Consider the following 57671-nt stretch of genomic DNA (forward strand, 5'->3'; position numbering starts at 1 on the left):
CTGGCCCGTCACCTGGTGGCCGAACACGGCATCCGCCACCTGCTGCTGGTCGGCCGCCGGGGGCCCGCCGCCCCCGGCGCCGCCGAGCTGGCCGGGGAGCTGACCGCGGCCGGGGCGAGCGTCGACGTCGCGGCCTGCGACGCGGCGGACCGTGACGCGCTCGCCGCCGTACTGGAGGGCGTCCCCGCCGCGCATCCGCTCACCGCCGTCGTCCACGCCGCCGGGACCCTGGACGACGGGCTGATCGGGGCGCTGACCGCCGATCAGCTCGACGGTGTGCTGCGGCCCAAGGCGGACGTGGCCGCGCACCTCCATGATCTCCTCCGCGACCACCCCGCCCTGGCCTCCTTCGTCCTGTTCTCGTCGGTCGCCGGAACGCTCGGCAACCCGGGGCAGGCCAACCTCGGTGCGGCGGGCGTCTTCCTGGACGCCCTCGCCCAGCACCGCCGCGCCGCCGGGCTGCCCGCCGTGTCCCTGGCCTGGGGCCCGTGGGAGGCCGCCGCGCCGGACGCCCGGGGCTCGGGCGTGCTGCCGTTCACCACCGCCGAGGGATTGGCCTTGTTCGACGCGGCGCTGCGAGGCACCGACCCGCTGGCGCTGCCCGTACGGCTGGACACCACAGCGCTGGCCACCCCCGCCGCCGCGGGCGGAATCCCCGCCCCGCTGCGCGGCCTGGTACGCACCCCGGCGCGCCGCGCCTCGGCCGCCGGGCCGGGCGGCGAGGGGGCGCGGCGGACCGAACTGGCCCGGCGGCTGGCCGGGATGGACCGCCCCGAGCAGGAGCGCACGCTGCTGGAGCTGCTGCGTAGGGAGGTGGCGGCCGTACTGCGCCACGCCACCGCGGACGACGTGGCCGCCGACCGGGCGTTCAAGGACCTCGGCTTCGACTCGCTCACCGCGGTCGAACTGCGCAATCGGCTCGGCGCGACCACCGGTCTGCAACTGCCCGCCACGCTCGTCTTCACCTATCCGACCCCGCTGGCGCTGGTGCGTTTCCTGCTGGACGAGATGCGGCCGGGCCAGGCCGCCGCGCCACCGGTCCTCGCCGAGCTGGACCGGATCGACGCCCAGCTCTCCGAGCTGGCCACGGCGGCGGACCCGGACCCGGGGACGCGGGACCAGATCACCAAGCGGCTGGAGGCCCTGCTGTGGAAGTGGAGCGGTGATCCGGACGACGCCTCGGCGGGCGTGATCGGGCGGGACACGCTCGACACCGCCTCGGACGACGAGATGTTCGCGCTGATCGACAAGGAACTGGGCGCCTCCTGAACATCCGGCGGTGCTGCGGGCTTGACGGGACTTGACGGGGTTTCGAAGGAGTACAGGGGACATGGGCAACACCGAAGAGAAGCTTCGCGATTACCTCAAGCGGGTGACGGCGGACCTGAGCCAGACCCGCCAGCGGTTGCGCGAGGCGGAGGCGGCCGGCCATGAGCCGATCGCGATCGTCGGCATGGCCTGCCGCTATCCCGGCGGGGTGGAAACCCCCGAGGACCTGTGGGAGCTGGTGGCGGAGGGCCGGGACGCCATCGGCCCGTTCCCCGAGGACCGGGGCTGGGACGTGGCCAGGCTGTACGACCCGGACCCGGACTCCCGGGGCACGAGTTACGTCCGCGATGGTGGTTTCCTGACCGGCGCGGGCGACTTCGACCCGGCCTTCTTCGGCATCACCCCGCGCGAGGCGCTGGGCATGGACCCGCAGCAGCGGCTGCTGCTGGAGACCTCCTGGGAGGCGTTCGAACGGGCCGGACTCGACCCGCGGGCGATGAAGGACACCCAGGTCGGGGTCTACACGGGCATCGTCGCCACCGAGTACGTGTCGCGGCTGAGCGAGACGCCGGAGCCGGTCGAGGGGTATGTGATCACCGGCACGATGGCGAGCGTCGCCTCGGGACGTATCGCGTACACCCTCGGGCTGCGGGGGCCGGCCGTGAGTGTGGAGACGGCGTGCTCGTCGTCGCTGGTGGCGCTGCATCTGGCGGTGCAGGCGCTGCGGGCCGGGGAGTGCTCGATGGCGCTGGCCGGGGGCGTGACCGTGATGCCGGTCCCGGACGCGTTCGTGGAATTCAGCCGTCAGCGCGGACTGGCGAAGGACGGGCGGATCAAGGCGTTCGCGGAGGCGGCGGACGGCACCAACTGGGCCGAGGGCGCGGGCGTCCTGCTCGTCGAGCGGCTGTCGGACGCCCGGCGCAACGGCCACCGGGTGCTCGCTGTGGTCCGTGGCTCCGCCCTCAACCAGGACGGCGCCAGCAACGGCCTCTCCGCGCCCAACAACCTCGCCCAGGAGCGGGTCATCCGCGCCGCCCTCGCCAACGCCCGGCTCGGCGCCGCCGATGTGGACGCGGTCGAGGCCCATGGCACGGGAACGACGCTGGGCGACCCGATCGAGGCGCAGGCGCTGCTGGCCACCTACGGGCAGGGGCGGCCGGACGGCCGGCCGCTGCGGCTCGGCTCCATCAAGTCCAACTTCGGCCACTCGGGCCCGGCGGCGGGCGTGGCCGGGGTCATCAAGATGGTGCAGGCGCTCCGGAACGGCCTGCTGCCGAAGACGCTGTACGTGGACCGGCCGACCTCGCATGTGAACTGGTCCTCGGGCGCGGTCGAGCTGCTGACCGAGCCCGTGGAGTGGCGCCCGGCCGAGGGGCGGCCGCGCCGCGCCGGGGTCTCCGCCTTCGGCATCAGCGGCACCAACGCCCACGTGATCATCGAGGAGGCGCCCGAGCCGCCCGAGCCGGAGCCCGCCGCTACGGAACCCGCCAGGCCGATGGCCGTCGTACCGTGGGTGGTCTCGGGCCGGTCGGAGGCCGCGCTGCGGGCCCAGGCCGCCCGGCTCGCCGCACACACCGAAGCCCTTGTGGACTTCTCCCTCACGGACACCGGCCACGCCCTCGCCACCACCCGCTCCGCCTTCGAACACCGCGCCGCGGTGCTGGCCGCGGACCGTGAGGGCGCGTTGGCCGGGCTCACAGCGGTCGCCGAGGGGCTGCCCGCCGCCGGAGTGGTCACCGGGGTGGCGGAGGAGCCGGGCCGGGTGGTGTTCGTCTTCCCCGGTCAGGGCTCCCAGTGGCGGGGGATGGCCATGGAGCTGCTGGAGTCTTCGCCGGTGTTCGCCGGGCGGCTCCAGGAGTGCGACGCGGCACTGCGCCCCCTGACGGGCTGGTCGGTGATCGACGCCATCCGAGGCGGCGCATCCGCGCCGGACTTCGAGGATGTCGAGGTGGTGCAGTCCGCGCTGTGGGCGGTGATGGTGTCGCTGGCCGCGCAGTGGCGGGCCGCCGGAGTCACACCGGACGCCGTGATCGGCCACAGCCAGGGCGAGATCGCCGCCGCTGCGGTGTCCGGCGCGCTGTCGCTGGAGGATGCCGCCCGCGTGGTGGCGCTGCGGGCCCGCGCGATCGGCCAGGTGCTGTCGGGCAGGGGTGGCATGGTGTCCGTCGCGCTGCCCGCCGCCGAGACCGCCAAGCGCGCGGAACCCTGGGGCGAGCGGATCTCGGTGGCCTCGGTCAACGGGCCGTCGTCCACCGTGGTGTCCGGCGAACCGGAGGCGCTGGAAGAGCTGCTGGCGGCGTGCGAGGCGGACGAGATCCGGGCCCGCCGCATCGCCGTGGACTATGCCTCCCACTCCGCCCAGGTGGACGCCATCCGCGACCAGGTGCTGGACGCCCTCGACGGCATCACGCCCCGCGCCGCCGAGATCCCGTTCTACTCGACGGTGACCGGCGGCCTCGTCGACACCGCCGGGCTGGACCCCGAGTACTGGGTCACCAACCTCCGCCGGACCGTCCGCTTCGACGAAACCGTCCGGGCGCTGCTCGCCGACGGCTTCCGCCACTTCATCGAGTCCAGCGCCCACCCGGTGCTCACCGTCGGCCTCCAGGAGACGTTCGAGGACACCGGGCGGCCCGCCGTGGCGCTGGGCACGCTGCGCCGTGACGAGGGCGGCCCGGCGCGTTTCCTCACCTCGCTCGCCGAGGGGTACGTACGCGGTCTGGACGTCGACTGGGACGCGGTGTTCGCCGGTACCGACCCCCGCCCCGTGGAGCTGCCCACGTACGCCTTCCAGCGGCAGCGCTACTGGCTGGAGGAGCCCGCCGGGGCCGGGGAGAACGCCGTGGCGCCCGCCGCCGACCCGGTGGAGGCCGGGTTCTGGGAGGCGGTCGACAGTGGCGATCTCGACCGGGTGGCGGCCGAGCTGGAGATCGACGCCGACCAGCCGCTGAGCGCGGTGCTGCCCGCCCTGTCGTCGTGGCGCGGCAGGCGGCGTGAGGAGTCGGTGATCGACGGCTGGCGCTACCGCGTCGTCTGGCGCCCCGTGGCCGCCGGGTCCCCGGCGGTGAACGGCCGCTGGCTGCTGGTCGTTCCGTCGGGCGCGGCCGACGACGCCTGGGCGGACGGCGCCCTGCGGGCCCTCACCGACTCGGGCGCCCGCGCCGAGCGGCTGGTCGTGGACCCGGCCGAGGCGGACCGTACACATCTGGCCGGGCTGCTGCGCGGCGCCCTCGACCACCCGGACGGGGTGGCCGGTGTGCTGTCGCTCCTCGCCCTCGACGAGGCCCCGCACCCCGGCCACCCCGCCCTGCCCACCGGGCTGGCCGCCACCGTGGCCCTCGCTCAGGCGCTGGTCGAGGTGAGCGAGGAGGCGGGCGCCACGCCACGGCTGTGGTGCGCCACCCGGGGCGCGGTGTCGGTGGGCGCGGACGACCCGCTGACCCACCCCGTGCAGGCCCATGTGTGGGGCCTGGGACGGGTCGTCGCGCTCGAACAGCCCCATCTGTGGGGCGGACTCGCCGATCTGCCCGCCGACGTGGACGACGCCGCGGTCGACCTGTTGGCGGCCGGGCTGGCCGGTCCCGCCGACGAGGACCACCTGGCCGTACGCGCCACCGGACTGCACGCCCGGCGGCTCGTCCACGCCCCGGCCGCCGACACCCCCGTGGTGCGCGCGTGGCAACCGGACGGCACCGTGCTGATCACCGGCGGCACCGGGGGCATCGGCGGCCATGTGGCGCGTTCGCTGGCCCGGGCCGGCGCCGCCCATCTGGTGCTGGCCGGGCGGCGCGGCGCCGAGGCGCCCGGCGCTGCCGACCTGACGGCCGAACTCACCGCGCTCGGCGCCCGCGTCACCGTCGCGGCCTGCGACGTCGCCGACCGCGAGGAGGTCGCGCGGCTGCTCGCCGACATCCCCGCCGAGCATCCGCTGACCGCCGTCATCCACGCCGCCGCCGTCCTGGACGACGGGGTGGTGGACTCGCTCACCCCCGAGCAGATGGACCGCGTCCTGCGGGTCAAGGCGCACGGCGCGCTGCATCTGCACGAACTGACCCGTGGCCTCGGCCTGTCGGCGTTCGTCCTGTGCTCGTCCTTCGGCGCCACCTTCGGGCTGCCCGCGCTCGGCAACTACGCGCCCGGCAACGCGTTCCTGGACGCGCTCGCCGAGGCCCGCCGCGCCGAGGGCCTGCCCGCCACCTCGGTGGCCTGGGGCACCTGGGCGGGCACCGGGATGGCCGCCGGGACGGTCGGCGCCCGGGGCCGGCTCGAAGGCATCCACGAGATGGCACCGGAGTCGGCCGCCACCGCCCTGAGGCATGTCCTGGACCGCGACGAGACCACCGCCGTCCTGATCGACCTGCGCTGGGACCGCTTCGCACCGGTCTTCCACGCCAAGCGGCCCACCGCGCTGTTCGCCGAGATCCCCGAGGCCGTACGCGCCCTCGCGGCGGGCGGCGCGGGGGAGACCGCCGAAGACCCGGCGACCAGCGGCGCGGCGGCCGACGGGCTGCGGTCGCGGCTGGCCGGGCGGTCCCGGCCCGAGCAGGAACACGAACTGCTCGAAGTGGTCCGCTCCCACGCGGGCGTCGTGATGGGCCACGTCACCCTGGAGGAGAACGCGCGCGACGCCATCGACCCCCACAAGCCCTTCCGCGAGCTGGGCTTCGACTCCCTCATGGCGGTCGAACTGCGCAACCGGATCGGCGCCGCCACCGGCCTCACCCTCCCCTCCACCCTGGTCTTCGACTTCCCCACCCCCGACGCCGTCGCCGGGCACCTGTGGCAGGAGATGGGCCTCGCCGCCGATGAGGAGGCGGTGCCGGGGCTGGCCGAACTGGAGGCACTGGAGAGCGCCCTGGCGCAGGCCGCGCCCGGCGACGCGGCACGGGCGGCGCTCACCACCCGTATCGAGAAGCTGCTGTGGAAATGGAGCGCGAGCGATTCCACGGCCGCTCCGGCCCATGGCCCGGATACGGCCGACACAGAATTCACGGCCGTGAGCAACGACGAGATGTTCGACCTTATTGACCGAGAGCTGGGAACGACGTGACCCGCTCACAGACAAGTCCCTGAAGGTTCTCAGCTATCACCGGAGAGTACTGACATGACGAACGACGAAAAGAAGCTTCGGGAATACCTCAATAAGGTCATGGCCGATCTGCGCCAGACCCAGCGGCGGCTGCGTGCCGTCGAGGGCAAGGACCACGAGCCCATCGCCATCGTCGGCATGGCCTGCCGCTACCCCGGTGGCACGGAGTCCCCCGAGAGTCTGTGGAACCTGCTCGCCGAGGGCGGGGATGCGATGACCCCCTTCCCCGGCGACCGAGGATGGGACCTGGCGGCCCTCGACCTCACCGACCCCGAGGGCAAGGAACTCTCCTGCGAGGGCGGATTCGTCGAGACCGCCGCCGAATTCGACCCGTCGCTTTTCGGCATATCCCCGCGCGAGGCCCTGGCCATGGACCCGCAGCAGCGGCTGATCCTGGAATCCTCCTACGAGGCATTCGAACGCGCCGGAATCGATCCGGGAACGCTGCGCGGAAGCCGCACCGGGGTATTTGTCGGCGCCTCGTACACCGGATACGGCGCGGACGTCGAGCAGATACCCGAGGGCCTTGAGGGCTACACGATGACCGGGTCCGCGAACAGCGTCGTCTCCGGCCGCGTCTCGTACACCTTCGGCCTGGAGGGGCCCGCCGTCACCATCGACACGGCCTGCTCCTCGTCGCTCGTCGCACTCCACTGGGCCGTGCAGTCGCTGCGCGCCGGGGAATCCTCGCTGGCCCTCGCGGGCGGCGCGATGGTGATGCCGAGCCCCATGGAGTTCGTGGAGTTCAGCCGTCAGCAGATCCTCGCGGCCGACGCCCGCTGCAAGGCGTTCGCGGCCGCCGCCGACGGCACCGGCTTCTCCGAGGGTGCCGGGCTCGTCCTGCTGGAGCGGCTCTCCGACGCCCGCCGCAACGGCCACAAGGTTCTCGCCGTCGTCCGCGGCTCCGCCGTCAACCAGGACGGCGCATCCAACGGCCTCACCGCCCCCAATGGCCCCTCGCAGGCCCGCGTCATCGAAGCGGCACTCGCCAACGCCCGGCTCACCGCCGACGAGGTCGACGCCGTGGAGGCGCACGGCACCGGCACCACTCTGGGCGACCCGATCGAGGCGCAGGCCCTGTTCGCCACCTATGGCATGGACCGCCCCGCCGACCGGCCGCTGTGGCTGGGCTCGGTCAAGTCCAACATCGGCCACACCCAGGCCGCCGCCGGTGTGGCCGGTGTCATCAAGATGGTGCTGGCGCTCCGCCATGACCTGCTGCCCAAAACCCTGCACGTGGACGCCCCCACCCCGCGGGTCAACTGGTCCTCCGGCACCGTCAGGCTGCTCACCGAGCCGGTGAAGTGGACGCCGAACGGCCACCCGCGCCGGGCCGGGGTCTCCGCCTTCGGCATCAGCGGCACCAACGCCCACGTCATCCTCGAAGAGGCCCCCGCCGAGGACGCCCCGGCCGGGGCCGCGAGCGAAGCCCCGGCCGACGAGGCCATGACCCCGAACGGCCCCGTGGCGGGCCTGGTCGGCGACATCGTGCCGTGGCCGGTGTCCGGCCGCACGGCCGCCGCGCTGCGCGCCCAGGCCCAGCGGCTGTCGGCCCACGTCGGCACCGGCGCCGAGGGCTCCGTCGCCGACCTCGGAGCCTCGCTCGCCCTCACCCGCGAGGCGCTGGACCACCGGGCCGTGGTGCTCGCCGCGGACCGCGACGGCGCCCTGGCCGGGCTCGCCGCGCTGACCGACGGCGCCCCCGCGCCGCACCTGGTCACCGGCGCCGTGCGCTCGGGCGTCCCCCGCGTGGCGTTCGTCTTCCCCGGCCAGGGCTCCCAGTGGCTCGGCATGGCCGCCGGACTCCTGGAGTCCTCGCCGGTGTTCGCGACGAGGCTCGCCGAGTGCGACGAGGCGCTGCGCCCGTACGTGGACTGGTCGGTCACCGATGTCGTACGCGGCGGGGCCGGCGCGCCCTCGCTGGACGACGTGGTCGTGGTCCAGGCGTCGCTGTGGGCCGTGATGGTGTCCCTGGCCGCGGTGTGGCGCGCGGCCGGGGCCGAGCCCGCCGCGGTGATCGGCCACAGCCAGGGCGAGATCGCGGCCGCCGCCGTCGCCGGGGCGCTGTCCCTGGAGGACGCGGCCCGGGTGGTCGCGCTGCGGGCCCGCGCCATCGCCGAGGGCCTGTCCGGCCGGGGCGCCATGGCGTCCGTGCCGCTCCCCGCCGAGCAGGTACGCGGCCGTATCGAGCCCTGGGCGGGCCGCCTGTCCATCGCCTCCGTCAACGGCCCGTCCTACACGGTGGTGTCGGGCGAGGCGGACGCCGTGGAGGAACTGCTCGCCGGATGCGCGGCCGACGACATCCGCGCCAAGCGCGTCGCCGTCGACTACGCCTCCCACTCCGCCCCTGTGGAGTCCATCCGCGAGCGGGTCATCGGCGCGCTGGAGGGCATCGAGCCGCGCCGCGGCGACATCCCGTTCTACTCCACCGTGACCGCCGGGCTCCTCGGCACCGAGGAACTGGACGCCACGTACTGGTACACCAACCTCCGCCAGGAGGTCCGCTTCGACGAGACCGTGCGCGCACTTCTCCGCGACGGCTTCGGCTTCTTCGTCGAGGCCAGCCCCCACCCCGTGCTCACCGTCGGCCTCCAGGAGACCTTCGAGGACACCGGGAGCACCGCCGTCGCGCTGGGCACCCTGCGCCGTGGTGAGGGCGGCCCGGACCGCTTCCTCACCTCGGTCGCCGAAGGCTATGTCCACGGCCTGGCCGTCGACTGGGACGCGCTCTTCGACGGGACCGGCGCCCGCCGCGTCGACCTGCCCACGTACGCCTTCCAGCGCGAGCGTTACTGGCTGGACGCGGGCCCCGGCCGCCCCGGCGACGCCACCGGCTTGGGCCTCGGCGCCACCGGCCACCCGCTGCTGATGGCCCGGGTCGCGGTCGCGGGCGGCGATCAGCTCCTGCTCACCGGACGGCTCTCGCCGCGCACCCACCCCTGGCTCGCCGACCACGCCGTGGAGGGCACCGTCGTCCTGCCCGGCGCCGTCCTGGCCGAACTCGCCCTGCACGCGGGCGAGGACAGCGGCCACGACCGGCTGGAGTCCCTCGTTCTGGAGACGCCACTGGTGCTGCCCGAGGACGGCGCGGTCCAGACGCAGCTCGTGCTCGGCGCGCCGGACGCCGACGGCCGCCGCACCGTCGACGTCTACGCCCGCGCCGAGGACACCCGCGCCGAGGACGCCGGGGCCGACGCGCCCTGGACCCGGCACGCCACCGGTGTGCTCGCCTCCGGCGGCTCCGGCGCCCCCGACGCCGACGCGGCCCTGACCGCGTGGCCGCCGGCCGACGCCCAGCCCGTCAGCGTGGCCAACTTCTACCCCCGCACCGCCGAGGCGGGCCAGGACTACGGCCCCGCCTTCCGCGGGCTCACCGCCGTGTGGCGGATCGGCCGGGAGGTCTACGCCGAGGTCACCCTGGACGAGGACCGCCGCGGGGACGGCTTCGGCCTCCACCCGGCGCTGCTGGAAGCGGCACTCCAGCCCGCCGGCCTGGAGCGGCGCGGCGCCGTGCAGTGGTCGGACTGGTCGGGCCTCGCCCTCCACGCCGTCGGCGCCACCGAACTGCGCGTCCACCTCCGGCCCACCGGCGACGACGACACGTTCGCCGTCACCCTCGCCGACCGCACCGGCGCTCCCGTCGCCACCGTCGACGCGGTGACCTTCCGCCCGCTGACCGGTGCCGAACTGCGCAGCGCGGGCGACACGGTGCGCGACTCGCTGTACCGGCTGGAGTGGACCCCGGTCCCGGCCCCCGGACAGTCGGCCGACTGGATCCTCATCGGCGACGACCCGCTCGAACTGGCCGATGCCCTCGAGGAGTCGGGCGCCTATCCGCAGACGTACGACAGCCTCGCGGCGCTCGGCGAGGCGGTCGACGCGGGACTGCCCGCGCCCGAACTGGCCGTCGTCTCCTTCGCCGCGCCCGCGACCGGCGGCCCCCGCCCGACGGGCGACGACCTCACCCGCGAGGCCACCCGGTCCACCATCCGGCTGCTCGCCCTGATCCAGGAGTGGCTGGCCGACGAGCGGTTCGCCGGCTGCCGTCTCACCGTCGTCACCCGGGGCGCGGTCGTCACCCATGACGCCGACGAGCCCGTGGGCCTCGCCCACGCCGCGGCCTGGGGCCTCGTACGCTCCGCCCAGTCCGCCCACCCCGGCCGCTTCGCGCTGCTCGACCTCGACGCCGACGAGGGTTCGCTCGCCGTCTTCCCGGGCGCGGTCCCGGCCGTGCTCGCCTCCGGCGAGGCGCAGATGGCGCTGCGCGCCGGGGCGGTCGTGGTGCCCCGTGCCGTACGCGCCGTCGCCGACCACCCGGCCGCCGACCGTCCCGAGCCCGCCTGGGGCCCCGACGGCACCGTCCTCATCACCGGAGGCACCGGCGGCCTCGGCGCGGTCCTGGCCCGCCACCTTGTCGCCGGGCACGGCGTACGCCATCTGCTGCTCACCAGCCGCCGTGGCCGGGACGCGGCGGGCGCCGCCGAGCTGGAGCGGGAGCTGACCGGGCTCGGCGCCACGGTCGCGATCGAGGCGTGCGACGTCTCCGACCGGGCCGCCGTCGAACGGCTGCTCGAGGGTGTTCCGGCCGGGCGGCCGCTGACCGGTGTGGTGCACGCCGCGGGAGTCCTGTCCGACGCGCCCATCGAGTCGCTGACGCCCGACGACGTGACGGCGGTCTTCGCCCCGAAGGTCGACGCGGCCGTCCACCTCCACGAGCTGACCCAGGACGCCGGCCTGACCGCGTTCGTGCTGTTCTCGTCGGCGTCGGGCGTGCTCGGCAGCATGGCGCAGGCCAACTACGCGGCCGCCAACGCCTTCCTGGGCGCTCTCGCCCAGGACCGCCGGACCCGCGGCCTGCCCGCCCAGTCCCTCGCCTGGGGCCTGTGGGCGCAGAGCGGTGAGATGGCCCAGGACGCCGACGCCACCAAGATCGCCCGGGCCGGTATCCTGCCGCTGTCCGCCGCCGAGGGCACCGCGCTGTTCGACCACGCCGCGGTCCTCGGCGACCCGCTGCTCATGCCCGTACGGCTGGACACCGCCGCCCTGCGCGTCCGGGCCGCCGAGGGCACCCTGCCCGACCTGCTGAGCGGGCTGGTCCGCGCGGGTGCCCCCGCCAAGCGCACCGCCTCGGCGGGCGAGGAGCCCGGCGCCGACTCGGACTGGGCGGCCCGGCTGGCCGGGCTGTCCGCGGCGGACCAGCACCACCGACTCGTCGAACTGGTCCGCGGCCATGTCGCCTCGGTGCTCGGCCACGGCACCCCGGAGGCCATCGAACCCGACCGCGCCTTCAAGGAGCTGGGCTTCGACTCGCTCACCGCGCTCGAACTGCGCAACCGCCTCCAGTCCGCGTCCGGGCTGCAGTTGCCGGCCAGCCTGGTCTTCGACCATCCGACGCTGGACGCCACCGCCCGCTTCCTGCGCGACCGGCTCGCCCCCGACGAGGGCGCCGCCGCGCCGCCCGCCCTGGCCGAGCTGGACAAGCTGGAGGCCGCCCTGCTGACGGCGGCGGCCGGTGACGAGGACATCCGCAAGAAGGTCACCCACCGGCTGCACGCCCTGGTGTCGAAGTGGAACGACGCGCAGGAGATGTGCGCTCCGGCCGCCGGTACCGGGGACGACGACCTCGGCACCGCCAGCGACACCGAACTGTTCGCGCTGCTCGACGACGAACTGGACACGCCGTGAATTGCCCGGCGGCCACCACAGAACTACCGGAACCGGCGATGGATGGGTGTGACAGCCGATGAACAGCGAGCCGATGAACAGCGAAGACAAGCTGCGCGACTACCTCAAGCGCGCCACCGCCGACCTCCGCAGGGCCCGCCGCCGGATCCGGGATCTTGAGGAGCCGGAGCCCGTGGCCATCGTCAGCATGGCCTGCCGCTACCCCGGCGGGGCCCGCACCCCCGAGGCGCTGTGGGAGCTGCTGGCCGAGGGCCGGGACGCGATCTCCCCGTTCCCCGAGAACCGCGGCTGGGACCTGGAGAACCTCTACGATCCCGACCCGGACTCCGAGGGCAAGAACTACGTCCAGGAGAGCGGCTTCCTGCACGAGGCGGGCGACTTCGACGCCGACTTCTTCAGCGTCAACGCCCGTGAGGCGCTGATCATGGACCCGCAGCAGCGGCTGCTGCTGGAGACCTCCTGGGAGGCGTTCGAACGCGCCGGGATCGACCCCACCTCGGTCCGGGGCAGCCGGACCGGCGTCTTCGTCGGCGCCGCCACCATCGACTATGTGACCGGCCATCAGAAGGTGCCGGAAGGACTTGAGGGGTATACCGGGGTCGGCTCGTTCGCCAGTGTCATCTCCGGGCGGGTGTCGTACAGCTTCGGCCTGGAGGGCCCGGCCCTGACGATCGACACCGCCTGTTCCTCGTCGCTGGTCGCCCTGCATGTGGCGGTGCAGGCGCTGCGCGGCGGCGAATGCGGGATGGCGCTGGCAGGCGGCGTCGCCCTGATGCCCACCCCGCAGGGGTTCATCGCCTTCAGCCGCCAGCGTGCCCTGGCCCCCGACGGCCGCTGCAAGGCGTTCGCCGCGGGCGCCAACGGGTTCGGGCCCTCCGAGGGCGCCGGGCTGCTGCTGCTGGAGCGGCTGTCCGACGCGCGGCGCAACGGGCACCCGGTGCTCGCACTGATCCGCGGCTCCGCGCTCAACCAGGACGGCGCCAGCAACGGTCTGACCGCCCCCAACGGCCCCTCCCAGGAGCGGGTCATCCAGGACGCGCTGGCCGATGCCCGCCTCTCCGCCGACCAGGTCGACGCCGTCGAGGCGCACGGCACCGGGACCTCGCTCGGCGACCCGATCGAGGCCGCCGCGCTGCTCGCCACCTACGGCCGGGACCGGCCCGCCGGCCAGCCGCTGTGGCTGGGCTCGGTCAAGTCCAACCTCGGCCACACCGCCCACGCCGCCGGGGTGGCCGGGGTGATGAAGATGGTGCTGGGCCTGGTCAACGACGTGCTGCCGCGCACCCTCCACGTGGACGCGCCGTCCCCGCACATCGACTGGTCCTCCGGCGCCGTCGAGCTGCTGACCGAACCGGTGGTGTGGAAGCGCGACGGCCATCCGCGCCGCGCCGCCGTCTCCGCCTTCGGCATCAGCGGCACCAACGCCCACGTCATCGTCGAGGAGGCACCGGCCGAGGACGCGGCGGCCGACGGGGCACCGGCCGACGGGGCACCGGCCGAGGCGGCACCGGCCGAGGCGGCACGGGAGACACCGGACGAGGAGGAGACCGGGGCCGACGCCGCCCGCACCGCGCCCGCACGCCCCGTCCGGCGCATCCTCGAACTCCCCGTCGTGCCCTGGGCCGTTTCCGCCAAGTCCGCCGACGCCCTGCGCGACCAGGCCGCGCGGCTCGCGGAGTTCGCCGGGAACCACCCGGAGCACCCGCTGCCCGACATCGGCCGGTCGCTGGCGGTCACCCGCGCCGCGCTCGACCACCGGGCGGTGGTCCTGGCCCCGGACCGGACCGCCGCGCTCGCCGGGCTCACGGCCCTGGAGGACGGCGCCCCGGCGGCTAACCTGGTCACCGGCACCGCCCGGCAGGGCGCCGCCCGCGTGGCGTTCGTCTTCCCCGGCCAGGGCTCGCAGTGGCTGGGCATGGCCGACGGTCTCATCACGTCCTCGCCTGTCTTCGCCGACCGGATGGCCGCCTGCGACAAGGCCCTGCGGCCTTGGACCGGCTGCTCGGTGGTGGACGCCATCCACGGCGCCGAGGGCGCCGCCGGACTGGACGACGTCGTGGTCGTCCAGTCCGCGCTGTGGGCCGTGATGGTCTCGCTCGCCGAACTGTGGCGCGCCGCCGGGGTGCGGCCCTCCGCCGTGGTCGGGCACAGCCAGGGCGAGATCGCGGCGGCCGCCGTCGCGGGCGCCCTGTCCCTGGAGGATGCCGCCAAGGTGGTGGCGCTGCGCGCCCGCGCCATCTCCGAGGGCCTGTCCGGCCGGGGCGGCATGGTGTCGGTCCCGCTCCCTGCCGAGCGGGTGCGGGAGCGCATCGTGCCCTGGGCCGACCGTATCTCCATCGCCTCGGTCAACGGACCCTCCTCCACCGTGGTGTCCGGCGACCCCGACGCGCTGACGGAACTGCTGGCCGGCTGCGAGGCCGACGGGGTGCGCGCCAAGCGCGTCGCGGTGGACTACGCCTCCCACTCCGCGCAGGTCGAATCCATCCGGGAACGGGTCGTCGAGGCGCTGGACGGCATCGAGCCGCGCCCCGCCGAGGTGCCGCTGTACTCCACCGTCACCGGCGCGACCGTCGACACCACGACCCTCGACGCCGAGTACTGGTACACCAACCTGCGGCAGACCGTGCGGTTCGACGACGCCGTCCGCGCGCTCCTCGCCGACGGCCACCGCTCCTTCGTCGAGTGCAGCGCCCACCCGGTGCTCGCGGTCGGCCTGCAGGAGACCTTCGACGACGCCGGCGTCCAGGCGGCCGCCCTCGGTTCGCTGCGGCGCGGCGAGGGCGGCCCGGAGCGCTTCGTGACCTCCCTCGCCGAGGGGTACGTCCACGGCGTTCCCGTCGACTGGGACGCCGTCTTCGCCGGAAACGCCGGCCGGCGCTTCCTCGGCCTGCCCACCTATGCCTTCCAGCACCGCACGTACTGGCTGAAGGCCGAGTACAAGGGCGGCGGCGACGTCGCCGACCTGGGGCTGGCCACCGCCGGGCATCCGCTGCTCGGCGCCGTGGTGCGCCCGGCCGACGGCGGCCGGCTGCTGCTGACCGGCCGGCTGTCGACCCGTACCCACCCGTGGCTGGCCGACCATGTCGTGGCCGGAACCGTGCTGGTGCCCGGCACCGCGTTCGCCGAACTCGCGCTGCACGCCGCCGACCTGGCCGACTGCTCCCGGGTGGCCGAACTGACCCTGGCCACCCCGCTCGCCCTGCCCGAACGCGGCGGGGTCGCGGTCCAGGTCACCGTCGCGGCGCCGGACGGGAACGGCCGCCGCGAGATGGAGGTGTACGCGCGGGAGGAGACCGCCGAACCGGACGCCCCGTGGACCCGCCACGCCACCGCCGTCCTCGCCCCCGGCGCCGCGGCCGCGCCCCAAGCGCTCAACCCCTGGCCCCCGGCCGGGGCCGAGCCGCTCCAGGTCGAGGGCATGTACGAGCGCGCCCAGGACTCGCCGTACCGCTTCGGCCCCGCCTTCCAGGGCCTGCGCTCGGCCTGGCGGCAGGGCGGGACGGTGTACGCCGAGGCCGCCCTGCCGCCCGGACTCCACCAGGACGCCGCCCGGTTCGGCATCCACCCAGCCCTGCTGGACGCCGCCCTGCACGCCATCGGTTTCGGCGACTTCCTGGGCGAGGAGACGTATCTGCCGTTCGCCTGGCGGGATGTGACGCTGCACGCCGTCGGCGCCACCGCGGTCCGGGTGCGGATCACCGCCGCCGGACCGGACACTCTGTCGGTGACCCTCGCCGACGCCCAGGGCGCGCCCGTGGTCACCATCGGCTCGCTGGTGATGCGCCCGGTCCGCGCCGAGGCGCTGCGCGGCGGCGCCGACCCGACCCGCGACGCCCTGTTCCGGGTGGACTGGAACCCGCTGCCGATGGACGCCGGTGCCCCGGAAGGGGCGGGCTGGGCGGTGCTCGGCGACGACGCCCACGGGCTGGCCCCGGCGCTGCGCAACACCGGCGCCTTCAGCGCCGCGTACGCCGGGCGCGAGGAACTGGGCGCGGCCGTCGAGGCGGGAGCGCCCGTCCCCGAGGTGGCGCTGTGGTCGTTCGACCCGCCCGCCGGAGGCGACCGTGGCGCCGGCCTCACCGCGGCCGTGCACCGGACCGTGACCGAGGTGCTGGAGCAGGTGCGCGGCTGGCTGGCCGACGAGCGGCTGAGCGGCGGCCGGCTGGTGCTGATCACCCGCCGGGCGGTGGCCGTGCGGAGCGGCGAGGACGTGACCGACCTGACCCACGCCGCGCTGTGGGGCCTGCTGCGCTCCGCGCAGGCCGAGCACCCGGGGCGGCTGCTGCTGGTCGACGTCGACGGACGCGACGAGTCGCGGGCCCGGTTCGCGGTGGCCGTCAAGGCGGCCGTCGCCGCCGGGGAGACGCAGCTCGCGCTGCGCGTCGGCACCGCGCTCACCCCGCGTCTCGCCCGCGCCGCGGCCGGGGAGCTCCTGGCGCCGCCACCCGGCGAGACCGCCTGGCGGCTGGACACCACCGGGCCCGGCACACTGGACAACCTGGCGCTGCTGCCCCATCCCGAGGCCCTGGCCCCGCTGGAGCCGGGCCAGGTGCGGGTGTCGGTGCGCGCGGCGGGCGTCAACTTCCGCGATGTGCTGGTGAGCCTGGGCATGGTGCCCGGCCAGGCGCGGCTGGGCAGCGAGGGCGCCGGTGTGATCACCGAGATCGGCTCCGAGGTGACCGGTGTCGCGGTCGGCGACCGCGTCATGGGCCTGCTGCCCGACCCGTTCGGCCCGGTCTCCGTGGTCGACCAGCGGCTGGTGGTCCGCGTTCCGCGCGGCTGGTCCTACGAGCAGGCCGCGGCGGTCCCGGCGGCGTTCCTCACCGCGTACTTCGGCCTGGCCGACCTCGGCGGCCTCCGCGACGGCCAGTCGGTGCTCGTGCACGCGGCGACCGGCGGCGTGGGCATGGCCGCCGTGCAGCTCGCCCGCTACTTCGGTGCCGAGGTGTACGCCACGGCGAGCGAGCCCAAGTGGGACACGCTGCGCGGGATGGGCCTGGACGCCGGGCACATCGCCTCCTCCCGCACCCTCGACTTCGAGGAGAAGTTCCGCACCGCCACCGGCGGGCGCGGCGTGGACGCCGTACTGAACTCGCTCGCGGGCGAGTTCACCGACGCCTCGCTGCGGCTGCTGCCACGCGGCGGTCGGTTCCTGGAGATGGGCAAGACCGACCCGCGCGAGCCGGCCGCCGTCGCCGAGGCGTACCCGGGTGTCGGCTACCGGCGCTACGACCTCATCGACGCCGGGGCCGACCGGATCGGCGAGATCCTGGCCACGCTGGTCAAGCTGTTCGAGCGGCGGGTGCTGCGGCCGTTGCCGGTGCGCACCTGGGACGTGCGCCGCGCCCCGGAGGCGTTCCGCCTCATGAGCCAGGCCCGGCACACCGGCAAGCTGGTGCTGACCGTGCCCCGGCCGCCGGCCCCCGACGGCACCGTCCTGGTCACCGGCGGTACCGGCACCCTGGGCGGGGTGGTCGCCCGCCACCTGGTGGCCGGGCACGGCGTACGCCATCTGCTGCTGACCTCCCGCCGCGGCCGGGACGCCACGGGCGCCGGGGAGCTGGCGGCGGAGCTGACCGGCCTGGGCGCGCACAGCGTGGAGATCGCCGCCTGTGACGCCGCCGACCGCGACGCCCTCGCCGCGCTGCTCGCCGCCGTCCCCGCCGACCGGCCGCTGACCGCCGTGGTGCACACCGCAGGCGTGCTGGAGGACGGGCTGCTGGAGTCGCTGACGCCCGAACAGGTCGACCGGGTGCTGCGGCCCAAGGTCGACGCCGTGGTCAACCTGCACGAGCTGACCCGCGACGCCGACCTCACCGACTTCGTACTGTACTCCGCGGGCGCGGGCGTCCTCGGCAACCCCGGCCAGAGCAACTACGCCGCCGCCAACGCCTTCCTCGACGCCTTCGCCCACCACCGCCGCGCCCGGGGACTGCCCGCGGTGTCCATGGCCTGGGGCTACTGGGCCGAGACCAGTGAGCTGACCGGCCGCCTGGAGGAGGCCCACCTGGCCAGGATGGCGCGCTCGGGCGTGCTGCCCATCTCCTCCGAAGAGGGCATGGCCCTGTTCGACGCGGGCCGCGCGTCCGGGGAACCGCTCGTGGTCCCCACCCGGCTCGACCTGGCCGCCCTGCGCGACAGGGCCGGGGCCGGGCCGCTGCCCGGCATGCTGCGCGAACTGGTCCGCGGCCGTGCCCCGGCGGCCCGTCAGGTCGCCGACTCCGGCGGCGCCGCCGTCGAGGCGCGCTCGCTGCGGTCCCGGCTGGCCGGCCGGTCGGCCGCCGAACAGCGGGAGCTGCTGGTGGAACTGGTACGCCTGCATGTGGCGGCCGTGCTCGGGCTGCCGTCGGCCGACGCGGTCGGCGGCGACCGGGCCTTCAAGGACATGGGCCTGGACTCGCTCACCGCCGTCGAACTGCGCAACCGGCTCGGCGCGGCCACCGGCCTCACCCTGGCCAGCACCCTGGTGTTCGACTTCCCCTCGCCCGGTGAGCTGGCCGAACACCTCCACCTCGAACTCGTCCCCGAGGCCGAGGCACTGCCCGCCGCCGACCCCGAGGAGGAGCGCGTCCGCGCCCTGCTCGCCTCGCTGCCGCTGTCCCGACTACGCGGCGCCGGGGTGCTCGACACCCTGCTGGAGCTGGCCGCGGACCCGGCCGCCGGGGCCCCGGCGGGGGAGGAGGAGGGGGACGACTCCGGCCAGATCGCCGCGATGGACCTCGACGACCTCGTCCGGGCCGCGCTCGGCGAAGGCGGTGACGCATGAGCACCCCGAACGAGAAGGTGGTCGAGGCGCTGCGCGCGGCGGTGACCGAGACCGACCGGCTGCGCCGCCAGAACCAGGCGCTGCGCGCCGCCGCGTCGGAGCCGATCGCCGTCGTCGGCATGGCCTGCCGCTTCCCCGGAGGCGCCGGGTCGCCCGAGGAGATGTGGCAGGGCGTCGCGGCCGGCCGGGACATGATGACCGAGGTCCCCCGGGACCGGGGCTGGGACATCGAGGGGCTGTTCGGCACCGAGGACGGCGGCCCCGGCGCCTCCGCCGCCCGCGAGGGCGGATTCCTCGACCACGTCTCGCACTTCGACGCCGACTTCTTCGGCATCTCGCCGCGCGAGGCGCTGGCCATGGACCCGCAGCAGCGGGTCATGCTGGAGGTCTCCTGGGAGGCGTTCGAACGGGCAGGTCTCGACCCGCTGTCGCTCAAGGGCAGCCGGACCGGTACGTACATCGGCATCTCCTACTCGGCCTACGGGTCCGACGTCACCCACATCCCGGCCGGTGTCCACGGCTACTCGATGACCGGGAACGTCACCTCCGTCGCCTCCGGGCGCATCGCGTACGTCCTCGGCCTGGAGGGGCCCGCCGTCTCCATCGACACGGCCTGCTCCTCGGGCCTGGTGGCACTCCACCAGGCCATGTACGCGCTGCGGTCCGGCGAGTGCCCGCTCGCGCTGGTCGGCGCCGTGACCGTGATGCCGACCCCCGCCCTGTTCGTGGAGTTCACCCGGCAGGGCGGGCTCGCGGCCGACGGGCGAGCCAAGGCGTTCGCCGCCGCGGCCGACGGCACCGCCTGGGCGGAGGGCGCGGGCGCGCTCGTCCTGGAGCGGTTGTCCGACGCGCGGCGGAGCGGCCACCGGGCGCTGGCGGTGATCCGCGGCTCCGCGGTCAACCAGGACGGCGCCAGCAACGGCCTGACCGCGCCCAGCGGCGCCGCACAGCGCAGGCTGATCCGCTCCGCCCTGGACAGCGCGGGCCTGGACGGGCACGAGGTCGACGCCGTCGAGGCACACGGCACCGGCACCAAGCTCGGCGACCCCATCGAGGCGCGGGCACTGCTGGCCACCTACGGGCAGAACCGGCCCGCCGACCGCCCCTTGTGGCTCGGCTCGGTGAAGTCCAACTTCGGGCACGCCGGGACCGCCGCAGGACTGGCCGGGGTCATCAAGATGGTGCAGGCCATACGTCACGGCCTGCTGCCCGAGACCCTGCACGTGGACGAGCCCACGCCCGGTGTCGACTGGTCCTCCGGCGCGGTACGGCTGCTCACCGAGCCCCGGCCCTGGCCGGAGAACGACCGCCCGCGCCGCGCGGGGGTCTCGGCCTTCGGCATCAGCGGCACCAACGCCCACGTGATCCTCGAACAGGCACCGGCACAGTCCCCGGCCGACGGAGAGGGCGGTGCGGCCCGGGAGGGAGCCGTCCTGCTGGCGGTCTCCGGACAGACCGGTCCGGCACTGGCCGCCCAGGCGGAACGGCTGGCGGCGCACCTGGAGCGGTACCCCGAACTCCCCCTGGCCGACGTCGCCCTGTCGCTGGCGACCACGCGCGCCGCCCTGGAGGAGCGCGCCGCGGTGATCGCCGACGGCCGCGACGAGGGCTTGCGCGCCCTGCGCGCGCTGGCCGCCGGAACGCCCGACCCCGCCGTGTTCACGGGATCCGCGTCGGCGCGCGGCCGCACGGCGTTCCTGTTCACCGGCCAGGGCGCTCAGCGCCCCGGGATGGGACGGGAGCTGTACGAGGCGTTCCCGGTGTACGCGCGCGCCTTCGACGAGGCGTGCGAGCAGGTCGACCGGCATCTGGACCGCCCGCTGCGCGAGGTGGTCTTCGCCGCCGAGGACACCCCCGAGGCCGCGCTGCTGGACGATACGCTCTACACCCAGACCGCCACGTTCGCCCTACAGGTGGCGCAGTACCGCCTGTGGGAGTCCTGGGGCATCGTCCCCGGCCATCTCATCGGCCACTCGGTGGGCGAGCTGTCCGCCGCCCACGTGTCCGGGGTCCTCCCGCTCGCCGACGCCGCCGCGCTCGTGGCGGCCCGCGCCACCCTGATGCGCGCGCTGCCGGACGGCGGCGCGATGTACGCGCTCCAGGCGTCCGAGGACGAGGTGGCGCCGCTGCTGGCGGGCCGCGAAGCCGAGATGTCCGTCGCGGCCGTCAACGGCCCCCGCGCCACCGTGGTCTCCGGCGACGAGGAGGCCGTCGCGGAGGTGGCCGCACACTTCACCGGGCAGGGCCGCAAGACGAAGCGGCTGCGGGTCAGCCACGCCTTCCACTCGCCCCGGATGGAACCGGTGCTGGCGGAGTTCCGGCGCGTCGCGGCCGGACTGTCGTACGCCGCGCCGCGCATCCCGGTCGTCTCCAACGTGACCGGGCGGCTCGCCTCCGAACAGGAGCTGTGCTCACCGGACTACTGGGCCCGCCACATCCGCCAGGCCGTCCGCTTCCTGGACGGGGTGCGCACCCTCGCCGACGAACACGTCACCGTGTTCCTGGAGCTGGGCCCCGACGCCGTCCTCACCGCGATGGCCCGGGACTGCCTCGGCGACCGCGCCGCCGAGGCGGCGCTGATCCCGACACTGCGTCACCGGCGGCCGGAAACCCGTACCGCGCTCGCCGCCGTGGCCGCCGCGTACGTCCGGGGCATCCACCCCGACTGGAACGCGGTGTACGGCGGCGGCCGACGGGTCGACCTGCCGACGTACGCCTTCCAGCGCCGCCGGTTCTGGCTGGAGGACGCCACCCCGGAGGCCGAGGGCGTCGTACGCCCCCTCACCGGAGCCCCCGGCCCCGCCGCGTCCGCCGAGACCCCCGGATCGCTTCGGGAGCGGCTGCGCGCGCTGGGCGAGGACGAGCGCCGGGAGCAACTGACCGCCGTGGTACGCCAGTACGCGGCGGACACCCTCGGCCATGTCTCCGCCGACGCGGTGGCCCCGGGCCGGAACCTCGCCGACCTCGGCTTCGACTCCATATCGGCGGCCGAGTTCGCCGCCCTGCTCGGCGCCGCCGCCGGGCTCGCCCTGCCCACCACTGTGGTCTTCGACCATCCCACCGCCGTGGACGTGGCGGAGTTCCTCGCCCGCGAGGTGGCGGAGAGCGCGCCGGACGGCCCGGCCGCCGCCCCTGCCACAGCCACGCCCACGTCCGCGCCCGGAACCTCCGCCTCCGCCGAGGGCCTGAACGCCCTGTTCCTGCGCGCCTGCCAGGAGGGCAGGGCGGCCGAGGTCCATCCCCTGATGGCCGCGCTCGCCGCGTACCGGCCCTCGTTCACGTCCGGCACGGACCTGACGCGGCGGCCGCGCACGGTGTGGCTGTGCGACGGCCCCGACGAGCCGGTGCTGATCTGCTTCCCGTCGTTCGTATGGCAGCAGAACTTCTACCAGTACGCGCGCCTCGCCTCCGGCTTCCGCGGCCGGCGCCCGGCCGCGATGACCGGGCTCCCCGGCTTCCTCGCGGGCGAGCCGCTGCCCGCGACCGTGGAGGCCATGGCCGACGCGCTGGCCGACGCGGTGCTGCGGGCGGCCGACGGCAGGCGGTTCGCGCTGCTGGGCCACTCCGGCGGCGGTTCGATCGCGAGCGTGGTGACGGCCCGGCTGGAGAGCGGGGACACCCGACCCGAGGCCCTGGTCCTGCTCGACACACCCACCTGGGGCGGGAAGCACGGCCTCGACGCGGCCGAATGGGGCGACGCGGTGCAGGGCTCGCTGCTCGGCCGCGGAGAGCGCATCGCGTCGGCGGGCGACGGCGCGGACGACGCCTGGGTCACCGCCCGGGCCCGGTACGCCGAGTTCGACTACGCGGTGCCGGAGATCGGCGCCCCGACCCTCCTGGTGCGCGCCAGTGAGCCGCTGGGCGGCCCGGACGCCCGGCCCGAGGGCGACGGCTGGCGGGTCGTCTGGGAGCCGCCGCACACGCTCGAGGAGGTCCCCGGCGACCACTTCTCGATGCTGGAGGGCGACAACGCGGCCAAGACCGCCCAGGCCGTGGAGAACTGGCTGCGTGCCGACCGGCCATGACCCGACCCCGACCCCGGCCCCACCTGACGACCGAGCAAAGAGAAAGAGAGCGCGCGATGACCCAATGGGACCGCAAGGCCGGCTCGTGGCTCACGCGGTACACCCCGGTCCCGGGGGCGGGCGGCGCGGGTCGCCGGACCCAGCTGATCTGCCTGCCGCACGCCGGGGGATCGGCCACCTTCTTCCAGCCGCTGGCCCGCGAGATGGCCGAGATCGCCGAGAGCCCCGAGGCGGCGGAAGCGGCAGACGCGGCCGAGGTGCTCGCGGTGCAGTACCCCGGGCGGCAGGAACGGCGCGCCGAGCCGGTCATCGAGGACCTGTCCGTCCTCGCGGACCGCACCGCCGAGGCGCTGGCGCACGCCGGGGACGCCCCGCTGGCCCTGTTCGGGCACAGCATGGGCGCGCTGCTGGCCTGGGAGGTCGCCCGTCGGCTGGAGACCCGGTACGAGCGGCGGCCCACCGCGCTGATCATCTCCGGGCGGCCCGCGCCCTCGCTCCACGCGGACGTCCAGCTCCACCGGCGCCGGGACGCCGAACTGATCGCCGACCTGCGCCACCTCAGCGGCACGTCTGCCGATCTGTTGTCCGACCCGGGCATCCTGCGGATGGTGCTGCCCGTGCTGCGCGGCGACTACAAGGCGGTGGACGGCTACCGCTACGTTCCCGGGCCGCCGCTGCGCTGCCCGGTCGCCGTCCTCCTCGGGGACCGGGACCCGTGGGCCGGGGAGGCGGAGGCGAGGGGCTGGGCCGACGAGACGACCGGCCCCGTCACGTTCCGCACCTTCCCCGGCGACCACTTCTACCTCACCGCCCAGTGGCGGCAGGTGGCCCGGGCGGTGGCCGAAACCCTCTCCTCGGTCACCGCCGGCTGACCGCACCACGCCCCAACGACCCCTTTCCGAAAGGAACGTGAGACATACGATGGCCGAAACCACGAGGGCGGTGGTGCTGGGCGCGGGTATGGCGGGCATGCTGGCCGCCACCGCACTGGCCCGCCATGTCGATGCCGTCACCGTGCTGGACCGCGACAAGCTCCCGGATGGCGCCGATCCCCGCAAGGGGGTGCCGCAGGCGCGCCACACCCATGTGCTGTGGTCGGGTGGGGCCCGGGTGATCGAGTCACTGCTGCCCGGCACCACCGACCGGCTGCTGGACGCGGGCGCCCACCGGATCGGGCTGCCGGAGGACCTGGTGTCGCTCACCGCGTACGGCTGGCAGCAGCGGTTCCCGGAGACCCAGTTCATGGTCGCGGCCAGCCGTTCGCTGCTGGACTGGGCGGTGCGCGACCAGGCGGCGCGCGACCCGAAGGTGACCGTTCTCGGCGACATGGACGTCATCGGGCTGCGCGGCGACGCCGGGCGCATCACGGGCGTCACGTACAAGCCGCGCCGGGAAGGGACGGTGTCGGCGCTCGAAGCCGACATCGTGGTGGACGCCACCGGGCGCGGCTCACCGATGAAGCGCTGGCTCACCACGCTCGGCCTGCCGCCGGTGCAGGAGGACGTCATCGACTCGGGGATGGCGTACGCGACCCGCGTCTTCCGCGCGCCCGAGGGCGCCCGGAAGAAGTTCCCGCTGGTCAGTGTGTACGCGGATCACCGGGCCGGAATACCCGGGCGTAACGGGATCCTGCTGCCGATCGAGGGCGGCCGCTGGATGGTGACCCTGTCCGGCACCCGGGGCGGCGAGCCGCCGACCACCGAGGACGGCTTCGCGGACTACCTGGAGACCCTGCGCCATCCGCTGATTGCCGAACTGGTGCGCCGGGCCGAGCCGCTGACGGGTGTCCAGGCGTCGCGTTCGACCGCCAACCAGCGGTTGTTCTACGACCGGCTGGTGGACTGGCCGGACGGCCTGGTGGTGCTCGGGGACGCGGTGGCCGCGTTCAACCCGGTGTACGGGCACGGCATGAGCGCCGCGGCTCTCAGCGCATCCGCGCTGGGCGCCGCCCTCACAGAGACCGGCCTCACGCCCGGGACGGCGCGCGCCGCGCAGCGGGCGATCGGCACGGTGGTGGACACCCCGTGGTCGCTGGGCACTTCGCAGGACATCTGCTACCCCGATGTCTACACCCAGACCGAGGATCCCCGGTTGACCCGGTTCGCCGACGAGCGGCGCCGGCAGGCCGATGTGATCGGCACGGTCGCGCTGGCCGACCCCGTGGTGTGCGCGGCGGCCATGCAGGTGAACACGCTCTCGGGAGCCGCGGACGCCCTCCAGTCAGCCGAGGTGCAGACGGCGTTGGCCCGGGTGACGAACGACGGGCTGCCTCCGCTCACGGCTCCGACCCTGAGCGACGACGAGCGCCGAGCGGCCGAACTGGACGCCATCCTGCCTGCTTGACCGCTGTTGACGGACTTTTGACGCGGCCGGGGGAGATTCCTTCCCCCGGCCGCCGTGCTTCCCCTTCACAGCGACGCGGCGTCAGATTACAGTGAGGACTGAAACTTCTAGAAGTTGCTGTTCACCCTAGGAGGTGCTGCAGTATGTCGTCATCTGCTGACCAGGAACCAGGTTCCGAGACGGAAGAAGAAGTACTGGCGTGGATGGAGCAGGTGACGGCCTGGTTCATGCAGCAGGCAGGCTGGCCCCCGATCATGGGCCGGACGATGGCCTGGCTCATGGTCAGCGATCCACCGGAGCAGACCGCCGCGCAGATCGCCAAGGCCGTGCAGGCGAGCCGGGCCTCACTCACCACTACGCTCCGGTTGCTCACCGAGGCACGGATGGTGCAGGCGGTCACCCGGACCGGCCAGCGTGCCACCTACTACCGCATCACCGAGGACGCCTGGTCCGGCGTTCTCAAACGACGCCTCGAGAGCCTGGCGTCCTTCGTGGACATCACCGGCGACGGGCTGAAGCTCTTCCCCGACGGCGCCGAGCGCGCCGGACGGATGCGTGAAGCCCACCGGATGTTCGAGTGGCTCAGCTCCGAGGCCGAACCCATGTGGAAGCGCTGGGACGCCATGAACTCGGGCGATCAGAAGACTGAAGGGGAAGAAGAGGGGATGTCGTCATGAGTAGCAACGAGGAGTCCCGCAAATGGTGGGCACTCGGAGCGATCGGACTGAGCCTGCTGGCGGTCGGGGTGGACGCCACCATCCTCAACGTCGCACTGCCGACGGTCAGCGCCGACCTTAATGCGTCAACAAGCCAACTTCAGTGGATTGTCGATGCCTTCACCCTGGTCCTGGCCGCGGTCCTGCTGCCGGCCGGTCTCCTGGGTGACAAGTTCGGCCGTAAGAAACTGCTCCTGCTGGCCCTGATCCTGTTCGGCGCTGCCTCCCTGTGGTGTGCCTATTCCGGTACGGCCGACCAGCTCATCGTCGCCCGCGCGGTGCTGGGCCTCGCGGCGGCCTTCCTGGTGCCGCTGTCCACCTCCGTCCTGCTCAACATCTTCGAGAGTGAGGCGGAGCGCACCAAGGCCATCGGTGTCGTCGCCGTCTCCCAGATGCTCGGGCTGCCGCTCGGACCCATCATCGGCGGCGCGCTGCTCAACCACTTCTGGTGGGGCTCGGTCTTCCTCATCAACGTGCCCCTGGTGCTGCTCGGCACCCTCGCGGTCGCCAAGCTCGTGCCCGAGTCGCGCGGCGCGGGGGACACCGGCATCGACTTCGTCGGCGTCGTGATCTCCAGCGTCGGTCTCACCGCCCTCACCTTCGGCGCCATCGAGGCGGGCGAGAAGGGCTGGGGCAGCCCCGAGACGCTTATCTCGGTGGGCGGCGGTCTGGTCGCCCTGATCGTGTTCGCCGTCTGGGAGGCCCGGGTTGCCGCGGCCGGCCGCTACCCGCTGGTCGACCTCAGCCTCTTCCGCACCCAGGGCTTCGTCTGGGGTTCCGTGCTCAGCACCGTCGTCAGCTTCGCGATGTTCGGTCTGATGTTCGCCCTGCCGCAGTACTTCCAGGCTGTCCAGGGCGCCGATGCCCTCGGCACCGGTCTACGGCTGCTGCCCATGATCGGCGGACTGCTGGTCGGCGCCAGCGTCATCAACAAGATGCCCGCCAACCTCGGCCCCCGGTCCGTACCCGCCCTCGGCTTCCTCCTGATCGCCGCGGGCCTCTTCACGGGCACCTACACCGAGACCGACACCGGATACGGATTCGTCGCCATCTGGCTCGTGGTCATCGGCGCCGGCCTCGGCCTCGCCATGACCCGCTCGATGTCCGCCGCCCTCAACACCCTCTCCAAGGAGCGCAGCGGCGTCGGCTCCGCCGTCGTCCAGGCCCTGCGCCAGGTCGGTGGCGCGATCGGCGTCGCGGTGCTCGGCTCCGTCGCCAACGCCAGTTACCGCGACAACCTCGATCTCGGGGGCGTACCCCAGCAGATCGAGGAGGCGGCCGGCCGAAGCGTCTCCACCGGTGTGGCCGTGGCGTCCAAGCTCAAGGACGCCAAGATGCTCGACACCGTACGCGACGCCTTCGTGGACGCCATGCACACCCTGCTGTTCGTCTGCTCCGGCATCGGCGTCATCGCCGCCCTGCTCGCCCTGGCCTTCATGCCCAAGCGCGTGGCCCAGTCCCCCGAGGCCGCGACCGGGACCGAGGACGAAGGCGCCAAGGAGACCAGCGACTCGGTCTCCTGACCCCGGGCCCCTGACCGGGGCCCGAAAACGCCGCGGCACCGCTAATCCCCCGCATGCGGTGCCGCGGCTTATTCGTGTTCTTCTCGTTTCCTACTCGGCGACGTAGGTGACCCGACTCCAGGCGAAAACCTGAAGGTCGCTCCCGTCATGGCTGACCGTTTCCGGGGTGGGCTCGAAGTGCTCATAACGATTGCCCCGCTGAATCTTCAGCGAGAGAGCCGGGTCCGCCACATAGCGGACGCGTTCGGCCTCGGACATCTGGGAGGCGGGTCCCCCTCGGAGCAGCACGTTGGCCCTCGGACTCTGAACGGCGGTCACGGATCCTCCTCCTGGAAGAAAGCTCTGCGCGGCCAACGTTCCACCAGCCGCCGGCCTCCGGAGAACCCCTATCCCCCCATACCGTGCCCGGCCCGCCGATGCACGGGTCCTGACGCCCGGTTAGGGGTTCATGCGGTGGTGCCGCCCTGCCTAGAGTCGGCCCGGCCGTCCCGCAACCCATCCATGAATCGGGGGCCCTCATGGCCATGGAAGACCTCGTCAGCGCCGCTCTCTCCGATGACGCCACCCCGGAGGACTTCGCCGCACTGTCCGTGCCCGAGTCCTACCGCGGAGCCATCATCCGCAAGGAGGAGGTCGCGATGTTCGAGGGGCTGGCCACCGTCGACAAAGACCCCGGGAAGTCGCTGCACATCGAGAACGTGCCGACCCCCGAACCCGGCCCCGGCGAGGCCCTGATCGCGGTGATGTCGAGCGCCATCAACTACAACACCGTGTGGAGCGCCATCTTCGAACCGCTCCCCACCTTCGTCTTCCTGGAGCGCTACGCCCAGTCCGGCCCGGAAGGCGCCCGCCACGACCTCCCGTACCACGTCCTCGGCTCCGACCTGTCCGGCATCGTCCTGCGCACCGGCCCCGGCGTCCGCCGCTGGAAGCCCGGCGACCGGGTCGTGGCCCACTGCCTGTCGGTCGAGTTGGAGAGCGCCGATGGCCACAACGACACCATGCTTGACCCCGAGCAGCGCATCTGGGGCTTCGAGACCAACTTCGGCGGCCTCGCCGAACTCTCCCTCGTCAAGGCCAACCAGCTCATGCCCAAGCCGGACCACCTCACCTGGGAGGAGGCCGCCTGCTCGGGCCTGGTCAACTCCACCGCGTACCGCCAGCTCGTCTCTCGCAACGGTGCCGGGATGAAACAGGGCGACAACGTGCTGATCTGGGGCGCCAGCGGCGGACTCGGCAGTTACGCCACCCAGTTCGCCCTGAACGGCGGCGCCAACCCCATCTGCGTCGTATCCTCCGCCCAGAAGGCCGAAATCTGCCGCACCATGGGCGCCGAGGCCATCATCGACCGCGCCGCCGAGGACTACCGCTTCTGGAAGGACGAGCAGACCCAGAACCCCCGCGAATGGAAGCGCTTCGGCAAGCGCATCCGCGAACTCACCGGCGGTGAGGACGTCGACATCGTCTTCGAGCACCCCGGCCGCGAGACCTTCGGCGTCTCCGTCTACGTCACCCGCAAGGGCGGCACCATCGTCACCTGCGCCTCCACCACCGGCTACCGCCACGAGTACGACAACCGCTACCTGTGGATGTCGCTCAAGCGCATCATCGGCTCCCACTTCGCCAACTACCGCGAGGCATGGGAGGCCAACCGCCTCATCTCCAAGGCCAAGATCCACCCCACCCTGTCAAAGGTCTTCCCCCTCTCCGACACCGCCGCGGCCGTCCGCGAGGTCCACCGCAACCTCCACCAGGGCAAGGTCGGGGTCCTGGCCCTGTCCCCCGAGGAGGGCCTGGGCGTGGACGACCCCGAAACCCGCGCCCGCCACCTCCCGCTCATCAACCGCTTCCGCGGCACGGGAGAGTAGCCGGGCCCGACGGGGCGGCCGGGAGCAGCGGGTGGCCGGGATCCGACCAGAGGAGTCGCAGCAGCACGGTCAAGCATCTCGTCGGTCGGCGCGGACGCGCTACACCCAGTCTTGGACCAGGGGAGGAGAGGAGCGATTGTGTTGACTTTTCTCCAAGCTCACCGAGTGCGTGACCTGCACGGACGCAATATCCGGCACCTACAGCACGGATGTGGTTTCTGTTGGCAGCCGGTGGCTTTTCCCGCCCCTCACGCAGGGGCCGGCCGTCGTCGCTCCGCGCCCAGCCCGAGGCGAGCTCGCTCACGACATGAGCCCTGGAATCCGCAGGCGCCTGCCTACACCGGTGGCGGAACGCACAGCGTCACGCTGTTCAAGGGCGGCCCCGACTTTGACGAGTCGGGCACGGAGTCAGATGCCGAAGCCGATGACGAGCCGAAGTTGCCTGACAAATGGGCTCCTTCCAGTGATCCGGAGCTGATCGTCTGCGAATTCCTGGTGAAGGAATCCGTGGGGGGCCGGCTGATCGCATGCGAGTACGAGGAGCTGGGTGGTGATGGATCCGTCAGCACCCGCGTGCCTGTGTATTCGGCGGGATACAGCTATCGGGTGCTCGAAGCCAAGACGGGCCGGCTGGTGGATCCGTTCAACCTGAGCGGTTCAGTGAGTGCTTGGGATTCCTGCCCGGTCGAGCAGAGCGGCATCGCGTCCAGCGAAGCGGCGTATCAGCACGTTTCCAGCCGTGACTTGACCAAACGGCTGCGTTTCCCTGGTCGAGGGGCCCACGGGGGGACTGAGGTGAAGGGAAGCCCGCCCCTGGGGCGCGGTCCGCGCCCCGGGGCTGGGCCAAGGCCCAGGAGCGCGTCGGCTTGGGAACGCAGGAAGTCGGCCCACGTGCTGGAGCTCCGGTCGGGCGCCGGATCGATGCCGGCATCCTTAAGGATCTTCCAGACGGTCGACGCGGCCACCTTCACTCCCAGCACGAGCAGCTCGCCATGACGGCGCCTGTAGCCCCAGCTTGGATTCTCTCTCGCCAGACGCAGCACCAGAATCCGGATGGAGCGCACGGTACGTGGGCGACCGGGTCGCTTGGGCCGCGATAAGGCGGCATGACGGCGCCTGGCAAGGTCACGATGCCAGCGCAGCACCGTGTCAGGACGCACGAGCAACCGCACCTGCCGCAGAACCGGCAACGGCAGCCGGTGCAGCAGCGCCGCCAGGAACGCCCGATCGCCCGGAGCGAACCGAACTCGGCCACCGTCGAGTTGGCGTTCGAGCACCGTGATCTGATGGCGGAGGGCCGGGATCTCCGTATCCTTGTCCGGTCGCTCATCGGCAGCAGACGCAGCAGCGCGAACGCGTTGGTCACTCCCAGGTAGGCCAGTCGCAGCAGCACGGTCGATCATCATGACGCGTGGACTACCCGCTATGCGAGAGCGCCGACTCGAGCGACGGGGCCGACGACCGCCAGTCCGGGTGCATGCCTTCTACCAGGGCGGATGACATTCTCGGCAAGCACACGGCTGAGCGGAATCTACGGAACGATCCTGTTCGACGAGCTCGGCGAGAACGCGGACGGTGACCTCCATCAGCGCAATGTGACCGTCTTCGCTGACGGCGAGCTGGACCGGTCTCCCTGTGGATCCGGCTCGGCGTCACGAGTGGCGGTACTCGCGGCTCGCGGAGCGCTCAAGCCCGGGAAGGAACTGTTGCACGACTCCATCGTGGGGTCGCGGTTCACCTGCTCTGTCATGGGCGAGACCACGGTGGGTGCTTTCGACGCGGTCGTTCCCACCGTAACCGGCATGGCCTATCACTTCGGGTCGAGTCGGTTCACGGTCGATCCTCGGATCTAGGCGGGCGCAGCTGCTCGGTTCGAGGACGTCGCGGTACCCGCGGACCTCACGGCGACCGACGAGGACCGCCACGAGGTCCGCGCGTGGCTCTGGCGCGTGCTCCTCGCCGACGGCACGCGCGCCTCACCACCGGGGGACGTCAGCAACGGACCGAGACTTCCGTGCCAGCCGCCATCTCATGCCGGACCAGCGGAAACCGTACGTAAGGTTCGGAAAGAGAACCACCCCTGAGGCCCAGTCGCTCCGCTGCCGCGACAGTGATCCCGGTCCTGTAGATCTCGAAGAAGTGGCCGGGAGGTCGGGCTTTGCCGCGCCTATTCCTTCCATCGCGATGCTTATGGAATGGCCTGGATCAGCTAATTGCTGGCGGCGGATGGGCGCGGCGGTCACGGCAGGGACGGGGCAGCCGAAGCTGCCCGCCGTTGATCTCGCCCGTCAGTAGCGGCGCATTCAGCGGCCGCCCTCGGTCAGGGGGCTGGCTCAAGCATGTGCCCATGATGGCCGGTGCCGTGTCCGTGCTGCGCAGTGGGCGCGGCATCACCCGTCCCCGCGTCCACGGAGAACAGCGCCCGGAGCCAGCCTATTTGGGCTCGCTTACCCACTCGGCAGCAGAGCAGGTCAGGCACGTAAGCGGCGAGCATGCTGCACCACAGTGGCGTTCAAGGTCTCTCTGGTGTCCCGCCCGGGCGGGAGAACGTCCGGCCCGCCCGGGCGGTGTAGTCGTTTGAACTTGTTTTCTTGTTAGGGAGCTTGACGAAGTTTCGAACACGACTTCACACTAGCGCTCACCTCCTGGGGGCGGTTCGGCTGGCGCACCCTGCGGGACAGTGCTCCGAGACGTCCTCCACTGCCCATGGAGAAGGGCGTACCACGCTATGCAACGAACCTTGAGACGCACCGCGCTCTTGTGGGTCTTGGCATTGCTGGCAGCTGTGTTGGCGGTAGGCGCGGCTCCGGTGCACGCGGCGGCCGGTACCACCACCATCACTCTCGACGGCAGGCAGAGCGGGCGGACATTCGACGGAATAGGTGCGATCAGCGGTGGTGGCGGTAATTCGCGGCTGCTGCGGGACTATCCGCCGGCCCAGCGGTCGCAGATCCTGGACTACCTCTTCAAGCCGGGCTATGGCGCGAATCTCCAGCTGCTGAAGCTGGAGATCGGCGGCGACGCGAACTCGACCGACGGCGCGGAACCGTCCATCGAGCACACTCGCGGCCAGATCAACTGCAACGCCGGTTACGAGTTCTGGCTCGCCGAGCAGGCCAAGGCGCGCAACCCCAAGCTAAAGCTCTACGGGCTGGCCTGGGCGGCGCCCGGCTGGATCAACGGCGGTTTCTGGTCCACCGACACGATCAACTACCTGATCTCGTGGTTGGGTTGTGCCAAGCAGCACGGCCTCACTATCAGCTACCTCGGCGGCTGGAACGAGAAGGGCCACGACGCCAACTGGTACGTCCAGCTGCGTTCCGCCCTGAACAGCGCCGGTTACTCCCGCGTCCAGATAGTCGCCGACGACTCCGGCTGGAGCGTCGCAAACGACATGGCGAGCGACCCCGCGTTCAACGACGCCGTCCAGGTCATCGGCGCCCACTACCCCTGTGAGGGCGGTGACGGCGGCAGCGCGAACACCTGCTCCAGCACCACCACGGCGAAGAACAACGGCAAACCGTTGTGGGCCAGCGAGAACGGCTCGCAGGACATGGACTCCGGGGCTCCCGCGCTGATCCGCTCCATCGTCCGCGGCTACACCGACGCGCGGATGACGGCCTACCTGAACTGGCCGCTGGTCGCCGCTCTCTACCCGAACCTGCCGTTCGACACCGTAGGCCTGGCCACCGCCAACTCGCCCTGGTCGGGGCACTACTCCATCGGCGAGGACACCTGGGCGACCGCTCAGGTGACCCAGTTCGCCCAGCCGGGCTGGAAGTTCATCGACTCCGCCTCCGGCTACCTCGGCGGCACCGAGTCCAACGGCGCCTACGTGACGCTGAGGTCACCGAAGGGCACCAACTACTCCACCGTGCTGGAAACCACCACCGCCACCGCGGCCCAGACTGTCACGATGCGCGTCGAGGGCGGTCTGTCCAACGGTCCGGTGCACGTGTGGGCCACCCGCGTCAACTCTCCCAGTGCCGCAACGGACTTCGTCCACACCCAGGACCTCACCCCGCACAGCGGCACGTACACGCTGACCCTGCGGCCCGGCTGGATCTACACGGTCACCACCACCACGGGCCAGGGCAAGGGCACCGCCACCTCGCCCGCCGCCCACGCGCTCGCGCTGCCCTACCGCGACAACTTCGACAAAGACGCCACCGGCACGGAAGCCACCTACCTGTCCGACATGCAGGGCTCGTTCGAGGCGCGGCCGTGCGCGAACGGGCGCTCCAAGCAGTGCGTGCAGCAGGTGACGCCGGTGAAGCCGATCGAGTGGCAGGACGACTCCGACCCCTTCTCTCTCCTCGGTGACACCTCCTGGACCGACTACACGGTGAAGGCCGACGTCAACCTCCAGCAGGCCGGCACCGTGGAACTGCTGGGACGGGCCAATACCCAGAACCGGCCGCAGAGCCACCAGGCGGCCTACCAGCTGCGGGTCAGCGACACCGGTGCATGGTCGATCGCCCGGAACTCCGCCGCGGGGATCCTGACCACCCTCACCTCGGGAACCCACACCGCGCTGGGCACCGGCTCCTGGCACACCATCTCGCTCGGCTTCTCCGGCGACGGGATTACCGCGACCCTGGACGGCGCCACCCTCGGCACAGTCCACGACAGCAAGTACAGCTCTGGACAGGTCGGCATCGGCGTGGTCGGTTACCGGACCGACCAGTTCGACAACCTGTCGGTCACCGCGAACCCGCCGGGGAACGTCACTGGCATCCTCAAGGGACGGGAGTCGGGCCTGTGCGCCGGCGTCCCCTCCGCCGGCCAGACAAACGGCACCCAGCTGCAGTTGTCGGACTGCGTCGGCGGCACCAGCCAGAGCTGGACCGCCACCCCGTCCGGCCGGCTGATGGTCTACGGCACCGAGTGCCTGTCCGCCAACGGCACCGCCGACGGCACCCCGGCTCAGATCGACGACTGCGATGGCACCGCCGCCCAGCAGTGGGCGGTCAAGTCCGACGGCACGGTGGTGAACACCGCATCCGGCAAGTGCCTGGACGCCACAGGCCACGGCACCACCGCCGGCACGACGCTGGACCTGTGGACGTGCACCGGGGGCGCCAACCAGTTGTGGATCCGTGGTGACGCCTCCAGCCTGCTCAAGGGCCAGGGATCGGACCGGTGCGTCGACGTCCCCGCGTTCAGCCAGACCAACGGCACCCAGGTCGAGCTGTGGGACTGCAACGGCGGCACCAACCAGATCTGGAACTCCACCACCACGAACCAGCTGACCGTGTACGACACCAAGTGCCTGTCCGCCAGCGGAACCGCCGACGGCACTCCGGCCCGGATCGAGGACTGCGACAACTCCACCGCCCAGCAGTGGCGGGTGCGATCCGACGGCAGTGTGGTCAACGTCGGCTCCGGCAAGTGCCTGGACGCACCGGCGAACGGTACCGCGAACGGCACGCTCCTGGACCTCGCGTCCTGCACCGGCGCCGCCAACCAGAACTGGCAGCGGCCGCAGGGGGCTTCCGGCTCCACCACCCAGTAGCACTACCCAGCCCTGTCGCCCAGTTCCTCCCCCTCCCCGCCGGGCCGCGCAAAGGCCGTAATCCGCGATGGCCCGGCGGGGCCTCGAACACGCGTGAGAGCGCTTTCACCGCCCACTTCCACGATCCGATCTCCGAGGACACCCATGCCAACCACCCAGCTCAGACCGCTGACGCTGCGCTGCCTACTGGCGCTGATCCTGCCCTTGGCCGCCCTGCTGATCCCCGCGCACAGCGCCGCAGCTACCGCCGCACCCTCCACCTGGACCGTCAGCGGACCATCCGCCAAGTCCCCGACCTCCGCCCACCTGGCCCTGAACAACGGCACGCTGACCTTCGCCGCGTCCAGCGACGGCCAGACCGTCCTGTCGCCGTCCCCTATCGGGATACAGACGAGCACGGCCGACCTGACCCAGAACCTGACGTTCCTCCAGCGCACCGATCGCACCGTCACCGAGTCCTACACGATGACCACCGGCAAGCAGCACGTCCGGCGGACCACGTACGGGGAGTCGACGCTGTCCTTCACCGGCGCGGGCGGCGCCCGGCTCGACGTCGTGGTACGCGCGTCCGACACCGGCGTGGCCTACCGCTACGTCCTGCCCGGCAGCGGATCGGTGACGGTGGTCCGCGAGGCGTCCTCGTGGACGGTCCCGACCTCGTCCAACGCCTGGCTGGTGCCGCCCGACCAGGAGGACCAGGGCCAGTGGTTCGCCACCACCGCAGGCGGCGCGCCCAGCAACACCTACCACCTGCCGGCGCTGTTCCAGGTCGGCAGCAACTACGCGCTGGTGGCCGAAACCAACCTCGACGGCCGCTACGCCGCCTCGTACCTCTCCCACACCTCCGGCTCCGGCACCTACACCACCTCTCTGGCCAGCGGCATCACCAGCTCCCTGCCGCTGTCCACGCCCTGGCGCACGGCGGCCCTCGGCAGCCTGGCCAGCGTGACGCAGTCCACGATCGTGGACGACCTGGCCACGCCGTCGAAGGTGGCCGACACCTCCTGGATCAAACCGGGCACCGTCGCCTGGTCCTGGCTGAGCGAGCACTCCAGCCCCTCGAGCGAGGAGCGACAGAAGCAGTACATCGACTTCGCCCAGCGGCACGGCTGGAACTACGTCCTGATCGACGAGGGCTGGTCGTCCAGCTGGGTGCCGGACATCGTCTCCTACGCCAAGGCCAGGGGCGTGCGGGTCATCCTGTGGTTCAACTCCTCCGATCTGAGGACGGCCGCACAGCGCGCGGACTGGCTGCCCCGGGTCAAGGAGTGGGGCGTGGCCGGCTTGAAGGTTGACTTCATCGACGCGTACACCCAACCGACCCTGCAGTGGTACGACGCCCTCCTCGCCCAGACGGCCGACCTGAAGCTCATGGTCAACTTCCACGGCACCGCCATGCCGCGCGGCATGCAGCGGACCTGGCCGCAGGTGGCGACGGCCGAGGCCGTCTACGGCGCCGAGCAGTTCCACAACCGGGCCGCGTTCAACACAATCCTGCCGTACACCCGCAACGTGATCTCCAGCATGGACTTCACGCCCGTGGTGTTCAGCATGACCAGCCGTGACACCACGGACGCCCACGAGTTGGCCACCTCGGTGGTGTTCGAGTCCGGCTGGCAGCACTTCGCCGACAGCCCGGAAAGCTATGAGGCCCACCCCGAGGCGCTGCGCATCCTCGACCAGCTGCCCACCACCTGGGACACGACGCGGCTGCTCGGCGGAAGCCCCGGCAAGGAGGCGTACGTGGCGCGCCAGGCCGGCGGACGCTGGTACGTCGGCGGCATCTCGGCGCTGCCCGCGAAGACCTTCCAGTCCTCACTGTCGTTCCTCGACTCGGGCAAGTGGCTCGCCGAGACCGTGCGCGACGGCTCCAACGGCCTGCTGCACGAGACGAAGGTGGTCACGAACGCCGACAGCCTGTCCGTCCCGGAGGCGGCCAACGGCGGCTTCGTCACCGTGCTGTGCCGCTACACGACCGGGCTGACCACGTGCAATGGCCGTGGCCTCACCGGATTCCTCAAGGACAGCGAGAGCGGGCTGTGCGCCGACGTCCTCGGCGCGGGCCAGACCGACGGCGCCAAGGTCGGGCTGTGGGACTGCAACGGCGGCACCAACCAGACCTGGTCCGCCGACTCCGCCGGCCGGCTGACGGTCTACGGCACCAAGTGCCTGCAGGCCAAAGACGGCGGCACCGCTGACGGCACCGCGCTACAGATCAAGGACTGCAACAGCACCGCCGCCCAGCAGTGGACGGTCGATTCCGACGGCACGGTGGTGAACACCGGCTCCGGCAAGTGCCTCGACGTCACCGGCGGTGGCGGGACCGGCGGCACACCTCTGCAGATCTGGACCTGCAACGGCGGCCCCAACCAGAAGTGGTTCCGCTTCAACACCACCTCCGTCTACAAGGGCCAGCAGTCGGGCCGCTGCGTCGACCTGCCCGGCGGCAACCAGACCAACGGCACCCCGGTCGCGCTGTGGGACTGCAACGGCGGCACCAACCAGGCCTGGACCTCCACCGTCAGCAACGAGCTGACGGTCTTCTACAACAGGTGCCTGGAGGCCAAAGGCGGCGGCACCACCGACGGCACCGCGGTACAGATCAAGGACTGCAACGGCAACGCCGGCCAGCAGTGGCGCGTGCGTTCCGACGGCACGATCGTCAACGTCAACGCCGACAAGTGCCTCGACGTGATCGGCGGCGGCACGGCCAACGGCACCCTGCTGCAGCTGTCGACCTGCAACGGCGGCGCCACCCAGAAGTGGGTGAGGTCCTGATGACCCACTTCTGACGCTCGAAGAGCAAGAAAGCCGACGGCCGGCTCTCGCGCTTGCACACCTGAGTCAGCGAGGCCGGCCTCGTGCTGGTCGCGGTGGATGCGGGGATTCTCGTGGGGCTTTCCTTCGGTGAGGGCCGGCGTTGTGCCGGGAGGTGACCTCCCTCTTGCCGTCCTTGCCGGCACCATCGCCGTGTGGCCGCGGGGTCAGAGGCTTCCCCATTCCTGTGCGGCTTGTGCGAGCCGCTCCCACACCGCCGCGACCGCCGCGCTCGTCGGTCTCGCGCAGGGCGTGGAGAAGGTGGCTCTGGTTCCAGATCAAGGTCCGGTCCAGCAGCTCCCTGCGGCAGGTCTGTATCCAGCGCTCGACGAGCGAGTTCGGAGGTTGCGTCCGAGCTGGACGACCCACTCCGCGGTGGGGTGTGCCGTGGCGCCGAGGACCCTGATACGACGGGTGGTGTGCTCGATGATGGCGAAGACGTACAGGCGCGCCCCTGTCAGCATGCGGACTTCGAAAAGATCGCAGGCGATCTCCCAGACGGTTGAGGCGGCGGCCTTGATCCTCAGTGCCGCGAGTTCGCCGTGGATCCGGCGATACCCCCACGAGGCATTCTCCCTGGCCAGGCGCAGGACCAGGGCGCGGATCGACCGTAGGGTGCGCGCGCGTCCGCGTCGCCTGGGTACGCAGGCCGCGGCATGGCGCCGTCCGAGCAGCTCACGATGCCAGCGCAACACCGTCTCGGGGCGGACCAGCAGCACAAGGTGCCGCAGTCTGTCTTCGGGCAGGTGGTGGAGCAGGCCGGCGAGGATGGCACGGTCGCTGTCGGTGAAGCTCGGCTTGCCGACCTGACGCTGCAGGACCAGCAGTTGGTGCCGGAGGACGAGGATCTCGATGTTCTTTTCTCTGTCGCTCATCGGCAGGAGGCGTAGGAACGCCAGGGCGTTGGTCGTGGCGAGGTAGGCCAGGCGCAGCGGCACGACAGATCATGAGGCTCTGACCGGGGAGTATGCCCTGTTCAGAGCCCTGGGTCGTACTGCGGCACTGTCCTCTTCTCCCCGGGAATTCCCGCGCGCTAGGAGGTGCGCTGGGCATGGAGACGGTCCAGCAGTTCCGCGGCGTTGGTCATGTGGTCGCCCACGGCCTTGATCACCGCTGCGACGTCCGCTGACTCGATCGCGCCGACGATGTCGGCGTGCTCGTCGACGGCCTCTTGCGGCATCGAGTAGTGTCCCTCGAGCCGGGCCAGACACATCCGCGTTTCGACCAGTAGTGTCCTGCTGGTGCGCTCGAGGCGCTGGTTGCGCAGGCAGGCCACCAGCATCTCGTGGAACCGCATGTCCGCCGCTGTCAGCTCGGCTGGGTCGTCCGCCGTGACCGCGGCCGTCATGGCGCGGTGCTGCTCGCGAAGACTTGCCAGCACCACCGGATCCTGGGTCTCAGCCAGCCGCAACGCGGCCGAAGTCTCGATCGCGCGTCGCGCGTCGTAGATGTCGGCGAGATCCTCCGGCGAGAACGTCGTGACGAAAACACCGCGGTGCGGGATGGCCGTGACCAGTCCCTCCTGCACCAGCCGCTGCAGCGCCTCGCGCACCGTGGGCCGTGAGGCGCCGAACGAGGCGACAAGATCCGGCTCGACGAGTTGCTCCCCTTCGGTGATCTCACCATCGGCCAGTGCCTGCCGTAGTCGTGCGGCGATCATGTCCGGCCGCGACGGCACCGCCATGGGGTGCGCCGCAAGCGTCGCGCGGCCCCTCCTCGCACCAGCCATCCTGCACGGACCTCCTCGGCCTCCATCGACATGCCACCGCTTGCGGTGCCTGAGGGCGGCTGAAGCGGCTCATCCCCCTGGCGACGCATGCGGGGCTGTATCCGAGAATACAAGCAGCCAGATCGTTTGACGATCTGACGTTCTCTGGTAGCTTTCGCAGCAGTGGATGGAGGCATGGCCCAAAAGGCCCCTTCGTTCAGTGTGGAAATGGCGTCTTCCTCTCACCCCCGACGCCCAGGACGAACAACGTGAGGCCTATGCCCGAGGCGGTGATGCCGCCCCGGGGCTTCTCAGAGGCCGTATTCCGGAGCGTGTGCAGGCCCCGCCGTGCGAGGGCCCGGGTGCCGCACTGATTCCTCTCGCGTCGATGCGCGACTGTTCCCCGCACTCCGCCGCGCCACCGTGCGTGCGTGACGGAAGGGGCCGATTCAGGCGTCCGCTATGAGGCGGGCCGTGAAGGAGTTGACGTCTATGAATCCAGCACCACCAGGCGTGACGAGGGAACTTGTCCGGCGCACCACGATGCGCAAGACGATGTGGCGCATCCTGCCGTTCCTGCTCTTCGCCTACCTTGTCTGCTACCTCGACCGCGTCAACATCAGCTTCGCCTCACTGGAGATGAACGCCGACGTCGGCATTTCCGACAGCGCCTACGGGATCGGGGCAGGGGTCTTCTTCGTCGCGTACTTCATCTTCGAGGTGCCCAGCAACATAGCTCTGACCAAGTTCGGGCCCCGGCTGTGGATCGCGCGGATCATGATCACTTGGGGGATCATCGCCGGCTGCATGTCATTGGTGCAGGGGCCCATCAGCTTCTACGTTCTGCGCTTCCTCATGGGGGTCGCCGAGGCGGGCTTCTTCCCGGCGATGATTTTGTATCTGACCCGGTGGTTCCCCCGGGAGAAGCGGGCCCAGGCGACCGCGACCTTCTTCATGGCGGTGCCGCTCGCCGGTCTCATCGGCTCGCCGCTGTCGACCTGGCTGATGACCATGTTGCACGGGGTGGCGGGCCTGCGTGGTTGGCAGGCGATGTTCGTCATCGAGGCCGTTCCCTCCGTGCTCGGCGGGATCGCGTGCCTGTTCTGGCTGGTCGACAAGCCCGCTCAGGCCACGTTCCTCACCGAACCCGAGCGGGCCTGGCTGGTGGCCGAACTCGAATCCGAGACCGGCGAAGTCTCCGCCACCCACCGTCATCAGCATTCGACCATGCGGACGCTCCTGCGACCGGCGGTGCTCTACATGGCCCTGATCTATCTCGGCCTGGAGTTCGGTGAGTACGCGCTCGGGTTCTTCCTGCCGCAGATGGTGCAGTCCTTCAGCGATCAGTTCGGCACCCATCTGTCGCTGATGCAGATCGGTCTGATCAGCGCCATTCCCAGCGCGGTGGGTGTCTGCTGCATGATCTTCTGGGGCCGCCACTCCGATCGCGCGCAGGAACGCACGTGGCACATCGTGATTCCCACCCTCATCGGCGCGGCAGCCATCGCGGCGTCCCCGTTCTTCTCGAACTTCTTCATCGGCATGGTGCTGGTGTCGGTCACCGCCGCGGCCATCTACTCCAGCATCCCGGTGTTCTGGCAGCTCCCGTCCCGCTATCTCGTGGGCACCGCGGCCGCGGTCGGCGTTGCCGTCATCAACTCCGTCGGCAACCTGTCCGGGATCATCGCACCCTCCCTGACCGGCGTCCTCAAGGACGCCACCGGCACCTATTCGGCCGGCTACATCCTCCTCGGCGTGTTCTTGCTATTCGCCGCCGGCGGAACACTCGCGTTGCACCGCGCGACACACAGGGCCCCGTCCAGTGAACCCGTCACTTCGGTGCCGCGGGCCTCGCAGACCGAGGTCTGAACCACCCGGTGTCCACCACTACCCACCGCTACCCACCACCGTTCACCGTCCCGCACCACCGAAAGGACAGATATGCGCAGCAAGGACCAGTTCCAGGGCATCCAGCGCTCGCTCCAGCGTGCCTGGATCAAGGGAGCCGGCTTCACCGATGAGGAGCTGGACCGCCCGCTCATCATGATCGCTAACACCTACCAGGACTTCTCACCTGAGAACGCGCACCTGCGTGGTCTGGCCGCTGCGGTCAAGGCGGGTGTGCGGATGAACGGCGGGACGCCGATCGAGTTCAACACCTTCCATGTCACCGATAGCGAGGCGTTCGCCGCGCACAGCATGCGCTACGTTCTGCCCAGCCGGGACATCGTCGCCGACTCCGTCGAGCTGATGGCCGAAGGCCACGGGGTCGACGCCCTTGTCCTGCTCACCGGTGGCGACAAGCCCACTCCGGGCATGGTCATGGCGGCGGCCCGGCTCAATCTGCCGTCCATCCTGCTCTACTGCGGTCCCACCAAGTATGGCGAGTACCGCGGCAAGCACCTGTTCCTCGAGACCGTCTACGACGGTGTCGGCGAGGCGGTCCGCGGTGCCATCAGCGCGGAAACGCTCAAGAACTGGGAGGACGAGCTGTTCCCTGGCCCCGGCGCAGGCGACACCCTCACCAGCGGCAACACGGCGGGCATCTACACCGAAGCGCTCGGGCTGTCACTACCGGGTACCGGCACGCTCGCCGGCGGGACCAACAAGCAGATCCGCGCGGCCAAGTACACCGGCATGCGCATCGTGGACCTGTTCCGGGAGAACGTCCGGCCCAGCGACATCCTCACCCCGGCCGCGTTCGAGAACGCGCTGCGCGTCGCGCTGTCGGTGTCCGGCTCGACCAACCTCGTTCTGCACTTCATCGCGATGGCCAAGGAAGCCGGTGTCGAACTCGACTTCAGCTTCATCGACAAGATCGGCCGGGAAACCCCCACCCTGGCCAAGCTTGCACCCTCGGGTCCCTGGGGCGTGACCGAGCTGGGTGAGGCCGGCGGTGTGCCGGCCGTCCTCAAGGAGCTCGGCGACCTCATCCACGGCGACACCATCACGGTCTCGGGCAAGACCACCGGCGAGGTCGCCGCCGCGGCCGAGAACACCAACCCCGAGCTGCTCGCCACCCGTGTCGAGCCGAAGGCGCCCGAAGGCGCGATCTACATCCTCAGCGGCAGCCTCGCCCCCGAGGGTGCGGTCGTGAAGGCTTCCGGCGTCACACCGGCGATGTGGGAATTCGAGGGCGTCGCCCGCGTCTTCGAGAACGAGGAAGACGCGATCACCGCCACCTTGGCCGGCGAGATCGAACCCGGCACGGCGATCATCATCCGCAACGAAGGGCCTAAGGGTGGCCCCGGCATGCGCGAGATGCTCGGCGCCACCTCCGCCGTCGTCGGCATGGGCCTGTCGGAGACAGTCGCCCTGATCACCGACGGCCGCTTCTCTGGCGCCTCCCACGGCCCCGCGATCGGCTACGTCGGCCCCGAAGCCGCCAGCGGCGGTCCCATCGGCCTGGTACAGGACGGCGACACCATCACCATCGACCTCCATGCCCGTCGACTCGACCTCGCCGTCGACGAGGCCGAACTCGAACGCCGCCGCACCAGCCGTGTCGCCCCCGCCCCGAACGTCACCCGTGGCTACCTCGCCTTCTACGCCCAGCACGTCGCCCCCGCCAACCAGGGAGCGGTGATGCCTCGCTGACCCCAACCCCCGACCGGACCAACCGCCCGGTGGGCCTGCTCCAACCTCCGGCACAGGCCCGCCAACGTTTCGCCGCGCCGCTGGTGAACGCGCTGGAGCCGAAGTGCAACAACACCGCCTACCGGCCGGTGATGGACGCGATCGACCTGCTCAAGCGGCATCTGGACCGGCCCCTCGCCAAGGAGAGCGCGTTCTTCGACGAGGCCGAGAAGATCCCGCTGGGCGCCTGGGCGCGGGCCGGCCGGGTGCCGCTGGGCGAGCCCCGCAGTACCTTTCCGAAGTACAAGTACACGTCGGCATCGGCCGGCTCCATCTCCCACAGCGGTCGGCCGAACCAGGCCCGCACCTGAACCAGGTGTGCCACGTCCCCGCGGATCGTGCCGTCCGCGAAGTACGTCACTCGACGAGAAGTCCCCAGGAAGAGGTGGAACCCCCCTGGCCACGGGGACAGGACGTCAGCGGGGCTCAGGGAAACTCACGGGATGTCGCACATTTGGCGGGGGTCGCCCTCGGGGGCGCCCTCGGGGCCGCCGCTGTCCATGGCTATGCCGCTGCCCACCCCCACCGGTGCGCTGCGGTCGACGGCCTGAACGACAGCACCCTCCGGGCGCGGGCCACGCGGTACGTTCCCCATGCGGTCGCCAAGGCCGACGTGAACGCCGATACGTCCTCGTCGGCGACGCTATGCCCTCAGACGCCGGCTTCGACCGCGGCTTGCTTCTTCTTCCGCCTCCGGTAGCTGGCGGCCTTGTGCTTGTTCCCGCACTCGGCCATCCCGCACCATCGTCGGGCGCCGGAGTGAGACAGGTCGACGAAGAGACGCGTGCAGTCCGGGTTGGTGCACTCCTTCATCCGTGCGAAATGGGCCGAGCTCAGCAGGTCCACCGCGTCGCGGGCCACCGCACCGAGTACCTCGTCCACGCCGCCAGTCCGGGTCAGACGACCCGACACCTCGAGCTGATGCTTCGGCAGCGGCAGCCGGGCCGCTTCGTTCACCTCTGCGAGGACTTCACCGACATCGGCATCCGGGTGGTCACTCGGTGGCCAGGAAGTGGCGAGCGTGTAGACCGCCTCACGCAGGCGGCGCAGCCGCTCCAGCGCGCGGGCGTCCGCCGGGCCCGGATCATCCAGGAGCTCCGCCTGGCGAACCCAGCGCCGCAGGTCATCCGGGGAGTTCAGCAGCTCCGTGCGAAGACTCCGCCGCCACAGCTTGGTGCCCGCCAGATCGAGACACAGCCGGCCACTCACAAAGACGAACTCATTCACACGTCCATATTGACAGGTGACGTCTCCCTTGTCGATAGCGGGCTGCGGACGAGGTCACCCGGCAAACAGGCTTGGCCTCTGGTTTCTTCCCCTCCAGGCTGCCCCGTCTTCATCACCCCATTGACAGGTGACAAATAGGGAGGGAGGGTGGTCATCAGAAGTAACTGCACAAGCTGGTGACGTAGAGGTCGTCGATCAATCCTGCTGAGCTGTCGAAAGCCCCTGGAGTTCGGCTCCGTTCCGAATCGGATTTCCCATGTTTGTTCTTTCAGTCCCCAGCGTGACGCACGTGCCACCCTACGTATCCGATGGTCCGGGTCAGCTCCGCAGGGAACCCCGGCAGGTGACGATAACCCTGCCCGCCGAGCCCTGCCGGGTCCCGGAGGCGCGTCGGTTCGTCGGCGTTCAGCTCGACCTGTGGGGCGTGGCCGACGACGACCTGCACTCCGCGGTCCTGGTGGTGAGCGAGCTCGTCGGCAATGCGGCCGTGCACGGAAGAGCCAGCATGTGCGTCTCCCTGCGTCTGGACGCCCGACGGCTGAGTCTCGAAGTCATTGACCGGGGCGCGCCATCCGCCCCCCAACCGTCCGCGGCGGGCCGATCCGACGAGTGCGGAGACGAGCACGGCCGGGGGCTGTCCATCGTCGAGCACCTGACCGAATGGATCGAGTGCCGCGAGACGGCCGACTCCCACACGGTCCGCGTCGGCCTTCGCGTATCGGGCCGGAACTCAGGGTGTCCAGACGAAGATCTCTTGGGCTGAGCCGGGCTTCCGCGACCGCCGGCCCTGGCCGGCGGTCCGCTGCGCACCGTCGTCCGATCGATGGCCCGCGCCGGTGATCGGCTCCTTGTCGGCTGACGGCCGTACGAGGAAGGTCCAAACGTCCGCCCCGGACAGGTCGGCCGCGATGTCGCGCGCGAGGCGGGCGGCTTCCTCGTCGGGTTCGGTCAGCGCCGCGGCGGCGAGCGGTCGTACGAACTCGGGCCACGCCGCCATCCTGACGACCCGCAGTGCTGCCGACCGGACCGTTGATTCGGGCGCGAAGAGCGCCGGAATCACGACTTCTCCCACCGCACGGGAATAACGGTCGGGTACTACGGCGGCCAGGCCGTTCAGCGCCCGGACCGTCGCTTCACCGCTTGAGCTCCGCGCCAGGCTGAGGCAATCCGCGACCGAGAAGCAGGGGAAGGCCCGGACGGCGGCGGCCGAGCCACTCTTCGCCAGCGCCACCAACGCCCCACAGTACCCACCCTCCGATGTCGTCGATTGTCGGCACGGACGCGCGCCGGACCCCCGCGAACGAGGCGGCTGTGCCATGCTCGCGGGGGCGGCGTCACGTCGGTCTTCGGATCCGCTGTCCCTATCCGGAGATGTCTTCCAGCACGGTGTGCTTGGTCTCGGGCAGAAGTGCCACGACCACCGACGCGGCGATGAGGAAGAGGCCCGCGCTGACGGTGAAGACGGCAGTGGCTCCGGCCGCGTTCAGGATGATCGGAACGAGCGTCGGGCCCAGTACCGCGCCGAGCCGGCCGGCGGCCGTCGCGGTCCCCATCCCGATGCCCCGGCTGCGGGTGGGGAACAGTTCCGGGGTGTAGGCGTAGAGCGCGGACCACATCCCGAAGAAGAAGAACTGGAGAATCGAGCCCGTCAGGATCAGCTCGGTCCGGTCGCTCGCCTGTCCATAGGCGTAAGCGGCCACTGCCGAGGCAACGGTGTATCCCGCGAGGCAGAACTTCCGTCCGACGCGTTCGACCAGATAAGCCGCGGACAGGAAGCCAGGGATGCCCCACAGGGCCATGAGCAGGACGTATTGAATGCTGTGAATGACGTCGAGGCCGCGTTGGGTGAGGAGGTCGCCGAGCCAGGTTGTCAGTCCGTAGTAGCCGAGGAGAACGCAGAACCAGACGGCCCACAGGGACAGCGTGCGCCGTCGGTATGAGGGGGAGAACAGATCACGGATTCCACCGCGTTCCGGGCCGGACGCGGTGGTGATGACGGAGTCCGCCGGTTCCGGCAGGGGCTTGCCGGTGGTGGCTTCGACAGCCCTCTCGATCTCCGTGATGATCTGCTCCGCTTCGGCGTACCGGCCGTGAGTGGCCAGCCAGCGGGGCGACTCGGGGATGAACCGCCGGATCACCAGGGCCCAAAGGGCCAGGCATGCCTCGATGACGAACATCGCGCGCCAGCCGAGTGGCTCAACGATGAAGTAGGCCAGCGTGCCCGCCAGGACGAAGCCGACCGGCCATGCGCCTTCCAGAATCGCCGCGCCGCGTCCGCGCCGTTCGGCGGGCAGGAACTCGGCCATCAGCGCCGCGGCAACGGGGAATTCGGCCCCCATGCCCAGGCCCAGCAGGAACCGGAATGCCAACAGGCTGGAGAAGTCCCAGGACAGAGCCAGGGCGATGCCGGCGACGCCCCAGACGACGATGCTCCACTGGAAGACTCGTCGGCGGCCCACCCGGTCCGCCAGTGCTCCGGCCACCACCGCTCCGATGAGCATGCCCAGGAAGCTCGTGCTGCCCACGAGGCCGGCCTGCGCGTGGTCGAGTGCGAATTCGGTGCTGATCGGCGACAGCATGAAGGTCAGCGACGCAAGGTCGATGGAATCGAAAAGCCAGGCCGTGGCCACTACCAGAAGCAGCTTTCGCTGATAGCCGGACCATGGCAGTCGCTCGAGTCTGGCCGCGAGCCGGCCGGCGCCGGATCTTTCCGTTGCCGGACGCGGCACTCGGCGGCCGGGCGGGGGAGTGGATGCGGTGTGGGTCATGGGGTTCCTCTGGGGACGACGGGCCTCAAGGCCCGTGAAGAGGCATTCACAATGAGCGTCACCCCTCTATGGGGTGGTGACGGAGGTAAACATGCCGCCGATGTCGACACCTGTCAATGCGGTGACGACATCACTGTCTGAAGGCGACGCCGTTATGGACGGGCCGCGGGGCCTGCGGTGCCACGGCAGCGGCCCCATCGCCACGGGCCGGGCATGCGGCGGCACGGCCCGTGGCACAGGAGGTGTCACCCCAGGACGGCCAGGGCGTCGATCTCCACGAGGCATCCGGTCGGCAGGCCCACGTACACAGTCGTGCGGGACGGGAGGGAGCCCTGCTCGGTGGCGAGGTACTCGGAGTACAGAGTGTTGAACTCCCGGAAGTGGGCGGTGTCGGTGAGATGCACCCGAACCATGATCACGTCTGCCCAGCCGGACCCGGCCTCGGTGAGCACCGCGGTGACATTGTCGAGCGCCTGAAGCACCTGGGTGGCCAGGTTTGGATACTGATCGGCCGAACGGAGATGGGGGGCGCCGGGCGGCAACCCCAGCTGGCCCGCGGTCTGCAGGATGTTGCCCTTTCGGCTGCCGGGTGAGTACGGGCCTGCCGCGCCCGAGCGGGTGGCGGGGACAATGGCCGTCTTCGTGCGTGGATTGCTCACAGAGATTTCCTTCTTCGGTCCGGATCGGGAGACATGTCGTGGGGTGTCCCGGCCCGCTGAGGGGCGCGGACGGCACGGGGCCGATACAGGTGGGTGCTTGCCGCGCCGCGTCCTCAGCGCTCCTGGAGGGGGGCCAGCGCGGTGATGACGCCGTCGAGAATCTCGTCCAACACCTGTGCTGAGGTGGCGAAGTTGAGCCTCAGATATCCGCCGGACTCCGGGCCGAAGGGTTCTCCGCCGTCGAGGAGGACCTTGCCCTCGCGGAGCACGTACTGGACCGGATCCTCCGTGAGCCGCAGCCGACGGACGTCGAGCCAGGCGAGGTAGGTGGCTTCGGGAAGCCAGTGGCGCAGTGCCGGCACCCGGTCGCGCAGTGCGTCGTGGACACGATGGCGGTTGCGGTCCAGGACGGTCAGGAGTTCCTTCTGCCAGGGATCCCCGTGCCGCCAGGCCGCTTGGGTGCCGACGACACCGAGGGTGGAGACGGTCCCGTACAGGTCCGGTGGCTGGGCGTCGCGGGTGGCCAGCAGCCGGTCGGGGCCGTAGTGGGTGACGGTGCAGCGCAGGCCGGCGAGGTTGAACGCCTTGGTCGCGGAGGTGATGGTCACCGTCCGTGCGGCCGCGTCGGGCGACAGGGACGCGAAGGGGATGTGCCGATGGGGGGCATGGCTCAGCTCGGAGTGAATCTCATCGCTGATGACCAGCATGTCGTGCCGTCGGGCGACGGCGGCGATCTCCTCGAGCTCGTCCCGGGTCATGACCCGGCCGGTGGGGTTGTGGGGGTTGACCAGCAGGAGGACCTTGCAGCCGTGGCGGGCCACGCCGTCGGCCAGCGCGGCGAAGTCCATGCGCCAGCCCTGGTCAGTCTGGATCATGGGCACCGGAACGGCGGGCCGTCGCATCGTTTTCAGCGTGGCCAGGAACGGAGGATAGTTCGGCGTCTGGACGGCGACGGCGTCCCCTGGGGAAGTGGCCAGGTGGAGCAGGAGCTGCAGGCACTGTATGAGGTCTGTTTGTTCGCGGACGCGGGACGGAGCGGCCTCCCAGCCGTAACGGGACGTCATGCGCTCGGCGAAGAGCCGACGCAGCGGGCTGCCGTCGGGCCAGTCGGGATAGCCCAGATCTCCGTAGGTGACGGCCTCGTGAAGAGCCTCGGCGACGGCCCGGGGGATGGGGTAGTCCATGTCGGCCACCCAGGAGGGCAGGACCGTTTGATCCACGCGGTGCCACTTCACCCCGGCGCGGTTGCGCAGCCAGTCCCGGTCGAGATCATCGAACCCCGGGATGTGGCGATGGTGGGCGGCCGGGGCTCCCGGGACGGGGGTCGTATGCGTCATCGCACCGCTCCGTTCAGGAGGACGTCCCGGGTGATCTGTACCTGCCCGTGGTGCTGGGCGAGTTCCTCCAGCACATGCAGCTGAACGCCGGCACAGCTCAGCGGACGGTCGGGGCCTTCGAAGGAGGCGGGCGGTACGTTGCGGGGCGCCGCCTGTGCGTCGACTCCCCGCAGATCGTCACGCAGACGGTCGAACAGCGGGTCCACAGCGCTCTTGAGATCAGTGACGGTCCCGACGGCGGTGAACTCCGAGGCCCGGTCCCGGTCCACGGGCCTGCCGGCGATGATGTGCCCGATCCAGTAATCGGCCACGCCCGTGCAGTGATAGGCGACCGCGAACGGGCTGTTCGCCCCGGCCAGCGGGGGCACGGTGTTGGCGAGCTCGTCGCCCAGTTCCTCCAGTGCGCCGATCATGCCGTCGAACGCGCGGCGCAGGAAGTACAGGTACTCGTTCAGTTCCATGGGTTCCTCATGAGAGTGCTGGTCAGGGCCATAACGCGATCAGGCCGTGGCGATGGGGCACGGCCGAGCGAGGACGTGGGTGAACGGGGTGTCCGGGTGACACAGCCGTCGTCGGACGGCTGGTGACGGTCGCAGGCTAATCCGGGGCTGCGTTACCAGTCAATGCGGTGACGCTCACGAGGTTGCGACACCATATGGACCGGTGACCAGGAGCGGGTGTGGGGTATGCGGCGATGTGGCGGTGAGCGAGTTCGTCGAGCTTCAGGGCGCGCCCGGCGAGTCGTGGTCGCGGCCACCACGGTGACTCGCCACTCAAAAGGTGTACCCGGATGATCGGTGCGCGTACGGTGCAAGGCGCCTGACGGCCGTCAGACGAAACGTGCCGTCCGCACCGCCCTCGACGCGAAGGAGAGTCACCGTATGCGCACTGTTCCACTGGCTGCCGTCCTCGGGCTGGCATCGGTCGCCGTACTGACGTCCTTGGTTCCAGCGGGAACGACGTACGCGGCGGAGACCGCCGCCGGACGAGCCCACTGCCCCCGCCTCTCTTCCTCGCTCGCGTGGTACGGCGACAACAGGGAGCGGCTTCAGCGAGTGATCGACGAGCATGGAACATGCGGCAACCCGCAGGTGCGTCACGGCAAGCGGCCGGTCGCCGCCTTCGACTGGGACAACACCGTCACCAAGAACGACATCACCGACCTCGCCATCGCCTGGGCTCTCAAGCACGACAAGATCCTGCGACCGGCCCGGTGGTCCGACACCAGTCCCTGGCTGACCGAGGAAGCCGACCGGACTCTGACCAAGGCATGTGGCACGGACGTGCCCGTCGGTGCCGCACTGCCGACTTCCACCAACACCGCCTGCACGGACGAGATTTTCTCCGTTCGCAGCGAGGCCACCCTGATGAACGGCCACAAGGCATTCGCGGGAGAGTGGAACAGCCGCCGGACTCTTCCCCAATACGCCTGGGTGCCCCAGCTGTTCGCGGGCCACACCGAGGCAGAGGTCACCTCCTATGCGCGGAAGTCCCGGGCCGAGGCGCTGGCCGCACCCATCGGCTCCACACAACGGGTCGGCAGCCACACCCTGCACGCCTACGCTCGCTACAACCCGCAGATCAAGGACCTGATCCGCGTCCTGAAGAAGGCGGGCTTCGACGTGTGGGTGGATTCCGCCGGCAGCACTCCAGTCACCAACGCCTGGGCAGGTGGCGTCGGCATCGACCGCGAACACACCCTCGCCATCCGCAACCTGCTCGACCGTCAGGGGCGGATCACCTACACCCAGGAAGGGTGCGGTGGCGAACCCGAAAGCAAGGGCAAGGTCATGCCGTACATCGAGGGCAAGCGTTGCTGGCTCAACGAGAAGGTGTTCGGTGTCACCGGCCCCGCTGCCTGGAAGCAGCAGCCTCCTGAGAAGCGCCTGGTGATCGGCGCGGGTGATGCCGACACCGATGTGACGATGGTCGGCGACGCCACCGGCGCGGGCCTGGTCCTCAACCGGAACAAGAACGAGATCATGTGCCGGGCCTACGACAACGCGGACGGCACCTGGCTGATCAACCCCATGTTCATCGAGCCGCTGCCGCGCAAGGAAGCCGCCTACCCCTGCTCCACCACCGGATACACCAACCCCGACGGCACGATGGGCCCGGTGCGGCGACAGGACGGCAGTGTTATCCCGGACAAGGAGGACTCGGTCCACGCAGGCTGAGGGGTTGCCACGAGTTCCCTGGGCTCGGCGGTCAGTGCGAAGCAGCGCAAGCCACGCCGACGCTGGGGGAGGTTGTCACGTCAAGCGGCGGCTGCGGGCTCGGGGCTGGTTGGCGTGGGGAATGCGGTTGCTCCGACGTAGCAGACAGCATGAAGGACGGCGGGAAGGCAACGTTTCCCCTCCTGTCATCCATAAATAATCTTATGGGCTGCGGGAGACGTGCGGATGACCCGTGATGGAGGCTGGTGTTGTTCCCGAGGCCGCCGGCGAACCGGCCACGGCGTCGGCGCTGCATGACGACACAACCCCTTCAAGCGAGAAGAGCAGGCATTTCGATGTCGAAGATTCTGATGGTCATCTCCGGTGCGAACAGCCTGAAGATGGCGGACGGCTCGACCCACCCCACCGGTTACTGGGCGGAGGAGGTGGCCGCCTCCCACGAGGTGCTCGCCGCCGACGGCGGGGACATCGACCTGGCCACCCCGGGCGGGGTACGCCCCACGGTGGATGTCCTCAGCCTCGACGAGCGCGGCGGTGTGAGTGAGGAGGACGCGCAGAAGTTCCGAGCCTACCTCGACGGCATCGCCGATCAGTTGGCCACGCCGCTCGCCCTGGCCGACGTGCGGGCGGACGACTACGAGGCGATCTACATCCCCGGCGGCCACGGCCCTATGGCGGACCTCGTCGATGACGACGACCTCGGCCGTCTGCTCAACGAGGCGGTTGGTCAGGGCAAGCTCGTGGTCGCTCTGTGCCACGGAGTCGGCGCGCTGCTGAGCGCGAGCACGCCGGACGGCGGTTTCACTTTCGCCGGTCGCGAGCTGACCGCCTTCTCGGATGAGGAAGAGCGCCAGGGCGGCCTGGGCGACAACGTCCCCTTCTCCGTCGAGGGCCGCCTGCGCGAGCGTGGTGCGCAGGTCACGCCCGGCGCCCCGTGGAGCAGCACGGTCATCCAGGACGCCAACCTGATCACCGGCCAGAACCCGCAGTCCAGCGTGGCCACGGCCCGCAAGGCGCTGGAGGCCCTGGCCGCTCGGTAAGCCACCGCCCCCATGTCCGGGTGCTCAGCGGTGTGCTGTCGCCCGGACCTGCCGTGCCGCCCCCGCCTCGCAGCGCGCGAGCACCGCACGCGCCTGGCCGACGGTCCGCGGGCCGCGGAGTGCGAAAGCCGCTGAACTCCCGCAGGCCCTCCAGCCGCACATCACGCAAGGAACACATGTGACCAGCCCCGTTTCGAACCGTGGTCTCGACCACGTCGCCGTGCACGTCTACGACCTCGATGCCTCGGTGGACTTCTACACCCGTGCCCTGGGTTTCCGCTTCGTTCGCGAATGGAGCGTCCCGGCCGGCGGAGTGCACCGTGCCGCCTTCCTCGACGCCGGTGACGACCGGCTCATCGAACTCTTCGATGCCGCTTCGACCCCGCCGGGCGGCTCGCCGCAAGGGCTCGACCCCGCGCAACGTCATGACGACGGCGAACGCAGCCGCGTGGCCGCTGTGGTGCACTTCGCCGTCCGCACCGATGACGTCGTCGACCTCTTCGACCGGGCGGTCGCCGCCGGCGCGCGTCCGCTGGCGGCCCCGAAGAAGATCACCACCGCTGGGGACGATCCGATGACCTTCCAGGTGGCGTTCGTCTACGGGCCCAACGACGAGGTCATCGAGTTCATCGACCGCGAGACCACGGACGGAGACCGGCAGTGAACCAGACGCCGGCTCGGCGACCGGTCCTGGCCGTGGTCACGTCAACCGGCGAAGCGATCCGTTTCTTCGACGGTCTGAACTACGAGCCGCTCGGCGTCCTCCCGGTAGCCGCCCAGCCCCACGAGATCGCCGTGGACCACACGGCGGAGCTGTTGTACGTCTCGCACACCTACCGCTCCGGCGTCTACACCGACCCTGGAGAGAAGGCACACGAGATCTCGATCGTCGACCCGTTCCTCCGCGAACTGGTCGATGTCATCCCGCTCGCTCCCGAGGAAGCGCCCCACGGCCTCGCCCTCGACGCCGGCCGCGGGCTGCTCTACGTGACCGTCGAGGCCGGCCCCGCCGGCGGGGGAGCGGTCGTCGTGCTCGACACGGCCACGCGCAGGCCGGTTGGCCGCATCGAGGTCGGTGCCCACCGCCCCCACTGGTTCGCCATCACTCCCGACGGACGCAAGGGCTACGCCACCAACAAGGCAGACCCCTTCATCTCCGTCCTCGACCTCGCCCGCGGCGAACTCGCCGCACGCATCCCCGCCCCTTACGGCACCGAAGAGGTCGCCGTCTCCCCGGACGGTGTCCACGCCTACGCCGCGGGCACGGCCCTCCACTACGACGGCGGCCCCGCGGGCCCGCCCCCGGCAACGGTCTTGGTGATCGACACCGACTCCGATGAAGTAATCCACCGCGTGCCGCTGAACGCGCCCGGCTGCCCGGTCCACGTGGCCGCGGACGGCCGCGTCCTGGTCGGTCTCGTGGCCACGGACGCCGCCGGACGGTCCGTGGCCGGGGCGTTGTCCGTCCACGGACCAGGGGGCCTCGAGCACCACTTCGACGCGCCGGTCGGAAAGGTCCCCATCACCATCCGCACCACGCCGGACGGCGCCCGTGCCTTCGTCGCCAACCTGTACTCGGGCACTCTCCACGTGATCGATCTCAATACCGGCACGGTCGAACGGACGCTGGACATCGATCCCGGCGATCAAGGAGCCCACGGCATCGCCTACCTGGCATGAGTCGGAGACCGTGTCAGCTTTGTCCCGCCGACGAAAGGATTCGCACGAGATGGAACGCACCCCCGAGGAGACATTTGATGCTCATGTCCGCGCCTTGAGCTCAGGGGACCTCGACGCCGTCGCCGCCAATTTCGCCCCGGACGCCGTGTTCATCACTCCATCCGGGATCCTGCGTGGCCGCGACGGCGTGAAGCAGGGCATCGGGGCGGTCCTCACCGACCTCCCGAACGCCCAGTGGAACCCCAGGAGCCCGAAGTTCGCGGATGATGTCCTGTTCCTGGAATGGGCCGCCACCGCCGACACCACCCATGTGGACGACGGCGTGGACACCTTCGTCTTCCGCGACGGCCTCATCCACGCCCAGACCGTGCGCTACACCCTGCTCACCAACACCGCCCCCTGACACACCTCCGGCACCGTCCGAGGGGCACACGGTCCGTTCAGCGGGTGGCCGGTGACGTCGGTACGGCCTCGGACGGTGGCCGGCTCGCGCAGTAAGGTGATCAGGAGACCTATGGGTTCTTCGCCATGGGCTCCTCCTCACCTCGCGGGAGGGTGTCTTCCTCCTCTTGGTAACGCTTTCTGAGAAGTGCGGTCCCGTGCCGAACCTTGATCTGTTGTTGACGTTTCTGGAGATTTATCGAACCGGGTCGCTGTCCGCGGCGGCGCAACGTCTCGGTGTGACGCAACCCGCGGTCACCGGACAGCTCGCGCGCCTGGAGCAGCAGATCGGCGAGCCGCTGTTCGTGCGCTCCCGCAAGGGGGTCGCTCCCACCCAGCGGGCAGCCGCTCTGGCTTCCCGCGTCGGCCTTCACGTGGACGAGCTTCGCGGCGCCCTCGACTCCACCGACGTTTCACCCGCGCTGCGGGGCACGGTGCGAGTCGGAGGGGCGGCCGAAGTGATGAGCTTGCGGGTCCTGCCCGCACTGTGTCCACTGACCCGTCGGGGACTGTGCGTCCACGCGACGCTGGGGCTGGCCAACGATCTGTTGTCCCTGCTGGTCTCCGGGCGGCTCGACCTCGTCGTCTCGGCGGTGCGCCCCACCGATGAGGCGCTGCTGGCGGTGCCGCTGATCGACGAGGAATTCGTGCTTGTCGCGCCTCCCGCAGTGGCTCACACCGTGGACCCGGAGCGGCTCGAGGCCGACCCGGCGGAGGCGCTGGCGCATATCCCCGTGATCGGATACGCCGAGGAGCTGCCCATCCTGCGCCGCTATTGGCGCACCGAGTTCGGTCGCCGACCGCCCAACCCCGTCACGATGATCGTGTCCGATCTGCGGGCCGTCCTGGCCGTAGTGGCCGCGGGAGCCGGGATCTCTGTTCTGCCGCGCTACATCGCCGACCCGGCCCTCGCCGCGGGGGACGTCGTGCAACTGCACCAGCCTGAGATAGCGCCACTCAACACGCTTTATCTGGCCACCCGGCGCGGGGCCCCCGCCAATCCAGCCCTCACGGTGTTGCGTGACCACCTCCAGCGTGCCGCACAAGAGTGGAACGAACTGTGATTGTCGCTCGTACCGTCCGGATTTTTCGATCGCTCAAGTGTGGGCATGATCCGGTCAAGCGAGCCGGACGGTAGCCCAACGGCGCCTGGGGTACATCAGTAACCCACTCAAGATGACCGACACAAAGGATGGTGTACCAGTGAGCGAACCTGGCGAAGGAGGAGTCCATGGGGTCCTCTTCGACTTCGCGGGAACACTGTTCGACGACACGGGCGTGCTCACGGCGCCACGGCTGGTGGCGAAGGCGAGCGACCGCGGCATCACGCTTGACGAGCAGGACGCGGCGACGCTGATCCGACGCACATTGGCGTACGTGGATGCGCCGGAGCGCAGCGCGGCGAAGGAAGGATGCGACCTGTCACCCGACGCGCACCGGCGGATCTGGACAGGGCTGATCGCCGACGCTGGACCGTTCGAGCCACCGCTGGTGGAAGCGCTCTACGACTGCCTGACCGACAACGACGCCTGGCTCCCGTATCCCGACACGCTTCCGGTACTCGAGGCGCTCAGTGCCGCCGGCGTGCGCACGGGCGTGCTGAGCAACATCGGCTGGGATATCCGACCGGTCTTCAAGCGCACCGGTGTGCTGGATCAGCTCAACGCGGTGGTGCTGTCCTGCGAGGCCGGGCTGGCGAAGCCGGACCCTGCCATCTTCGGCGTCGCCTGCGAGCGTCTGAGCCTTTCGGCCGGGCGGGTGCTGTTCGTTGGCGACGATCCCGTCAAGGACGGCGCGGCGGCGCGTGCGGGGTTGCCGGTGTACCTGCTGCCGAGCGAGCGTGACGTGCGCGTGCCCCGGGGGCTGTCGGCAATCCTGCACTTGGCCGGCGCGGAGAACGGCCGCGAGGCGGCCGCGCAGTGAGGCGCCTCGGCCCACGGCGCCCACGCCGGATCACATGCGCGGTCGGGCTGATCACATTCCCCGAGGCGACCTTGTATCTGTCGTTTCGTGGCTGACGGAACCGTCGCCGCTGAGGTCCTGCGGGTCGCGGCGGGGGCGAGGGCTGGTGGTTCCGGCCAGTCGGCAGGGGCGATGGGATCCCACTTTGGGGTGACGGCTCTGGGAAGTGAGCGTTCGGCCCAGTCGAGCGGGCCACGGTGACGATCACAGCACCGCATGGGGTGCGCCGGTGAAGGGCATCACCGGTGTCCACCTGTTCACCTTCAGGCCGGTCAAGGGCGGCGTGCTGGCCACCACCGAGGAGTCTTGGGCGGGCCCTCCTGTCGAAGCCGACATCCCCGGCAGTCAGAGCAGCCTCGACGCGGGCCTCAAGGACTGGATGCGACGGCTGAAGGACACCGCCGAGATGCGGTCCGGCTGTCACTGACCACAAAGGAGCGGCCCGGCGCCCCCCGTGAGGGGTGCCGGGCCGAGGTGAGCCGGGGTGGTGCGGGTTACTTCACCGCGCCTGCCATCACGCCTGCCACGAACTGGCGTTGGAAGGCGAAGAAGACTGCCAGTGGGATGAGCATGGAGACGAAGGCGCCGGGGCCGAGGATGTCGATGTTGTTGCCGAACTGGCGGACCTGCTGCTGGAGGGCGACGGTGATCGGGGGGTTGCCGCTGTCGGCGAAGATCAGGGCGACCAGCATGTCGTTCCAGACCCACAGGAACTGGAAGATGCCCAGGGAGGCGATGGCCGGGCCGCCCAGCGGCATCACGACGCGCAGGAAGAGGCGCAGTTCGCCCGCGCCGTCCAGGCGGGCGGCTTCCAGGAGTTCGCGGGGGATCTCGGCGAAGAAGTTGCGGAGGAGGAAGATCGCGAAGGGGAGGCCGAAGGCGGTGTGGAAGAGGACCACGCCGGTGGTGGTCTGGAAGATGCCGATCTCGCCGAAGAGCTTGGCCACCGGGATCAGCGCGACCTGGATGGGGACGACGAGCAGGCCGACCACGATGAGGAACCACACGTCGCGGCCGGGGAAGTCCATCCAGGCGAAGGCGTAGCCGGCCAGGGCGCCGATCACGACGACCAGCAGGGTCGCGGGGATGGTGATGGCGAGGGTGGTCCACAGTGAGTCGGTGATCTGCTGATTGCCCAGCAGGTGGTCATAGCCGCTGAAGGTGAGCTGTCCGGGGTCGGTGAAGACCTTCCACCAGCCGGAGAGGTCCACCTCGGCCGGGTCCCGCAGGGAGGACAGCAGCAGTCCGGCGGTCGGCATCAGCCACAGCAGGCCGATCAGGAGGAGGACGACCCGCATCACCCCGCCGCCGGCGCGGGCGGCGATCCGCGCGACCGGGGACTGCTTCGCCTGCACGACCGTGTCCGCGCTGGTCATCGGCGGCTCTCCCTTCGGATCCGGCGGATGTTGATGAACATGAT

Annotated in this window: 35 protein-coding genes and 3 pseudogenes (1 of these 38 running past the window's edge); 26 read left to right on the top strand and 12 right to left on the bottom strand. The window is 71.1% G+C overall.

What is annotated here, in order from left to right; translation table 11 throughout:
- The 9 genes and pseudogenes from GWI24_RS03505 to GWI24_RS03545 all read left to right on the top strand — a co-directional run.
- Positions 1-1269: KR domain-containing protein (locus tag GWI24_RS03505; protein ID WP_210944419.1), on the top strand; the 1269-nt coding region annotated here is incomplete at its 5' end.
- A gap of 67 nt (positions 1270-1336) precedes the next feature.
- Positions 1337-6319, top strand: a pseudogene (locus GWI24_RS03510) (type I polyketide synthase); the annotation flags it as partial.
- Positions 6320-6373: 54 nt separating this feature from the next.
- Positions 6374-12043, top strand: a complete 5670-nt coding sequence (locus GWI24_RS03515; RefSeq protein ID WP_210944421.1) for a type I polyketide synthase — start codon at positions 6374-6376, stop codon at positions 12041-12043.
- Between the two features lie 73 nt (positions 12044-12116).
- Complete coding sequence (locus GWI24_RS46050) at positions 12117-18809, top strand: type I polyketide synthase (protein WP_210944422.1); 6693 nt, start codon at positions 12117-12119, stop codon at positions 18807-18809.
- Positions 18806-22834: a type I polyketide synthase gene (locus GWI24_RS03525; protein ID WP_210944423.1), complete on the top strand. Its 4029-nt coding sequence runs from the start codon at positions 18806-18808 to the stop codon at positions 22832-22834. The genes GWI24_RS46050 and GWI24_RS03525 overlap by 4 nt, the downstream gene beginning before the upstream one ends.
- Before the next feature lie 56 nt (positions 22835-22890).
- Positions 22891-23706 carry a thioesterase II family protein gene (locus GWI24_RS03530; RefSeq protein WP_210944424.1) on the top strand — a complete coding sequence of 272 codons (816 nt, stop codon included), beginning with the start codon at positions 22891-22893 and terminating at the stop codon, positions 23704-23706.
- 49 nt (positions 23707-23755) lie between these two features.
- Positions 23756-25177, top strand: coding sequence for an NAD(P)/FAD-dependent oxidoreductase (locus GWI24_RS03535; protein ID WP_210944425.1), 1422 nt, complete (start codon positions 23756-23758; stop codon positions 25175-25177).
- Positions 25178-25380: 203 nt separating this feature from the next.
- Positions 25381-25854, top strand: a complete 474-nt coding sequence (locus GWI24_RS03540; RefSeq protein WP_210944426.1) for a GbsR/MarR family transcriptional regulator — start codon at positions 25381-25383, stop codon at positions 25852-25854.
- On the top strand, positions 25851-27416 hold the full coding sequence (locus GWI24_RS03545; RefSeq protein ID WP_210944427.1) for an MFS transporter: 1566 nt from the start codon (positions 25851-25853) through the stop codon (positions 27414-27416). The genes GWI24_RS03540 and GWI24_RS03545 overlap by 4 nt, the downstream gene beginning before the upstream one ends.
- A 90-nt stretch (positions 27417-27506) precedes the next feature.
- On the opposite strand, the gene GWI24_RS03550 is transcribed toward GWI24_RS03545, so the two are convergent.
- A complete protein-coding gene (locus GWI24_RS03550) occupies positions 27507-27734 on the bottom strand; it encodes a DUF5988 family protein (RefSeq protein WP_210944428.1) in 228 nt (75 codons plus the stop codon).
- Positions 27735-27940: 206 nt separating this feature from the next.
- On the opposite strand from GWI24_RS03550, the gene ccrA reads away from it, so the two are divergent.
- From ccrA to GWI24_RS03575, 5 genes are all read left to right on the top strand, one after another.
- Positions 27941-29284 (top strand): crotonyl-CoA carboxylase/reductase, encoded by a 1344-nt coding sequence (gene ccrA, locus GWI24_RS03555; RefSeq protein ID WP_374103270.1) that lies wholly within the window; start codon positions 27941-27943, stop codon positions 29282-29284.
- Between the two features lie 165 nt (positions 29285-29449).
- Positions 29450-30280, top strand: coding sequence for a hypothetical protein (locus GWI24_RS03560; protein WP_210944430.1), 831 nt, complete (start codon positions 29450-29452; stop codon positions 30278-30280).
- Between the two features lie 500 nt (positions 30281-30780).
- Positions 30781-31137 (top strand): proline racemase family protein, encoded by a 357-nt coding sequence (locus GWI24_RS44840; RefSeq protein ID WP_374103269.1) that lies wholly within the window; start codon positions 30781-30783, stop codon positions 31135-31137.
- Positions 31138-32051: 914 nt separating this feature from the next.
- The gene (locus GWI24_RS03570) at positions 32052-34799 is read left to right on the top strand and encodes a ricin-type beta-trefoil lectin domain protein (RefSeq protein ID WP_247615826.1); all 2748 of its coding nucleotides are present in this window, start codon (positions 32052-32054) and stop codon (positions 34797-34799) included.
- 144 nt (positions 34800-34943) lie between these two features.
- On the top strand, positions 34944-37577 hold the full coding sequence (locus tag GWI24_RS03575; protein ID WP_210944432.1) for a glycoside hydrolase family 97 protein: 2634 nt from the start codon (positions 34944-34946) through the stop codon (positions 37575-37577).
- 279 nt (positions 37578-37856) lie between these two features.
- Here the strand turns inward: GWI24_RS03575 and GWI24_RS03580 are convergent.
- Positions 37857-38554: pseudogene (locus tag GWI24_RS03580) on the bottom strand (integrase); the annotation flags it as partial.
- Positions 38555-38649: 95 nt separating this feature from the next.
- Positions 38650-39300 (bottom strand): GntR family transcriptional regulator, encoded by a 651-nt coding sequence (locus tag GWI24_RS03585; protein ID WP_210944433.1) that lies wholly within the window; start codon positions 39298-39300, stop codon positions 38650-38652.
- Positions 39301-39798: 498 nt separating this feature from the next.
- On the opposite strand from GWI24_RS03585, the gene GWI24_RS03590 reads away from it, so the two are divergent.
- From GWI24_RS03590 to GWI24_RS03600, 3 genes are all read left to right on the top strand, one after another.
- Positions 39799-41193 carry an MFS transporter gene (locus GWI24_RS03590; RefSeq protein ID WP_210944434.1) on the top strand — a complete coding sequence of 465 codons (1395 nt, stop codon included), beginning with the start codon at positions 39799-39801 and terminating at the stop codon, positions 41191-41193.
- A gap of 72 nt (positions 41194-41265) precedes the next feature.
- Positions 41266-42921, top strand: a complete 1656-nt coding sequence (locus GWI24_RS03595) for a dihydroxy-acid dehydratase (RefSeq protein WP_210944435.1) — start codon at positions 41266-41268, stop codon at positions 42919-42921.
- A gap of 29 nt (positions 42922-42950) precedes the next feature.
- Positions 42951-43271: a hypothetical protein gene (locus tag GWI24_RS03600; RefSeq protein WP_210944436.1), complete on the top strand. Its 321-nt coding sequence runs from the start codon at positions 42951-42953 to the stop codon at positions 43269-43271.
- A 125-nt stretch (positions 43272-43396) separates the two neighbouring features.
- Here the strand turns inward: GWI24_RS03600 and GWI24_RS03605 are convergent, their stop codons facing one another.
- Both GWI24_RS03605 and GWI24_RS03610 read right to left on the bottom strand, forming a co-directional pair.
- Entirely contained in the window at positions 43397-43555 is a 159-nt protein-coding gene (locus GWI24_RS03605; RefSeq protein WP_210944437.1) for a hypothetical protein, read from the bottom strand.
- A 56-nt stretch (positions 43556-43611) separates the two neighbouring features.
- Positions 43612-44187, bottom strand: coding sequence for an ABATE domain-containing protein (locus tag GWI24_RS03610; RefSeq protein ID WP_210944438.1), 576 nt, complete (start codon positions 44185-44187; stop codon positions 43612-43614).
- A 343-nt stretch (positions 44188-44530) separates the two neighbouring features.
- On the opposite strand from GWI24_RS03610, the gene GWI24_RS03615 reads away from it, so the two are divergent.
- Positions 44531-44950, top strand: coding sequence for an ATP-binding protein (locus GWI24_RS03615; protein ID WP_210944439.1), 420 nt, complete (start codon positions 44531-44533; stop codon positions 44948-44950).
- Here the strand turns inward: GWI24_RS03615 and GWI24_RS03620 are convergent.
- The 5 genes from GWI24_RS03620 to GWI24_RS03640 all read right to left on the bottom strand — a co-directional run bounded on the left by GWI24_RS03620 (position 44918) and on the right by GWI24_RS03640 (position 49412).
- Positions 44918-45421 (bottom strand): hypothetical protein, encoded by a 504-nt coding sequence (locus GWI24_RS03620; protein ID WP_210944440.1) that lies wholly within the window; start codon positions 45419-45421, stop codon positions 44918-44920. The two genes, GWI24_RS03615 and GWI24_RS03620, sit on opposite strands and share 33 nt — an antisense overlap.
- Positions 45422-45548: 127 nt before the next feature.
- Complete coding sequence (locus GWI24_RS03625; RefSeq protein WP_210944441.1) at positions 45549-46955, bottom strand: MFS transporter; 1407 nt, start codon at positions 46953-46955, stop codon at positions 45549-45551.
- 245 nt (positions 46956-47200) lie between these two features.
- Positions 47201-47614, bottom strand: coding sequence for a RidA family protein (locus GWI24_RS03630; RefSeq protein ID WP_308343423.1), 414 nt, complete (start codon positions 47612-47614; stop codon positions 47201-47203).
- Between the two features lie 113 nt (positions 47615-47727).
- The gene (locus tag GWI24_RS03635) at positions 47728-48951 is read right to left on the bottom strand and encodes a MalY/PatB family protein (protein ID WP_210944442.1); all 1224 of its coding nucleotides are present in this window, start codon (positions 48949-48951) and stop codon (positions 47728-47730) included.
- Positions 48948-49412: a DinB family protein gene (locus GWI24_RS03640; RefSeq protein ID WP_210944443.1), complete on the bottom strand. Its 465-nt coding sequence runs from the start codon at positions 49410-49412 to the stop codon at positions 48948-48950. Before GWI24_RS03640 ends, GWI24_RS03635 begins: the two co-directional genes overlap by 4 nt.
- Before the next feature lie 420 nt (positions 49413-49832).
- Here GWI24_RS03640 and GWI24_RS03645 point away from each other — a divergent pair, with 420 nt between their 5' ends.
- The 8 genes from GWI24_RS03645 to GWI24_RS03680 all read left to right on the top strand — a co-directional run bounded on the left by GWI24_RS03645 (position 49833) and on the right by GWI24_RS03680 (position 56678).
- Positions 49833-51128 carry a haloacid dehalogenase-like hydrolase gene (locus tag GWI24_RS03645; protein WP_210944444.1) on the top strand — a complete coding sequence of 432 codons (1296 nt, stop codon included), beginning with the start codon at positions 49833-49835 and terminating at the stop codon, positions 51126-51128.
- 335 nt (positions 51129-51463) lie between these two features.
- A complete protein-coding gene (locus GWI24_RS03650; RefSeq protein ID WP_210944445.1) occupies positions 51464-52168 on the top strand; it encodes a type 1 glutamine amidotransferase domain-containing protein in 705 nt (234 codons plus the stop codon).
- Between the two features lie 178 nt (positions 52169-52346).
- Positions 52347-52832: a VOC family protein gene (locus GWI24_RS03655; RefSeq protein WP_210944446.1), complete on the top strand. Its 486-nt coding sequence runs from the start codon at positions 52347-52349 to the stop codon at positions 52830-52832.
- The gene (locus GWI24_RS03660; protein ID WP_210944447.1) at positions 52829-53848 is read left to right on the top strand and encodes a YncE family protein; all 1020 of its coding nucleotides are present in this window, start codon (positions 52829-52831) and stop codon (positions 53846-53848) included. The genes GWI24_RS03655 and GWI24_RS03660 overlap by 4 nt, the downstream gene beginning before the upstream one ends.
- Before the next feature lie 49 nt (positions 53849-53897).
- Positions 53898-54251, top strand: a complete 354-nt coding sequence (locus GWI24_RS03665; RefSeq protein WP_210944448.1) for a nuclear transport factor 2 family protein — start codon at positions 53898-53900, stop codon at positions 54249-54251.
- Positions 54252-54447: 196 nt separating this feature from the next.
- Positions 54448-55353 (top strand): LysR family transcriptional regulator, encoded by a 906-nt coding sequence (locus tag GWI24_RS03670; RefSeq protein ID WP_210944449.1) that lies wholly within the window; start codon positions 54448-54450, stop codon positions 55351-55353.
- Between the two features lie 139 nt (positions 55354-55492).
- A complete protein-coding gene (locus GWI24_RS03675; protein WP_210944450.1) occupies positions 55493-56212 on the top strand; it encodes an HAD family hydrolase in 720 nt (239 codons plus the stop codon).
- A gap of 268 nt (positions 56213-56480) precedes the next feature.
- Positions 56481-56678, top strand: coding sequence for a hypothetical protein (locus tag GWI24_RS03680; RefSeq protein WP_210944451.1), 198 nt, complete (start codon positions 56481-56483; stop codon positions 56676-56678).
- A gap of 67 nt (positions 56679-56745) precedes the next feature.
- On the opposite strand, the gene GWI24_RS03685 is transcribed toward GWI24_RS03680, so the two are convergent.
- Both GWI24_RS03685 and GWI24_RS44845 read right to left on the bottom strand, forming a co-directional pair.
- A complete protein-coding gene (locus GWI24_RS03685; protein WP_210944452.1) occupies positions 56746-57627 on the bottom strand; it encodes a carbohydrate ABC transporter permease in 882 nt (293 codons plus the stop codon).
- A pseudogene (locus GWI24_RS44845) lies at positions 57624-57671 on the bottom strand (sugar ABC transporter permease); its annotated part runs 90 nt beyond the window's last position; the annotation flags it as partial. The gene GWI24_RS03685 and the pseudogene GWI24_RS44845, both read right to left, overlap by 4 nt.

The sequence above is a fragment of the Streptomyces sp. MK37H genome, assembly GCF_018035285.1.
GTDB classification, from domain to species: domain Bacteria; phylum Actinomycetota; class Actinomycetes; order Streptomycetales; family Streptomycetaceae; genus Streptomyces; species Streptomyces endocoffeicus.

Coding starts and splice junctions, on each gene's coding strand:
- GWI24_RS03540 (WP_210944426.1), top strand. CDS start 25,381: ATGGAGCAGGTGACGGCCTGGTTCATGCAGCAGGCAGGCTGGCCCCCG.
- GWI24_RS03595 (WP_210944435.1), top strand. CDS start 41,266: ATGCGCAGCAAGGACCAGTTCCAGGGCATCCAGCGCTCGCTCCAGCGT.
- GWI24_RS03685 (WP_210944452.1), bottom strand. CDS start 57,627: ATGACCAGCGCGGACACGGTCGTGCAGGCGAAGCAGTCCCCGGTCGCG.
- GWI24_RS03585 (WP_210944433.1), bottom strand. CDS start 39,300: ATGGCGGTGCCGTCGCGGCCGGACATGATCGCCGCACGACTACGGCAG.
- GWI24_RS03665 (WP_210944448.1), top strand. CDS start 53,898: ATGGAACGCACCCCCGAGGAGACATTTGATGCTCATGTCCGCGCCTTG.
- GWI24_RS03525 (WP_210944423.1), top strand. CDS start 18,806: ATGAGCACCCCGAACGAGAAGGTGGTCGAGGCGCTGCGCGCGGCGGTG.
- GWI24_RS44840 (WP_374103269.1), top strand. CDS start 30,781: ATGACATTCTCGGCAAGCACACGGCTGAGCGGAATCTACGGAACGATC.
- ccrA (WP_374103270.1), top strand. CDS start 27,941: ATGGAAGACCTCGTCAGCGCCGCTCTCTCCGATGACGCCACCCCGGAG.
- GWI24_RS03635 (WP_210944442.1), bottom strand. CDS start 48,951: ATGACGCATACGACCCCCGTCCCGGGAGCCCCGGCCGCCCACCATCGC.
- GWI24_RS03530 (WP_210944424.1), top strand. CDS start 22,891: ATGACCCAATGGGACCGCAAGGCCGGCTCGTGGCTCACGCGGTACACC.
- GWI24_RS03625 (WP_210944441.1), bottom strand. CDS start 46,955: ATGACCCACACCGCATCCACTCCCCCGCCCGGCCGCCGAGTGCCGCGT.
- GWI24_RS03515 (WP_210944421.1), top strand. CDS start 6,374: ATGACGAACGACGAAAAGAAGCTTCGGGAATACCTCAATAAGGTCATG.
- GWI24_RS03545 (WP_210944427.1), top strand. CDS start 25,851: ATGAGTAGCAACGAGGAGTCCCGCAAATGGTGGGCACTCGGAGCGATC.
- GWI24_RS03645 (WP_210944444.1), top strand. CDS start 49,833: ATGCGCACTGTTCCACTGGCTGCCGTCCTCGGGCTGGCATCGGTCGCC.
- GWI24_RS46050 (WP_210944422.1), top strand. CDS start 12,117: ATGAACAGCGAAGACAAGCTGCGCGACTACCTCAAGCGCGCCACCGCC.
- GWI24_RS03535 (WP_210944425.1), top strand. CDS start 23,756: ATGGCCGAAACCACGAGGGCGGTGGTGCTGGGCGCGGGTATGGCGGGC.
- GWI24_RS03605 (WP_210944437.1), bottom strand. CDS start 43,555: ATGGGGAACGTACCGCGTGGCCCGCGCCCGGAGGGTGCTGTCGTTCAG.
- GWI24_RS03575 (WP_210944432.1), top strand. CDS start 34,944: ATGCCAACCACCCAGCTCAGACCGCTGACGCTGCGCTGCCTACTGGCG.
- GWI24_RS03650 (WP_210944445.1), top strand. CDS start 51,464: ATGTCGAAGATTCTGATGGTCATCTCCGGTGCGAACAGCCTGAAGATG.
- GWI24_RS03640 (WP_210944443.1), bottom strand. CDS start 49,412: ATGGAACTGAACGAGTACCTGTACTTCCTGCGCCGCGCGTTCGACGGC.